Source organism: Gemmatimonadota bacterium (assembly GCA_026706345.1).
GTDB lineage: Bacteria > JAAXHH01 > JAAXHH01 > JAAXHH01 > JAAXHH01 > JAAXHH01.
In genome coordinates, this window is the sequence record JAPOYX010000216.1 from 76,938 (window position 1) to 134,608 (window position 57,671).

At 62.9% G+C, this 57,671-nt stretch carries 49 protein-coding genes (2 of these 49 cut by a window edge); 18 read left to right on the forward strand and 31 right to left on the reverse strand.

Going from position 1 to position 57,671, the window contains the following annotated elements; translation table 11 throughout:
- From OXG98_15400 to OXG98_15415, 4 genes are all read right to left on the reverse strand, one after another.
- Positions 1-295, reverse strand: the start of a protein-coding gene (locus OXG98_15400; GenBank protein MCY3773390.1) for a UvrD-helicase domain-containing protein. Its footprint begins 3,224 nt before the window's first position; the window shows 295 of its 3,519 coding nt (coding positions 1-295); it begins with the start codon at positions 293-295; its stop codon lies beyond the left edge, outside the window.
- Between the two features lie 156 nt (positions 296-451).
- On the reverse strand, positions 452-3,733 hold the full coding sequence (locus OXG98_15405) for an efflux RND transporter permease subunit (protein MCY3773391.1): 3,282 nt from the start codon (positions 3,731-3,733) through the stop codon (positions 452-454).
- Positions 3,730-4,938, reverse strand: coding sequence for an efflux RND transporter periplasmic adaptor subunit (locus OXG98_15410; GenBank protein MCY3773392.1), 1,209 nt, complete (start codon positions 4,936-4,938; stop codon positions 3,730-3,732). Before OXG98_15410 ends, OXG98_15405 begins: the two co-directional genes overlap by 4 nt.
- A gap of 3 nt (positions 4,939-4,941) precedes the next feature.
- Entirely contained in the window at positions 4,942-6,372 is a 1,431-nt protein-coding gene (locus OXG98_15415) for an efflux transporter outer membrane subunit (protein ID MCY3773393.1), read from the reverse strand.
- 324 nt (positions 6,373-6,696) lie between these two features.
- Between OXG98_15415 and cysC the strand changes: the two genes are divergently transcribed.
- From cysC to cysN, 3 genes are read left to right on the forward strand one after another with little or no spacing between them, the layout of a single operon-like run.
- The gene (gene cysC, locus OXG98_15420; protein MCY3773394.1) at positions 6,697-7,233 is read left to right on the forward strand and encodes an adenylyl-sulfate kinase; all 537 of its coding nucleotides are present in this window, start codon (positions 6,697-6,699) and stop codon (positions 7,231-7,233) included.
- A 17-nt stretch (positions 7,234-7,250) separates the two neighbouring features.
- Positions 7,251-8,156, forward strand: coding sequence for a sulfate adenylyltransferase subunit CysD (cysD, locus tag OXG98_15425; GenBank protein ID MCY3773395.1), 906 nt, complete (start codon positions 7,251-7,253; stop codon positions 8,154-8,156).
- 57 nt (positions 8,157-8,213) lie between these two features.
- Positions 8,214-10,139 carry a sulfate adenylyltransferase subunit CysN gene (cysN, locus tag OXG98_15430; protein MCY3773396.1) on the forward strand — a complete coding sequence of 642 codons (1,926 nt, stop codon included), beginning with the start codon at positions 8,214-8,216 and terminating at the stop codon, positions 10,137-10,139.
- Positions 10,140-10,261: 122 nt separating this feature from the next.
- On the opposite strand, the gene OXG98_15435 is transcribed toward cysN, so the two are convergent.
- From OXG98_15435 to OXG98_15450, 4 genes are read right to left on the reverse strand one after another with little or no spacing between them, the layout of a single operon-like run.
- Positions 10,262-11,680, reverse strand: a complete 1,419-nt coding sequence (locus OXG98_15435; GenBank protein ID MCY3773397.1) for a ferrous iron transporter B — start codon at positions 11,678-11,680, stop codon at positions 10,262-10,264.
- A gap of 5 nt (positions 11,681-11,685) precedes the next feature.
- Positions 11,686-12,540 carry a 50S ribosome-binding GTPase gene (locus OXG98_15440; protein ID MCY3773398.1) on the reverse strand — a complete coding sequence of 285 codons (855 nt, stop codon included), beginning with the start codon at positions 12,538-12,540 and terminating at the stop codon, positions 11,686-11,688.
- Positions 12,537-13,607: a FeoA domain-containing protein gene (locus tag OXG98_15445; GenBank protein ID MCY3773399.1), complete on the reverse strand. Its 1,071-nt coding sequence runs from the start codon at positions 13,605-13,607 to the stop codon at positions 12,537-12,539. Before OXG98_15445 ends, OXG98_15440 begins: the two co-directional genes overlap by 4 nt.
- Positions 13,604-14,293 carry a metal-dependent transcriptional regulator gene (locus tag OXG98_15450; protein ID MCY3773400.1) on the reverse strand — a complete coding sequence of 230 codons (690 nt, stop codon included), beginning with the start codon at positions 14,291-14,293 and terminating at the stop codon, positions 13,604-13,606. Before OXG98_15450 ends, OXG98_15445 begins: the two co-directional genes overlap by 4 nt.
- Before the next feature lie 272 nt (positions 14,294-14,565).
- Between OXG98_15450 and OXG98_15455 the strand changes: the two genes are divergently transcribed.
- From OXG98_15455 to OXG98_15485, 7 genes are all read left to right on the forward strand, one after another.
- Complete coding sequence (locus OXG98_15455) at positions 14,566-14,952, forward strand: hypothetical protein (GenBank protein ID MCY3773401.1); 387 nt, start codon at positions 14,566-14,568, stop codon at positions 14,950-14,952.
- Positions 14,953-15,042: 90 nt separating this feature from the next.
- On the forward strand, positions 15,043-16,764 hold the full coding sequence (gene polX, locus OXG98_15460) for a DNA polymerase/3'-5' exonuclease PolX (protein MCY3773402.1): 1,722 nt from the start codon (positions 15,043-15,045) through the stop codon (positions 16,762-16,764).
- Between the two features lie 43 nt (positions 16,765-16,807).
- Positions 16,808-17,446, forward strand: a complete 639-nt coding sequence (gene nth / locus OXG98_15465) for an endonuclease III (GenBank protein MCY3773403.1) — start codon at positions 16,808-16,810, stop codon at positions 17,444-17,446.
- Between the two features lie 332 nt (positions 17,447-17,778).
- The gene (locus tag OXG98_15470) at positions 17,779-18,456 is read left to right on the forward strand and encodes a response regulator transcription factor (protein ID MCY3773404.1); all 678 of its coding nucleotides are present in this window, start codon (positions 17,779-17,781) and stop codon (positions 18,454-18,456) included.
- An 8-nt stretch (positions 18,457-18,464) separates the two neighbouring features.
- Positions 18,465-20,327 carry an ATP-binding protein gene (locus OXG98_15475; protein MCY3773405.1) on the forward strand — a complete coding sequence of 621 codons (1,863 nt, stop codon included), beginning with the start codon at positions 18,465-18,467 and terminating at the stop codon, positions 20,325-20,327.
- A 402-nt stretch (positions 20,328-20,729) separates the two neighbouring features.
- Positions 20,730-21,059 (forward strand): hypothetical protein, encoded by a 330-nt coding sequence (locus OXG98_15480; protein ID MCY3773406.1) that lies wholly within the window; start codon positions 20,730-20,732, stop codon positions 21,057-21,059.
- Positions 21,060-21,156: 97 nt separating this feature from the next.
- Entirely contained in the window at positions 21,157-21,486 is a 330-nt protein-coding gene (locus OXG98_15485; GenBank protein MCY3773407.1) for a hypothetical protein, read from the forward strand.
- Positions 21,487-21,605: 119 nt separating this feature from the next.
- Here OXG98_15485 and ppk1 read toward each other — a convergent pair whose 3' ends face one another.
- Positions 21,606-23,825 carry a polyphosphate kinase 1 gene (gene ppk1, locus OXG98_15490; GenBank protein MCY3773408.1) on the reverse strand — a complete coding sequence of 740 codons (2,220 nt, stop codon included), beginning with the start codon at positions 23,823-23,825 and terminating at the stop codon, positions 21,606-21,608.
- Between the two features lie 449 nt (positions 23,826-24,274).
- Here ppk1 and OXG98_15495 point away from each other — a divergent pair, with 449 nt between their 5' ends.
- From OXG98_15495 to phoU, 6 genes are all read left to right on the forward strand, one after another.
- On the forward strand, positions 24,275-27,217 hold the full coding sequence (locus OXG98_15495; GenBank protein ID MCY3773409.1) for a TonB-dependent receptor: 2,943 nt from the start codon (positions 24,275-24,277) through the stop codon (positions 27,215-27,217).
- 81 nt (positions 27,218-27,298) lie between these two features.
- Entirely contained in the window at positions 27,299-29,026 is a 1,728-nt protein-coding gene (locus tag OXG98_15500; GenBank protein MCY3773410.1) for a T9SS type A sorting domain-containing protein, read from the forward strand.
- Between the two features lie 199 nt (positions 29,027-29,225).
- Positions 29,226-30,356: an ABC transporter permease subunit gene (locus OXG98_15505; GenBank protein ID MCY3773411.1), complete on the forward strand. Its 1,131-nt coding sequence runs from the start codon at positions 29,226-29,228 to the stop codon at positions 30,354-30,356.
- A gap of 35 nt (positions 30,357-30,391) precedes the next feature.
- Complete coding sequence (pstA, locus tag OXG98_15510; GenBank protein MCY3773412.1) at positions 30,392-31,819, forward strand: phosphate ABC transporter permease PstA; 1,428 nt, start codon at positions 30,392-30,394, stop codon at positions 31,817-31,819.
- Positions 31,820-31,853: 34 nt separating this feature from the next.
- Entirely contained in the window at positions 31,854-32,651 is a 798-nt protein-coding gene (gene pstB / locus OXG98_15515; GenBank protein MCY3773413.1) for a phosphate ABC transporter ATP-binding protein PstB, read from the forward strand.
- A 119-nt stretch (positions 32,652-32,770) separates the two neighbouring features.
- A complete protein-coding gene (gene phoU, locus OXG98_15520) occupies positions 32,771-33,475 on the forward strand; it encodes a phosphate signaling complex protein PhoU (GenBank protein MCY3773414.1) in 705 nt (234 codons plus the stop codon).
- Here the strand turns inward: phoU and OXG98_15525 are convergent.
- Complete coding sequence (locus OXG98_15525) at positions 33,408-34,412, reverse strand: tRNA-dihydrouridine synthase (GenBank protein MCY3773415.1); 1,005 nt, start codon at positions 34,410-34,412, stop codon at positions 33,408-33,410. The genes phoU and OXG98_15525 overlap by 68 nt on opposite strands.
- Positions 34,413-34,588: 176 nt before the next feature.
- Between OXG98_15525 and OXG98_15530 the strand changes: the two genes are divergently transcribed.
- Together OXG98_15530 and OXG98_15535 are read left to right on the forward strand one after the other, a co-directional pair.
- Entirely contained in the window at positions 34,589-34,906 is a 318-nt protein-coding gene (locus OXG98_15530; GenBank protein MCY3773416.1) for a cupin domain-containing protein, read from the forward strand.
- A 111-nt stretch (positions 34,907-35,017) separates the two neighbouring features.
- Complete coding sequence (locus OXG98_15535) at positions 35,018-36,190, forward strand: LbtU family siderophore porin (GenBank protein MCY3773417.1); 1,173 nt, start codon at positions 35,018-35,020, stop codon at positions 36,188-36,190.
- Between the two features lie 39 nt (positions 36,191-36,229).
- Here OXG98_15535 and OXG98_15540 read toward each other — a convergent pair whose 3' ends face one another.
- The 21 genes from OXG98_15540 to OXG98_15640 form a co-directional block, all read right to left on the reverse strand.
- Positions 36,230-36,484, reverse strand: a complete 255-nt coding sequence (locus OXG98_15540) for a hypothetical protein (protein MCY3773418.1) — start codon at positions 36,482-36,484, stop codon at positions 36,230-36,232.
- Between the two features lie 277 nt (positions 36,485-36,761).
- On the reverse strand, positions 36,762-37,286 hold the full coding sequence (locus tag OXG98_15545) for a 3-hydroxyanthranilate 3,4-dioxygenase (protein ID MCY3773419.1): 525 nt from the start codon (positions 37,284-37,286) through the stop codon (positions 36,762-36,764).
- A 16-nt stretch (positions 37,287-37,302) separates the two neighbouring features.
- Entirely contained in the window at positions 37,303-37,716 is a 414-nt protein-coding gene (locus OXG98_15550) for a Rid family hydrolase (GenBank protein MCY3773420.1), read from the reverse strand.
- A 90-nt stretch (positions 37,717-37,806) separates the two neighbouring features.
- Positions 37,807-39,246, reverse strand: a complete 1,440-nt coding sequence (locus OXG98_15555; protein MCY3773421.1) for an aldehyde dehydrogenase — start codon at positions 39,244-39,246, stop codon at positions 37,807-37,809.
- 222 nt (positions 39,247-39,468) lie between these two features.
- Positions 39,469-40,845, reverse strand: coding sequence for an FAD-dependent monooxygenase (locus OXG98_15560; protein ID MCY3773422.1), 1,377 nt, complete (start codon positions 40,843-40,845; stop codon positions 39,469-39,471).
- Positions 40,846-40,896: 51 nt separating this feature from the next.
- Positions 40,897-42,174, reverse strand: a complete 1,278-nt coding sequence (kynU, locus tag OXG98_15565) for a kynureninase (protein MCY3773423.1) — start codon at positions 42,172-42,174, stop codon at positions 40,897-40,899.
- A 3-nt stretch (positions 42,175-42,177) separates the two neighbouring features.
- The gene (locus tag OXG98_15570) at positions 42,178-43,230 is read right to left on the reverse strand and encodes an amidohydrolase family protein (protein ID MCY3773424.1); all 1,053 of its coding nucleotides are present in this window, start codon (positions 43,228-43,230) and stop codon (positions 42,178-42,180) included.
- Positions 43,231-43,391: 161 nt separating this feature from the next.
- Positions 43,392-44,342: a phytanoyl-CoA dioxygenase family protein gene (locus OXG98_15575; protein ID MCY3773425.1), complete on the reverse strand. Its 951-nt coding sequence runs from the start codon at positions 44,340-44,342 to the stop codon at positions 43,392-43,394.
- 36 nt (positions 44,343-44,378) lie between these two features.
- Positions 44,379-45,788 (reverse strand): sulfatase-like hydrolase/transferase, encoded by a 1,410-nt coding sequence (locus OXG98_15580; protein MCY3773426.1) that lies wholly within the window; start codon positions 45,786-45,788, stop codon positions 44,379-44,381.
- 8 nt (positions 45,789-45,796) lie between these two features.
- Entirely contained in the window at positions 45,797-46,129 is a 333-nt protein-coding gene (locus tag OXG98_15585) for a hypothetical protein (protein MCY3773427.1), read from the reverse strand.
- Between the two features lie 39 nt (positions 46,130-46,168).
- Positions 46,169-47,182: an amino acid permease gene (locus tag OXG98_15590; GenBank protein ID MCY3773428.1), complete on the reverse strand. Its 1,014-nt coding sequence runs from the start codon at positions 47,180-47,182 to the stop codon at positions 46,169-46,171.
- 45 nt (positions 47,183-47,227) lie between these two features.
- Positions 47,228-48,223: a 3,4-dihydroxyphenylacetate 2,3-dioxygenase gene (gene hpaD, locus OXG98_15595; GenBank protein MCY3773429.1), complete on the reverse strand. Its 996-nt coding sequence runs from the start codon at positions 48,221-48,223 to the stop codon at positions 47,228-47,230.
- A gap of 119 nt (positions 48,224-48,342) precedes the next feature.
- Positions 48,343-49,866, reverse strand: coding sequence for a 5-carboxymethyl-2-hydroxymuconate semialdehyde dehydrogenase (gene hpaE, locus OXG98_15600; protein ID MCY3773430.1), 1,524 nt, complete (start codon positions 49,864-49,866; stop codon positions 48,343-48,345).
- On the reverse strand, positions 49,863-50,618 hold the full coding sequence (locus OXG98_15605) for a fumarylacetoacetate hydrolase family protein (GenBank protein MCY3773431.1): 756 nt from the start codon (positions 50,616-50,618) through the stop codon (positions 49,863-49,865). The genes hpaE and OXG98_15605 overlap by 4 nt, the downstream gene beginning before the upstream one ends.
- 21 nt (positions 50,619-50,639) lie before the next feature.
- Positions 50,640-51,509, reverse strand: a complete 870-nt coding sequence (locus tag OXG98_15610) for a hypothetical protein (GenBank protein ID MCY3773432.1) — start codon at positions 51,507-51,509, stop codon at positions 50,640-50,642.
- A gap of 16 nt (positions 51,510-51,525) precedes the next feature.
- Positions 51,526-53,166 (reverse strand): thiamine pyrophosphate-binding protein, encoded by a 1,641-nt coding sequence (locus OXG98_15615; protein MCY3773433.1) that lies wholly within the window; start codon positions 53,164-53,166, stop codon positions 51,526-51,528.
- Between the two features lie 35 nt (positions 53,167-53,201).
- The gene (locus tag OXG98_15620) at positions 53,202-54,173 is read right to left on the reverse strand and encodes a lactate dehydrogenase (GenBank protein ID MCY3773434.1); all 972 of its coding nucleotides are present in this window, start codon (positions 54,171-54,173) and stop codon (positions 53,202-53,204) included.
- Between the two features lie 14 nt (positions 54,174-54,187).
- On the reverse strand, positions 54,188-54,973 hold the full coding sequence (locus OXG98_15625; protein MCY3773435.1) for a phytanoyl-CoA dioxygenase family protein: 786 nt from the start codon (positions 54,971-54,973) through the stop codon (positions 54,188-54,190).
- 148 nt (positions 54,974-55,121) lie between these two features.
- Positions 55,122-56,114: a DUF523 and DUF1722 domain-containing protein gene (locus OXG98_15630; GenBank protein MCY3773436.1), complete on the reverse strand. Its 993-nt coding sequence runs from the start codon at positions 56,112-56,114 to the stop codon at positions 55,122-55,124.
- 23 nt (positions 56,115-56,137) lie between these two features.
- Entirely contained in the window at positions 56,138-56,884 is a 747-nt protein-coding gene (locus tag OXG98_15635; GenBank protein ID MCY3773437.1) for a phytanoyl-CoA dioxygenase family protein, read from the reverse strand.
- A 69-nt stretch (positions 56,885-56,953) separates the two neighbouring features.
- Positions 56,954-57,671, reverse strand: the 3' portion of a protein-coding gene (locus OXG98_15640; GenBank protein MCY3773438.1) for a mandelate racemase/muconate lactonizing enzyme family protein. It continues 407 nt past the right edge of the window; the window shows 718 of its 1,125 coding nt (coding positions 408-1,125); the start codon falls outside the window, past its right edge — the gene reads right to left on this strand; its stop codon occupies positions 56,954-56,956.

Below are 57,671 nucleotides of genomic sequence, written 5' to 3' on the forward strand. Positions count from 1 at the left end.
TGTAGATGTTCGAGATCTCGACCGTCAGCATAAATCGGACCGGCGCCCGGCAGGCAGCCGGCACCTGGTCGGTCATCGCCTTTTCGAGATCGGGTTTCAGCCGGAACAACCCTTCCTCGGCCGGTTGCAGTTTCTCCTCCAGCTCGTCCATCCAGCCAGGATGGACGAAGTCCCCGGTACCCACCACGCGGATTCCCTTCAACTGGGCCCACTTGTACAGGTGCTCCAGGTTCAGATTCTTGCTGGTCGCCCGGGAGTAATGGGAGTGGAGATGCAGATCGGCGTGGAAGGGCAAGGAGTCCCCCTATGCGTTGACCCATCGCGGATTCCATCCGCCGGAAGCGCTCCGTTCCAGGTCCTTCCGGCGTTACCGCGCCTGTTGGAAAGATGGGGGAACATGCGGGTACAGGCAAGGAGTTTGTATAGCGCGGGACGTGCCCGGGACATGCGGTCAGGAAGCCGGGGTCTCGACCGCTTCGGCGGATTCCAGGACCTGTCCTCTCAGCCTGTTCCGGGCGCGGGCCACGACGGCGAGGCCGTCTTCGAGGATGTAGTAGCAGATGGGTACGAGGATCAGTGTAATGGCCGTCGCAAAGAGCACGCCGAATCCCAGGGATATGGCCATGGGGATGAGGAACTGCGCCTGCAGGCTCTTCTCCAGCAGGATGGGCGTCAGTCCCGCGAAGGTCGTGAGCGAGGTCAGCAGCACGGGCCGGAAACGGGCGACTCCCGCGTTCCGGATGATCTCGTGCAGATCCGCGCCCTCGCCTGCGCGTTCGCGCCCGCGGTTGATGAAGTCCACCAGTACCAGGCTGTCGTTCACGACGACGCCGGAAAGCGCGACGATGCCGAACAGGGAGAGGAGCGAAATCGCGAATCCCATGATCAGGTGTCCCATCACCGCGCCAACGATGCCGAAGGGAATGACGCTCATGATGATCATGGGCTGCACGTAGGACTTGAAGGGGATGGCCAGCAGTCCGTAGATCACGAGCAGGGCGACCATGAAGCCGAAGGTCAGGCTTTCGATGGACTCCTGCTGGTTGCGTTGCTGTCCCTCCAGCGTGTAGGTCAGGCCGGGGTACCTGGCCATGAGCGACGGAAGATAGGACGAGGTCAGGTCGTTGATGATGTCATTTGAACTGGCCACGGCATCGTTCACATCGGCGGTGACGGTGATGACGCGCTTGCGGTCCGTGCGCCGGATACTTGAGTAGCCCCTGCCCATTTCCGCCCGCGCGGCGAGCGAGAAGGGGACCTCGATTCCTGCCGGGGTTCGTATCCGCATGTTCTCCATGTCGCCCAGGGACCGTCTTTCCGATTCGGGATAACGCACCATCACGCGCACGTCGTCCCGGCCCCGCTGAATGCGCTGCGCTTCCTCCCCGTAGAAAGCTTGGCGCACCTGGCGGGAGAGCCCCGCCATGGTGATGCCGAGGGCCTCGCCTTCGGGTGTGACGTGCAACCTGATCTCCTGCTTGCCGGGCCGGAAATCATCGGCCACGTCCACGACGCCGTCGTAATTGGCCACCGCCCGTTTCAGTTCCGCGGTCGCCTGCAACAGGTCATCGGGATCTGTACTGGACAGTTCGATGTTGATCGCCTCGCCCACGTTGAACAGGGAGGACGTGAACGAGAGTTCCACCACATCCGGGATCGGACCGATGAGCTCCCGCCAGCGGTTCACGATTTCCTCGCCGCTTATACTCCTCGTCTCCGAAGGCGCCAGACCTAGTACGACTTCCCCTATGTGGGACGACCGGTCGGATACCGTGAGGCTTCCCGCATTCTGCTCGGCGCGAGCCGCGTTCGGCTGTTGGCCGATGGCCGACATGATGTTCACTATGACCCCGTCGTCGCTTTCTGGCTCATCCGGGGAGAACTCCTTGCCGAGCTGGTTTCGCAGTTGAACGGCACTGTCCTCGATCTGCGAAATGTACCGGTCGGTGACCTCCGCGGGGGTGCCCTGCGCGAGGGTAAGGTGGGCCGACACGAATTCGTTTTCTACCGGAGGGAAAAACACGAAACGCAGGATGCCGCCGGCCACGATCCCGATAGTAAGGATGATAGCGCCTACGCCGATGGAAAGCGTGACGTACCGCCAGGCGAGGGCCTTCTGCAACAGGGGAACATAGGCGCCTTCCACGAAGCGCCGGAGCAGCCGGGCCACGTTGTCCTGGAGATCATGAAGCCACTTGTCGGCGTAGAAGAGCGCCAGGTAGAAGGGCCTGACCAGCAGGAAGGTACGGGGCAGCGGGCTGTCCTTTTGCCTGGGCTGCCCGTGGCGCAGGTGGGTCGGCAGAATGAGCAGGGACTCGACCAGGGAAAAAAGCAGCATGAGGATGATTACGATGGGGAAGACCTCGAAGAATTTCCCCATGAGCCCCTCCACGAAAAACATCGGAGAGAAAGCGACGATAGTCGTCAAAACCGCGAAAGTGATCGGCTTGGCGATTTCCTGGACGCCCACCCGGGCGGCCTCCGCGGGTTCCATGCCCCTTTCCTGGTGCGCGTAGATGTTTTCCCCGGCGATGATGGCGTCGTCCACCACGATGCCGAGCACCATGATGAAGGCGAAAAGCGAAAGCATGTTGATGGAAGCATCCAGGATCGGCATCATCCAGAAGGTGCCGAGAAAGCAGATGACGATCCCCATGGCGACCCAGAACGCCAGCCGGATACGCAGGAACAGAGCCAGGCAGAGAAAGACGAGCAGGAACCCCAGCTGGCCGTTGTTGATCATCAGGTCGAGACGGCTCTCCAGGAGCCGGGACTGGTCCTGCCAGGAGATCAGCTCAACGCCGTCCGGGAGTTCCGCCTGTTTCTCCTCCACGTACCGATGTACGGCGCCGGAAACATCCAGGATGTTCTCGTTGCCCACACGGTACACCTGGACCAGGGCGGCCGGCTTTCCGTCGAAACGGGAGGATATGTCCGTTTCGGCGAAGCCGTCGACGACCCGCGCCACGTGGCTGAGCAGGAGGCGGGTGCCGTCGGGGCGGGACCGCAGCACGATCCGGTCGAATTCGGCTCCGACGAGGGCCTGCCCCTTCGAACGAAGCAGGATCTCGCCGCCGGGTGTCTTCACCGAACCGCCGGGCAGGTCGAGCGAGGAATTGCGCACGGCGCTGACGACTTCGGTGAACGTGAGTCCGTAACGGCGCAGCGCGGCTTCCGATACCTCGATCGAAATCTCGTACGGCCGGACGCTTGCCAATTGCACGTAGCTGATCTCGGGCTGGGCCAGCAGGTCTTCCCGGATCTCCTCGGCGAGCCGTTTCATGGAGGACTCGTCCAGGTTCCCGGCTACGGCGACGTCGATGACCTGGCGCCGGAAGATGATCTCCTGGATGACCGGCTTTTCCGTTTCCTCGGGAAAGGTGTCGATGGCGTCCACGCGGGACTTCAGGTCGTGGACCAGCGTGCGGGCGTCGGCGTCGGGGTCCACTTCGACCAGGATCCTCCCGATCCCTTCCGACGCGTTGGAACTCAGCTTCTTGATGCCGTCCAGGTCCTGGATGGCCTCCTCAACGCGGACGCATACCGCTTCCTCCACCTCGGCCGGGGCCGCTCCAAGGTAGCGGATCGTGATGACGACGATATCGGTCTCGAACTCGGGAAAGATCTCGACCTTGATCCGTGAGATCATCAGCAGTCCGCCCACGATGATCGTCATCATGAGCAGGTTGGCCGCCACGTTGTTCCGGGCGAACCAGGCCAGTACGTAGTTCATTTACCCGTGCCTTCCTGTTCCTGTACGACCGGTCCGGACGAACTCGAATCAAGTATGCGCACTTCCATTCCGTCCACCTGGGTCTCCAGGGCGGACAGGCAGACGCGTTCGCCCGTTTCGATTCCGCTCAGGATGAGCACCCGGTCCGACTCTATCCTCAGTACCTCCACGTTGCGGAACCGGAGCCTGTTCTCTTCATCGATCACGCCGATCCGGTTTTCGCCATGCATGGCCGTCCGGGGCAATGCCGCCACGTCGGGATAGTGCTTGCCAAGGATCTCCGCTTCGATGAACATGCCGATGCCCAGGGGCGGCCGGTCGGGATTCGCGCCACGGCCATAGGGATTCTGTACTCTGGCCACGGCGTAGACCATCCGGCTCATGGGATCGATCTCGCCTTCCATGCGAACCACCCTGCCGTTCCAACTGTGTTGCCGGCCGGCGAACTCGGTGCTGATCACGACAGGAGGGCCGGCGGCCCGGCCCGTCTCGCCGCGGAATTGCATGGGCGTGTCGAAAAACGCCAGTTCTTCGTCGGGTATGGGCAGCCGGATTTCGGCGTAATTGATGGCGTAGATGGTCGCCAGCGCCTCGCCCCGGCGGAGGAACTGCCCGACATCCACGTTTTTCTTCCTCACTCTGCCGGCGTACGGAGCGCGAATCTCCGTCCGTTCCAGATTGAGCTTCGCTTGTTCAAGCGCCGCGACCGAAGCTTCCAGGTTGGCGCGGGCCTGGGCAAGCTGGGGTTCCCGCAACACCAACGGCATGGGCGCGCCCGAGCCCAGCCGGCGCCATTCGTCCTGGGCCAGGCGGGCTTCTTCCTGCTCAATCTGCATTGCGGTGGCGAACCGGGCCGTATCCGCGGCGGCCCGCGTGACCGCCAGTTCCGCGTCGCGCGGGTCGAGGCGCACCAGCAGTTCGTCTTCTTCGAAGAATCCACCGGGTACGAAGGAGGGCGAAACGTAGACGATCTGGCCGTCCGTCTCCGCCGAGAGCGCGCTTTCGGTCCTCGGCATCACGGCGCCCTGGGACCGCACGGTGAGCTGTACCGTGTCCAGGATCGCGGTGGTTGCGCGAACCAGCGGCGGTGGCACTGCCGGCGGCTTGCTCTCCACGACGGGCCTGCTGCGGACCAGGAATACCAGGATCAGCAGCGATCCAAGGATGATGGCCAGCGGAAGAAATACCTTAACCCATTTGTTCATCCCTTACTCCCGTGTTTTTCCTGTTTCCGGTCCCGCATGGTCAAAACCGCCTCCCAGCGCCAGGTAGAGGTCTACCCGGGCGTCCAGCCGCTGTCTCCGAACGGCCAGGTACTGTCCTTCGGATTCGAAGGCGCGCCGCTGGGCGTCCAGCATGGTGATCACGTCGCTCAGCCCACTGTGATACCGCGACTCCGCGAGTTCGCGGGCGGCCGCGGCCTGTGTCGAAGCTTCCAGCAGCGCCGCTTCCCGCTGTTTGAGGAGCGTGTCCGCCACCAGGGCGGTTTCCACCTCGCCGTAAGCGCGGAGGGCCTGGCCCGCGAAATTCGCCAGGACCTGGTCGCGGTTGGCTTCCGCCAGGTCGACGCCCGCGCGGAGCCGCCCGCCCTGGAACAGGGGCTGCAGCAGGCTGGATGCAAGACTCCAGACGATGAAGTCACCGTCGAGCAGGTCGGTCAGTGCGGCCGAGGAGGTCCCGCCCGAGCCGGTCAGGCGAATGGCCGGATACCGTGCCTTTTTTGCCACTCCGATTCGTGCGCCGGCCGCCGCGAGCCGCCGTTCGGCGAGCATCAGGTCGGGACGCCGCGCGATGAGATCGGCGGGAAGTCCCGCGGGTACGGCGGCCGGTACCGCCGGAAGGTCCGCGGCTATCGTCAGCTCGGCCGACGGATACCTGCCCAGGAGGATCTCTAGCTGCCTGACGACGCTGTCGTACGCCTGCATCCTCTGCAGCACGACCGCCTCCGCCGCGGCCACGTTGGAGAGCGACAGGCGCAGGTCCAGGGCGGGCCTGAGACCGCGCGCGTACCGGTTTTCGATGCGTTCGTTCACCACCTTGAAATTGTCCCGGGTCGCCCGGGCCAGTTCGAGCTGGCGCCGTGCCTCGATGGCGGAGAACCACGCCTTGGCGGTCTGCCCCGCGACGGATGATCGGACCCCGTGCAGATCGGCCTGTGAGCCCTGCAGGTCCGCCAGCGCGGCCGCCTTGTCATCGCTGAGCCGGCCCCAGAGATCGATTTCCCAGTTGATGTTGGTCGATACGCCGTAATTCGTCGACGTGGTGTTCAACACTCCGCCACTACTGCCCGGAATGGGAAATCCGATGAAGTTCCGGCGCTGCCGCGACCGGTTGAAGTCCAGGCTGACCTGCGGAAAAAGAGGCGCGCCGACGATGCGCGCCTGGGCCCGCGCGGCCCGCATGCGGCCGGTGGCGGTCTCGAGTTCGAAGTTGCGGGAGAGGGCTTCGTCGATGAGCGCATTCAACCCGGCGTCGCTGAAATCCGTCCACCACCGCGCCCCGATCCGGCCTTTGTCCGACGGGGCGGCGGTCCATTCGGGAGGAGCAGGAGTCTGGAGGGAAGGGAACTGCGGCTTCGGCACCGAGGCGCAACCACAAAACAACGCCGCGGATGTGAGCATGGCGCAGAGTGCTCTCACGAACGCCCCCTGGTAAGGTGGTGCCGGGTCCCCGTACGCATCAGGTAGGTACGACGGACGTCTTGAGGATAGTCGGAAAATTCCGGTTTGCAGTCAAGCAGATTAGACGGCGGGCCATGGCCGCGCGCCGGCCCGCATCTCCAACTTTACGCCTGAGCGTGTGGAAGCGCGTGACCCCGGCATATAATCTGTTGCAATTCGTTTGAAGATCCATAATATGGTATGCGCTGAAACCGGAACGCGAATCCGGAACGCCCATGTGGTATGCGCTGAAACCGGAACGCGGCGTACCTGGTTGCAAACTCGAAAATCCGGGGTGGGTGTATGGCTGGCAGACAGCGCGAGGCGCGAAGGCCCTTCGTCCTGTGGCTCACCGGGCTGTCCGGATCGGGTAAGAGTACGATCGCGGACCGGGTTTACGAAACGTTGAAAGACAGGGGAATCAAGGTGGAACGGCTCGACGGAGATGAGATCCGGTCGGTCTTTCCCGATACGGGATTCGACCGGTCGGGGCGCATGGCCCATATCGCCCGGGTGGGTTATCTCGCATCGGTCCTCGAGCGGAATGGGATCAGCACCATCGTTTCCCTCATTTCACCTTACCGGGAAGCTCGTGAAAACGCGCGGCAAGGCTGTGGGCGCTTTATCGAAGTCCACATCTCCACGCCCCTCGAGGTTTGCGAGGCGCGGGACGTCAAGGGACTCTACGCGAAGTCCCGTCGGGGTGAAATCGAGGGCTTCACCGGTATAGGCGATCCGTACGAAGCGCCGGAAAGGCCGGAACTGGTGATCGACACCTCGCGTCAAACCGTTGGGGAGTCCGTAGCCGCGGTGATGCGGCATATCGAACCCTTGATCTGAGAGGCGATAATCCACCCATGTCCCGGTACACCATTTCGCACCTGATGCAGATCGAGGCCGAGAGCATTCACGTGATGCGGGAAGTCGTCGCGGAATTCGAACGGCCGGTGATGCTGTATTCGGTCGGCAAGGATTCCTCGGTCATGCTGCATCTCGCGCGCAAGGCCTTCTATCCGCAGAAACTGCCCTTTCCGCTGATGCACGTCGATACCGGGTACAAGTTCGAAGAGATGTACGACTTCAGGGCGCGCATGGCCGAAGAATACGAGGCGGAACTGATCGTCTACCGCAACGAGGCCGCCATCGCCGAAGGCGCCAATCCGTACGACCTGGGCACGCAGCGGTGCTGCGGCCTGCTGAAGACGCAGGCTCTGCTCGACGGACTCAAATCAGGACGCTTCGACGCGGCCCTGGGCGGCGCCCGCCGCGAGGAGGAGAAGTCGCGCGCCAAGGAGCGGTTCTTTTCTTTCCGGGACCGGTCAGGCCAGTGGGATCCGAAGAACCAGCGGCCCGAACTGTGGAACCTCTACAACTGCCGCATCGGCCAGGAGGAATCCATCCGGGTGTTTCCCCTTTCCAACTGGACCGAGCTGGACATCTGGATGTACATCCACCGGGAGAACATCCCGGTCGTGCCTCTGTACTTCGCCCGGGAGCGCCGGGTCGTGATCCGGGGCGAACAATTGATTCCCGTGGAGGGACAGGCCCGCATCCTACCCGGTGAAACCGCTCAATCCATGGTCTGCCGGTTCCGCACCCTGGGCTGTTCTCCATGCACCGGCGCCGTAAGATCCACCGCCACTTCCGTCGAAGAGATCATCGAGGAAATGATGGTGGAGCGCATATCCGAGCGTTCCACGCGCATCATCGACCACGACCAGGAAGGTTCGATGGAGCTGAAGAAGCGGGAAGGCTACTTCTAGAGCCAATTCGGCCGCCGAAGCTACGGTTCGGCCGCTTGACCGGCAGCGCATCCTGAAATGACCGACATCCAGACGTTTTTGACGCAGAACGAAGAAAAGGAACTGTTGCGTTTCAGCACGGCGGGCAGCGTGGACGACGGGAAATCCACGCTGATCGGCCGGCTCCTGGCCGACTCGAAGAATATCTACGAGGACCACCTCGCCTCGCTCAAGCAACTGGCCCGGCAGGACGAAGCCCCCGACCTCGCCCTGTTGCTGGACGGTCTCAAGGCCGAAAGGGAGCAGGGCATCACCATCGACGTGGCCTACCGGTATTTCTCGACCCCCAGGCGGAAGTTCATCATCGCCGACACGCCGGGCCACGAACAGTACACCCGGAACATGGCGACCGGGGCATCCGGCGCGAACCTCGCGATCGTGCTGGTCGACGCGCGCAACGGCGTGCTCACGCAGACCCGCCGCCACGCTTTCATCACTTCACTGCTCGGCATCCAGCATCTCGTCGTGGCCGTGAACAAGATGGACATGGTGGATTACAGCGAAGAGGTCTTTGCCGCCATCCGTCGTGAATTCCTGGATTACGCCGCCAAGTTGAACGTGAGTGACATCCGACTCGTTCCGGTCAGCGCCCTGCTCGGCGACAACGTGGTGGAAAAGAGCGGGCGCATGCCGTGGTATCACGGCCAGACGGTGCTGGATATTCTCGAGGACGTCCAATTCCTGACCGATCGGAACCTGGTGGACCTGCGGTTTCCCGTGCAGTACGTCATCCGCCCCGACCAGGATGCGCGGTACTACGCGGGACCGGTGCTGTCCGGCGTGGTCCGGCCCGGTGACGAGGTGCTGATCCTGCCCGGACAGAACCGGACGCGGGTGAAGTCCGTGTCCAGCTTCGACGGCGACCTCGCCGAGGCCTATCCGCCCATGTCCGTTTCGCTGCAGCTCGAGGACGAGGTGGACGTGAGCCGGGGAGACATGATCGTACATCCGAAGAACCTGCCCCACGTGGAGCGGCGGTTCGAGGCCATGGTGGTGTGGATGGGCGAAGCGCCCATGGATCCGTCCCGCCACTACCTGATCAAGCAGACTACGCAGACCGCCCGGGCCAGCATCGATCACGTGGACTACCGGATCGACGTGGACACGCTGCATAAAGTCAACGTGGCGCACCTCGCGCTCAACGAGATCGGCCGGGTGGCCCTGAGCTCGAACCGCCCCCTCTTTCACGACGCGTACCAGAACAACCGGCTGACCGGCAGTTTCATCCTGGTGGACTACCTGACCAATAATACCGTGGCCGCGGGCATGATCATCGACCGGCTGCCGGAAGACCGCGTGCCGATGGACGTGGATGCCGATTCCGAACCGAGAGCTTCAACATCGGAGCGGTCCAGCTTGGTGAACCTGGACCGTCGCATCGCGCGTTACGGCCAGAAGCCGTGCACGATCTGGATCACCGGACTGGTGGGCTCGGGGAAATCGGCCGTCACCTACGGACTGGAAAAGGCGTTGTACGAAGCGGGATACTCGGTGGTGGTGCTGGACAGCTCGGTCGTTCGAAGCGGGCTCAGCCGCGACCTGGGCTTTTCGGCGGCGGACCAGGCGGAGAACCTGCGGCGCGTGGCCGAAAGCGCGGCCGTGCTGAACGAATCAGGACTCATCGTCATCGCCTCTTTCATCTCGCCGAGTGAGGACGGCCGCCGCCAGGTGGCCGAACGGATCGGGACCGGCCGGTACGTGGAGGTCTTCGTCGACGCGTCGCTGGAATGGTGTCGGAAGCATGATACCACGGGTTGTTACGAGAAGTCGGACCGGGGCCTGCTGCGCAACCTCGCCGGCGTGGACTACCCCTACGAAAAACCCCGCGACCCGGCGATGACGGTCTCGTCGGAGACCGATCCGCTCGATCGGTCCGTTTCCCGCATCTTCGAGTTGATGAAAGAAAGAGGCTACCTGCTTCCCAGGCAACAGCCCGGCGCGTAAACGCCCGGCTGCCTCCACGGGTCGCCATGGACAGCTTCAGGCCGCCGTGCGTCTTCAGGCCGCCATGGACAGCTTCATGCCGCCGTACCTTCAAGCCGCCGCGCGTCCGGAAACCTCAGGCGTCACCATCCCGTAACGCCCATGATCCAGTAGGCGGTCTGGGCGACGATGAAGAGCAGGATGAAGGCGATGGCCAGGGGCATGAGGCCGCTGACGACGGTCCATTTGACGCTTTTGGTTTCCCGGTACACCGTCCACATGGTCGTGGAACACGGGTTGTGCAGCAGGGAAAAGAGCATCAGGCAGACGGCAGTGAGGAGGGTCCATCCCTGCTGGTCCACCAGGAGATGCTGTAGCTCGGCCATCGTGTCCAGTTCGATCATCATCCCGGCGCCCGTGTAGGCCATGATGATGGTGGGGACCACGATTTCGTTGGCGGGGATGGCGATGATGTAGGCCAGCAGGATCACGCCGTCGAGACCGATGGCGCGCCCCACGGGTTCCAGCCACTGCGAGACCCATACCGTCAGGCTCTGTCCCCCGGCGTAGATGTTGCTCAGCAGCCAGATCACGCCGCCCGCCGGCACGGCCATGACTACCGCCCGCCACAATACGAAGATCGTCCGGTCTATCAGCGAGGTGTACAGCACGCGCAGGATGCTGGGACGCCGGTAGGGCGGGAGTTCCAGTGTGAAGCTGCTGGCTTCGCCGCGCAGGAAGGACCGGGACAGTATGGCCGAGACCAGCAGGGTCGTCGCGGCGCCGATCAGGACGATGAGGACCAGGGAGCCGGCCGCGGCCATGGCCGCGAAGGCCGGCGGGAACGCCGCCGCCACGAACAGGGTAGCGAGTATGATCAGCGTGGGCCACCTGCCGTTGCAGGGCATGAAGTTATTGGTGAGGATGGCGATCAGCCGCTCCCGCGGCGAGTCGATTACCCGGCAGGCTACCACGCCCGCCGCGTTGCAGCCCAGGCCCATGCTCATGGTGAGCGCCTGCTTGCCGTGGGCGCCCGCCTTCTTGAACAGCGCGTCGACGTTGAATGCCACGCGGGGGAGATACCCCAGGTCTTCCAGTATGGTGAATATGGGGAAGAAGATCGCCATGGGAGGCAGCATGACGGAGACCACCCAGGCCAGTCCCCGGTAGACGCCGTGCCAGATGAACCCGGTGACCCACCAGGGCATGCCCAGGGAATCGAACAGCTCGACGCCCCGCGCGCCCAGCCAGAAAAGTCCTTCGGCCAGCATGGCGGAGGGCACGTTCGCCCCCGAAATCGTGACCCAGAAGACGACGCCCAGGAGCAGGGCCATGAAGGGCAGGCCCCAGACCTTTGAGGTTACGATGCGATCCAGCTTCTGTTCCCACGGATAGGAAGTCTTCTCGCCGGTGCGGACGACCTTCCGGGTGATGGCCTCGGCGTCCTGGTAGATGGCTTCGACGATCTCGTCCCGGTACGACCCTTCCAGTCCCCGCTGCATTTGTTCGACCCGGCCGAGAATGTCCTCCCCGGTACGGGATCTCGTCGCAGTGTCGCTCATATCCCTCATTCCCGTGTCTTTAGTTCCGCCTGGGCGCCCATCCGGCTGAATTCGCCCAGTTCCAGGGCCTGGCGCACCCGGTAGTCGCCGTCGAGGAGCCTGAAGGCGATCCAGCGGGGGTTCGGCAGGTCCGGGTACGATTCGCGCAGCATGCCCGTGATTGTATCCACGGTCCGGTCGAGATCTCCGTTGCCTGTTATGCGCCGCGGCGCGTTCCGGATCGTCCCCTGGATCACGTCGGCAACCGTGCGCATCAGGAGACCGAGTCCTTCCCCCTTCCTTGCCGATACCGGGACGACCGGTACGCCCAGTTCGCGCGACAGTGCGCGGTGATCCACCGAGATGCCCCTGCGTACGGCCTCGTCCATCAGGTTCAGGCAGACCACCGCCTTGTCCGTAATCTCCAGCACCTGGAGCACCAGGTTGAGATTGCGCTCCAGCATGGTGGCGTCGACGACGATCAACGCGCAGTCCGGGCGTCCGAAGAGGATGAAATCCCGGGCGATCTCTTCGTCTATGGAGGCGGAAAGAAGGGAATACGTGCCGGGCAGATCGATCATCTTGTACCTTCTGCCGTTGAACTCGAAGCCGCCCTCGGCGCGATTGACCGTCTTCCCCGGCCAGTTCCCCGTATGCTGCTTCAAACCGGTCAACGCATTGAAGACCGTGCTCTTTCCCACGTTCGGGTTGCCCGCCAGGGCGATGACATAGTCCCACCGGTCCAGCGAAATCCCCATCTGAACCAGGTTTTCCTGCAGTGCACAGGATGCGCAGTCGTGTCCGGGCGGTGCGGCCGGTGCGGCCGGCTCCGGCGTTCCGGCCCGTTCCGGCGGTCCAGGTAGCGCGGATTCCGTACTCATACTGCGATCTCCCCTTCGTTCTGTTTGTGCTGTTCGGGCCCTTCAGGCCGTTCGGATCCCTCGGGCTGTGCGGGCCGTGCGGACCGTTCGATCCTGATCAGATCGGACTGTTCGCGGCGGAGAGCGATCAGGGTGTTCCGGACCCGGTAGGCCGTGGGATCGCTGAAGGCGCTCTGCATGACCCGCTCGATGCGCGCTCCGGGCGTCAGGCCCAGGTCGAGGAACCTCCGCCGGGTCAAGCCTTGGCAGGCCGGTGACAGGCCAACGACGCGGCCCTGCTCCCCGTGTTTCAGCGTCGTGAGCGGGATGCCCGGCGGTTCGATGCGCTCAGCGGGGGCCTCCCGCACGGAAATGTTCGCCGCGACCACCGGGGCCAGTACGTGTTCGGCGTCCGGCGTGCCGATGACGATCCGTACGGGCGACATGTCCACGATCGTGATGATCATGCCGGGATGGAGATCCTCGGCGATGATCTGGGCATACACTTCCGGCGGCTCGTCCTCGATATGCACGATCTGCGCCGGTTTGGCGGCCGGCCAGTCGACGAGTTTCTGGCTTTCGATCTCCTTCATGTCGCCGGCGGCGTTCGGTATCGGATCCCCCTGGGGATCGAATGTGGGATGTCCCATATCGGCATCCATCTTGTCGACCTGCGCCTCGGTTACCGTGTGTTCCAGCTGGTGGGCATGGGCGTGGATCTTTTCCCGGGGTACGGAAGTTTCGTCGGCGAGATATCGCTCGAACAGCCGATGAGCCCGGATGATCTGGAGCGCCCAGCGGTGGCCCGCCGCCGTGAGCCCCATGCCCTGCCCCGTCATGACCACCAGGTCCAGCTGCGCCATGCGGTTGACCAGGATCAACGTGTGCTTCGTCGATGTGCCCAGCGTGTTTGAAAGGGACTCCACGGACGCCTGCCTGCCGTCGTGCTGAAACTGGTGCAGATGGGCGAGGGCATCGTCGATAGCCTGCCTCGAATGCAGCCACCGCCTGCGCCGGAAGCGCCAGTACAGTCCGTATTGCGGCAGGAAAAGCGCGCCGACGGCAATGAGTATGATGATTCCGGTCATGATACTGCCCGCCGGTCGTTTTCCTCTTGCCCGGCCACACATTCAACCAGGACACTGCCGGCGACCTGGTGCCCCACGTGGTGTTCCTCGCCGCCCACGCGCAGAAGCACGGGCCCGTCGAAGGGCTCTTTGTTCAATACGTCCACGAGGTTGCCCGGCCGGAGACCGAGTCTCCCCAGGTAACGGAGCAAGGCCGGGTCCGTGTCTGTCACACGGCGAATGACCACGGTGCGGCCCGGTTCCATGTCGGACAGCCGGTCGTGGTCCGTGCTGGCTATGGAACCGTCCTTTGCCGGTATGGGCGATCCGTGGGGGTCCGTCGTCGGGTGTCCCAGCATGGCGTCGATTTTGTCCTCGAACTCTTCGGAGATCACGTGCTCCAGCCGTTCCGCCTCCGCGTCCACCTGGTCCCACGTAAACCCGAGCGCTTCCGCCATGTACACCTCCAGCAACCGGTGGTGACGGATGATTTCGAGGGCGATCTTCCTGCCCGCGTCGGTCAGCCTGATCGCCTGGTAGGGCCGGTGTTCGACCAGGCCGGTCTCCGACAGTCTCTTCATCATGTTGGTGACGGAGGCGGCCGAGACGCCCATCCGGTCCGCGATGGCATTGGTCGACGCGGCTTCCGCGTTTTCCTGCAGCTTGTAGATGGCCTTCAGGTAATCTTCGGTGGCTGGCGTGGGCATGGAAGACTTCCGTAAACTGATTTCGGCGGCCGCATGCCGCGCGATACGAGCCGGCACGATTTTTAGACAAGACTAAATATATAGTTATATGGTATACATGTCAATAATTAGATGTAGAAAAGCCCGAACCGGTCCGAACGGAGACGGGCAAATCCATCCGTGGTGCGCGCCGCGGGCTGAACAATACGCTTGTTTCCTGCAGAATCCTGCCCTTATATTCGAATGCCGAAGCGCTGTCAGCCAGTATGGAATGAAATGACCCTGGAGCCGTGATGACCGACCATACCGTGCTCGTGGTGGTGGACGACCTGTTTTTCTCGTCGAAAATCGGGGAGACCGTCCGGCAGTTGGGCGGCAACCCGCTCTTCGCGGCAGAAGCGAGCGAGATCCCGGATGATCCCGAGGGTGGCCCGCCGGCCGCGATCATCGTGGATCTCGATCTTTCGCGTACGGATGCCGTGGGTTTGATTTCTCATCTGAGGGACGGCGAAGCGACAAGGGATACCCCGATGATGGCTTACGGCCGGCATACGCGGCCCGAAGCCTTCGCGCGCGCCCGGGCGGCGGGTTGCGAACGGGCCGTGCCCCGGTCGGAGTTCGTAAAGAGATTGCCGGAATTCATCGAAGCCTGTCGGCGAAATGCCCGCGCCGCGCGCTGATAGCGTTAAACCGCGCCAGGATGTTGAACGTGCGCCCGGGCCGTTGAGAACGCGCCAGGACGTCTAGACACGCCAGGACGGAAACCAGGCATGACCAACAAGCAGATTGGCAAGATCCTCAGCCAGATCGGGTCGCTCCTGATCCTGCAGGGCGAGAACACCTTCAAGACCCGCGCCTACGCGAATGCCGCGCGCCGGGTGGAAACGCTGTCCGAACCCGTGGAAGACGTGGTGAAGGAAGACCGGCTGGACAAGGTCCCCGGCCTGGGCGCGTCCATGGTGCGTCACATAACCGAACTCGTCCGGGACGGGCAGTCGAGTTATCATCAGACCCTCGTTCAGACCGTGCCGGCCGGCTTACAGGAAATGCTCACCATATCGGGACTCGGCGCCAGGAAAGTCCGGACGATTCACGACCATCTGGGTATCGACACCGTGGGGGAGCTGGAATACGCCTGCCGTGAAAACCGGCTCGTCAAGCTGGACGGATTCGGCGCCAAGACCCAGGAGCGCGTGCTGAAGGGCATAGACCTGATCAAGCGGTCCCGTGGGCTCCACCTCCTGGACCGCGCACTGGACGAGGCGAAATCCCTGGTGGACGACCTGCTGCGCCACCCGGACGTATGGCGCGTGGAGATCGCGGGAGACGTCCGGCGCAGGATGGAAGTGATCCGCGAAATAGACCTCGTCGTGGGCCATCCCGACCGGGACAGGCTCCACCCCATCCTGCATCGTTTCGGGCAGGTTCACGAGGAGGACGGCCGGGACGTGACCGTCACCGGACCTGCCGGACTGCCCATTCGCGTCCATTGCGTTCCGGATGAGACCTTTGCCGTTACGCTGTATCACTGGACGGGCAGCGACGGCCACCGTACCCGCATCGCCCGGCACGCCGACGACCGGGGGATCACCATCACCGACCGGCACGTCATACGCGACCACGCCGTGATCCCCTGTCCCGACGAACCCGTTCTCTACGACATACTCGGCCTCCAGTTCGTTCCGCCGGAACTGCGGGAAGGCGGCGAGGAGGTTGCCCGGGCCGCGGGAAACCGCCTGCCGGAACTGCCGGCCAGGTCGGATATCCATGGCGTGATCCACAACCATACGTCCTACAGCGACGGGATGCACAGTCTCCATGAAATGGCCGAGGGTGCCCGATCGAGGGGATTCGGCTACATCGCGGTCTGCGATCACAGCCGGACCGCGGCATACGCCCATGGACTGAGCATCGAACGGGTAATGGAACAGCAGCGGGAAATCGATGCCCTGAACGCCAGGTACGACGATTTCCGCGTCCTCAAGGGCATCGAGTCCGACATCCTTCCCGACGGAAGCCTGGACTACCCTGACGAAGTCCTGGCCACTTTCGACCTGGTCGTGGCATCCGTACACTCCATGTTCAACATGTCCGAGGCGGACATGACCGAACGCATGGTCAGGGCGATCAGGAATCCGCATACCACCATTCTGGGCCATCCCACGGGGCGCCTGCTGCTGGCCCGGGACGGTTATCCCGTGGACGTGGCCCGCCTCATCGATGAAGCGGTGGCCCACGACGTCGCCATCGAGGTCAACGCGAATCCCCACCGTCTCGACCTGGACTGGCGGCATCTCGATTACGGCATGGCCCGGGGCGCCCGGTTCAGCATCGGCCCCGACGCCCATCACGTGGACGAACTGGACTACGTGGACTACGGGCTTGCCATGGTCCGCAAGGGCGGGGTGACGGCGGACCGTCTCCTGAACCACCTGGAAGCGGACGAACTCATCGGGCTGAAGGCGGGAAGACACCGCACGGCGGCGAGTTGAACGATCCGCGTCCGATACCGTGGCGGCTGGGAGAACCCTAAGCATGCCGAGCAGGAAAGCGCAGCGGGAGCGGATGGGGGAGGTGCTGGAACGCCTGAAGAAGACCTACCCCGACGTGGGGCCGGCGCTCAATTTCACCTCGCCTTTTGAACTGCTGATCGCCACGATCCTCTCGGCGCAGTGCACGGACCACCGCGTTAACATCGTCACGGAATCCCTCTTCGAAAAGTATCCGACCCCCCGACACTACCTGGAAGCGCCCGCCGAAGCGCTAGAAGCGGATATCTTCACCACCGGATTCTACCGCAGCAAGACGGCCAATATCCGCAAATGCTGCCAGGCGTTGATCGACCTCCACGGCGGCGAAGTGCCCGCGGGCATGGAGGATCTCACCAGCCTGGCCGGCGTGGGCCGGAAAACGGCCAACGTGGTGCGCGGGAACGCTTTCGGCATTCCGGGCATCGCCGTGGACACCCATGTAAAAAGACTGTCCGCTCTCCTCGGACTCACGAAGCAGTCCGATCCCGACCGGATCGAATCCGATCTGGCGAAGATCGTGCCGGAGTCGGATTGGACGGGCCTGGGGCATCTCTTTGCGAACCACGGGAGGAAGACGTGCGTCGCCCGGCGGCCGAAGTGCGACGAATGCGTGCTGAGCGACCTATGTCCATCGGCGAAGTAGGCGCCGCCGGCGATCAGGAAGTAGGCGCCGCCAGCGATCAGGAAGTAGGCGCCGCCGGCGATCAGGGAGTAGGCGCCGCCGCCGTTTCGGGGATTGTTTTGTGTTTTCAACAGGTCCCGCTCCGGATATATTTACGATACCCTATGGAGATTCGGCGGGCTCACGCCATGGAGATTCGGCGGGTCGGTGCCAGGGAGATTCGGCTGGCTTGGAGATTCAGCCGGCATGGCGTTTCTTCCAGCCCGCGGTATGGAACTCCAGCCGGCATGCGGCGGCCTTGATGTCCGCGCGGCTAAATACGAGGCCGAAGCGGAAGCTGACGGGGAGTGAACATGCGACAGACGATACTGGTCGTCGACGACGAGCCGGATATCGTGGAAATCATCCAGTACAACCTTGAGAAGTCGGGTTTCGATGTCATCGTGGCGACGGACGGCCCCGCCGCCCTCGAGAAGGCCCGCGACGATACGCCCGACCTCATCGTGCTCGACCTGATGCTGCCCGGCCTCGAAGGCACCGAGGTCTGCCGCATTCTGAAGCAGGACGAACGCACGAGGTCCATTCCCATCCTGATGCTGACCGCGAAAAGCGAGGAAATCGACCGGATCATCGGTCTCGAACTGGGGGCCGACGACTACGTGGTCAAACCCTTCAGTCCCCGGGAGATCGCCCTCCGCATCCGCAACATACTGCGCCGGCGTACCGTACCGGAAACCCCGGGTCCGGTCCGGGTCGGACCCCTGGTCATCGACGTTGAAGGTCACCACGTGTCCGTTGCGGGCCGTGCCGTATCCCTGACGGCCACCGAATTCAAACTGCTGGTCATTCTCTATCAGCGCCGCGGCCGGGTACAGACGCGGGAAGAACTGCTCGACGTGGTGTGGGGCTACGACTACATGGGGTACGGCCGTACCGTGGACGCCCACGTAAAGCGCCTGCGAGAGAAGCTCGGCGAGGCCAGCGGCATGGTGGAAACGGTGCGCGGTGTAGGTTACCGCTTCGCCAGGTAGGCCATGTCATGCGGTTTTCGCTCCAAACCAAGATCCTGGTCGGCTACGTCGCCTTCACCCTCGTGGTGACCGGCGCGGTCTATGTCTACCTGAACACGTCCCTGCGCGGGGATGTCAGCAGCCACACCCGCCAGCAGCTCCTCCACGACGCGCGCCTGATCCAGTCCTACCTCGAAAACACGCCGCTTCCTTCGCTCTCTCCCGGGACGGTCGATCCGATCGCGGACCGCCTGGCGGAGCAGTGCGGCGCCCGGGTGACCGTGGTTGCGGAAGACGGCGTAGTGGCCGGCGATTCATCCATCCCCCTTTCCGCCGTTCCTTTCATGGAAAACCACGGCGACCGGCCCGAAATCATCGAGGCCGCCGCGTCGGGTGTCGGTAACAGCATCCGCTACAGCAATACCCTGGAAACCGACATGGCTTACGTGGCGGTACCCTTCCAGACCGAAGGAGTTCGGGGCGTCGTGCGCGTCGCGCTGCCGCTTCAGCAGTTCCAGTGGATCGAGTCTCACATATGGAAGATCGTGCTTGCCGCCCTTTGCATCGGTCTTTTGCTGAGCGTCGTGCTGAGCTGGGCCACGGAAAGGCTGGTATCCCGCCCCATCGAACGCATGACGGAGGTCGCCCTCCGGCAGGCCGCCGGCGATCTCGAGGTCACGGCTTCCGCGCCGGCCCACGCCGAGTTGGCCTCTCTCGCCGCCGCCCTGAACGAGATGGCCGAACAGTCGAAAGCGAGGGTTTCGCAGATCCGGGAAGAAAACGCTCAGCTTGAAGCCGTGCTCTCGGGCATGGCGGAAGGCGTCATGGTAACCTCCGCGGACGGCCGGATCCTGATGGTCAACCCGGCTTTCAAGCGCATGATGGAGGTGGACGCCTGGTGTCTGAACAAGCGGCCGATCGAGGTGGTGCGCAACCATGACCTGCAAAGCGCGGTGGACGCCGCGATCGACTCTGCGCCGTCCCTGAACGAGGACGCCGTGTTCGACCTGGCGCTGGAGTGGAGCCAGCGCATCTTCCAGGTGCATCTCACGCCCGTACGCATCGGTAAGCAGCTTCACGGCGTGGTCGCCGTGTTCCACGACATGACCGAACTGCGGCACCTCGAGCAGGTTCGGAAGGACTTCGTGGCCAACGTCTCCCACGAGCTCAGGACCCCCCTGACCTCCATCAAGGGCTATGTCGAGACCCTGCTGGACGGCGCGATGGACGATACGACCGCGTTGCGCCGGTTCGTCAACTCCATATTGCACCATACCGACCGGTTACAGGCGCTGGTCGAGGATCTCCTCCAACTCTCCCGGATCGAATCCGGACAGTACGAGGTCGAAATCGCGGCCTGCCGCCTCGACCGGGTGTCCGAACGGGTCGCGGAGGGATTCGCGGAGCAGATCGCCCGCAAGCATCTGAAGTTTGCCCTCAGGTTCGAGACGGAAAGGCCGGCGCGCGGCAACGCTGCACTGATGGAGCGGGCGCTCACCAACCTGGTCGACAACGCCGTCAAGTATACCGAGGACGGCGGATCGATCACCGTAAGCATCGCGGAACGGGGCGACGAAATCGTCCTGTCCGTAGCCGATACGGGTCCCGGCATTCCGTCTGACGCCCTGCCGCGGATCTTCGAACGATTCTTCCGGGTGGACCGCGCGCGATCGAGGGCGCTGGGGGGAACCGGCCTCGGCCTCGCGATCGTCCGCCACACCATGGAATTGCTGAAGGGACGGGCCTGGGTCGAGAGCCGGGTCGGCGAAGGCGCAAGCTTCTTCCTTTCGCTCCCCGCCTGGTCGGAAGACGAGGCGGCCGGTGAATCGGAGGGCCTTGCGCAATCGGACCGCGAGGCAGTCACGGGAACTTCGACGGGTGGAACCGCCTGAATAGCGTGCTCTTTTCCGATTCCGCTTAGACACGCGACCGGGCCGAATGTGCATCAAGTTATATTGTCGGAAAACAACCGGTTTTCTGGTGTTTTTAAGGTAATTAATACAATTACCCTTGACAGTCCTTTCCTTCCGTTATTTATTGGTTACATAACCCAAAAACGCAATAGAACCATCGGGGAAACAGGCCCGATTCCGCAGGACTCCGACCAGGCTTCTGAAGGCAGTCGATGACGTGCGGACGCGCACGTCCGACTGAATCGTTGCGAAGGAAGTTAGCGACAGGTGGGGTTTACTGTGTGCACGCGATGCAGGTTCGTCCCGCCGTCGTTTCCCGTCACAGGTGCGCGCGGACTTGCGCGGCCTGATGACAAAATCTCTCTCCTCTAGGAGGTAGGCATGCTGAACCGAGTATTGGTTATAGTGATCGCCCTTTTGGCGATTATTCAGGGCTTGGCGGGTGGCATGATGGACGATGGCGGAGTCATGATGCTCCTGATTGTCGTTCTGGGCATCATCTACGGTTTCACGGGAGTCGACGCTGAGGACGCTACCGATTATCTCGTCGTGACCATTGCCGTGGGTGCCGCGGCGGGAGCGGACGCGTTGAGCGCCATACCGGCCATCGGCGCTTCCCTGGACGCTATGCTCGATCCGGCCAGTTCAGCCCTGTATGCCAGTGTGGCTTCCATTCTGGTCATTCGTACGGTAAACCGGATCAAAGGCTGACGAACGCCGTACGGTGGACCGGCGGTTACGATCCCGCCGCGTCACCGACCGGAATACCATGATTTGAGACGACCAAACGATTCAGGAGGTTAGATACATGGCAACACGGATAGTCATTATCATTTCAGTCATTCTGGCGATAATCGAAGGGTTGTTCCCCGGTGCCCTGATTTCCTCGGCACTGACCATGATGGCGATGGCGGTCCTCGGCCTGCTCTACGCGCACATGGCGGTTGACGCCGAAGACGCGACGGGCTACCTGGCGGTGACCATCGCCGTCGGCGCGGCCGCGGGCATGGACGTGCTGAGCAATATCCCGGCCATCGGCGCCGCCTTGGATGCGATCCTGGATCCGGTGAGTACGCTCCTCTACGCCGGTGTCGCGACCATACTCATCAAGAGAGTGGCTGCCCGCATCGGTGGATAATACGGATACAGGCGGATCGGGGAAGTTGCGATCTCCCTGGTCCGCCTGTTTCGATCCCTTCCGGTTTTACGGCCCGCATGGCCGGTACGGTGCCGTCCTTCGCCAATGCCCCGAGACCTTCAGGAACCACGGCGGGCGGTGCGTTTCATGTCCGCGTTTACCCTCGCCGTCTCGCAGGCCACTTCATACAATTCCTTCTGAGACTGTAACCGCTTCCCTGCTTTCCTTACGTACCGGTACGTTCCGTCCGACTGCAATTCCCGCGCCTTCACATTGTCCTTCAACTGAATCTTGAGATAGGCCCACAGTTCCGCCTGGAGCGCCCGGTCGATGACCGGGAAGGATATCTCGACCCGCCGGTTGAGGTTCCGGTCCATCCAGTCAGCGCTGGAAAGCAGGTATTCCGGGTCCCCGTCGTTGTAGAAATAGAAGAGCCGTACGTGCTCGAGAAACCGGTCGACGATGCTGATGACGCTGATGTTCTCGCTCAGGCCCGGAACGCCCGGTCTCAGGCAGCATATGCCCCGTATGATCAGCTGAATCTGCACGCCGGCCTGGGACGCCTGGTACAGTGCCACGATCATGTCCGGATCGACGAGGGAATTGATCTTGGCGATGACGAGGGCCGGTTGCCCGTCGCGGGCCCGTTCGCTCTCCCTGCGCAGCCGTTTCACCATGTCCTCCCGCATCGACGTGGGGGAGAGGATGAGATGGTGGAAGTGCGTGGGCAGCGCGTAACCGGTAAGCAGGTTGAACAGCTGCGTCACGTCCTCCCCGAATTCCTCCCTGGAAGTGAACAGGCCGAAATCGGCATAGATGCGGGCCGTCTTGTCGTTGTAATTCCCCGTGCCCAGGTGACAGTAGCGGTGGATGCCATCCCCTTCGCGCCGCACGACCAGGCAGGCCTTGCAGTGTACCTTGATCGCCGGTATGCCGTAGATCACGTGGGCGCCCGCCTCCTCCAGCTGCCTCGCCCACTGAATGTTCGCCGCCTCGTCGAACCTGGCCTTCAGTTCCAGCAGCACCGACACTTCCTTGCCGTTTTCCGCCGCCCGCGTCAGCGCCTGGGTGATGGGCGAATTGGCGCTGACCCGGTACAGGGTCATCTTGATGGCGAGTACTTGCGGGTCCACCGCCGCCTCCGAGACGAAACGGACCACCGCGTTGAATTGATGGAAGGGATGGTGCAGCAGGATGTCTTCCTTCTTTATCGCGTCCCAGATGGACGGGGCCCCTTCGAAGGAGGTCACCGGCTGGGGCGGGAACGGCACGTCCAGCAGATCCGGACGGTCTATGGCGTCGTAGAACTCGATCAGGTCGGAAAACGCGGTGAAGCCCTCCGTGGGGTAGAGGTCCTCCGGCTCCAGTTCCAGCTCATCCACCAGGACGTCGAGGATCCGGGAGGATAACTCCGGATCGTACTGCAACCGGACCGCGGCTCCGTTGCGCCGGTTCCTGATCCCTTCCTCGATAACGGTCAGCAGGTCTTCCGCCCCTTCCTCCTCGTAATCCACGTCCGCGTCCCGCGTCACGCGGATGGACGCGCAGTTCAGCACCTCGTAGCCGTTGTAAAACTGGTCGAGGTTCATGACGATGACGTCTTCCAGCATGAAGAACGCCTGCCGTCCGTTTTCCGACGGGAGTTCGAGGAACCGCGGCATGACCGAGGTGGGCAGGTGGATGACCGAGAGGTTGGTCTGGGGGAAAACGGACCGCTGTATTTTCCGGATTTCGGCCACGAGACAGAGCGTGCCGTTGGCCAGGTAGGGGAATGGATGTCCCGGGTCCACCGCCAGCGGGGTCACCACGGGCAGGATGGTCTTGCGGAAGTACTCGTCGAGATAGTCCTTCTGCGCGGGACTGAGCTGCTCGGGCTTGAGTATGTCGATGCCCTGCTCGGTGAGCTGGGGAAAGATCTCGTTGATGAACAGGCCGTGCTGCTTGTTGACCAGTTCGTGTATCCTGGCCGAAAGCGCCGTCATCACCTCCCTGGGACTCATTCCGTCCGCAGTCCGCGTGGACTGGATCTGCGCGTCGATCTGGCGTTTGACGCCGGCGACGCGGATCATGAAGAACTCGTCCAGGTTGGTGCTGAAAATGGCGAGGAACTTCACCCGCTCCAGCAGGGGGACCGTCGGATCGAGGGCTTCCTCCAGCACGCGCGCATTGAACTCCATCCAGCTCACTTCGCGGTTGAAGAAGTGCTCCGGACGCCAGTAGTTCGTTACCAGCGGCGCCACGGGAGGCCGGGGCTTGCGGGTAAACCGGCGGCCGGCTCTCTTCGAAGCGATGGTTCGAACCGTGGCGGCCCTGGCGTTGTTTCCGTTTGCGGCAGGCATGACCAAGTCACCGGAATGATAGGCGGCCTTGCGCCATGTAACAGACTGACGCGCGCAACACCGCACCACGATAGCGGATTCAGTTGTTTACGGACTGGACCGGATCGACAGGACACGCGCCCCGGTCCGAGTAACAATAAAGCGGAACACAAGGCGGCTTTGTCAAGCCGTCTTTACCCTGCCGGTCGTACTGAACAGGAAAAATGAACATCAATCATATTGTCATGCCGCCGTCATGGTATTGTCATCGGGCATGCTTATCATAAGACCCCCCACGGGACATGCCGTTAAAAAGTAACGTCGTTGTCATGGCCTTGTGTGCTGTTCGTAACAGAATCGTCAAACAACCTTTTTATAATGCTCGTGTTCATCATGTCGATCATTCCGGACTTTCGCATAAAACACGCCTGCAGCCGGGTGCATAAGCCGTAAACGGAGGGAGATGCTGCATGAGGAAGTTTGACCTGTTTTGCAACAACCGGATCTCGAAGATTGAGCCGGGCCGGATGTTCAGATCGATGCTCGTCGCGATGATCGCGGCCGCGGTTCTGGCGGGTACGGCCCCGGAGGCCGGCGCGCAGCAGGCGGCGGGACGCATATCGGGAACGGTCGTCGACGCGGAGACAGGCGATCCTCTCATCGGAGCCACGGTGATGGTGGTGGGACTCGAGCTTGGCGCGATGGCCGATCTCGAAGGCACCTACCTCATCCGTAACGTCCCCGCCGGCCGGCACACGGTCCTGGTATCCATGATCGGGTACGCGCAGAAGCGGATCACCGAGGTCCAGGTCGACCCCGGCCAGGTGAGCAGAATAGATATCACGGTCGAACGGGAACTTCTCGTGGCGGACGTGGTGGAAGTGACGGCCCGGGCCCTGGAAAACACGGAAGCGGCGCTGTTGAAGCGCCGCCAGAACGCGCTCTCCATCAGTGACGCCATCAGCGCCGAGGACATCTCCAGGGGCGGCCAGGGCGACGTGGCGTCCGCCATGACCCGGGTCACCGGCGCATCGGTGGTCGACGGCAAGTACGTCTACATCCGTGGATTGGGCGAACGGTACACCACCGCGCAGCTCAACGGCACCTCCCTGCCGAGCGCCGATCCCAACAGCAAGTCGGTCCAGATGGACATCTTCGCGACGAACCTCCTGGACAACATCACCACGGAAAAGACCTTCACGCCGGACAAGCCCGGCAACTTCACCGGCGGCAGCGTCAACGTGAAGACCAAGTCGCTTCCCGAATCCTTCACCATGTCCTTCTCCACGTCCACGAAATACAACTCCCGGTCTTCCTTCAAGGACATGCTGAGCTACGACGGCGGTGAATACGATTTCCTGGGCTTCGACGACGGCACCCGGGATATCCCTCTGCCCCTGCGGGATCCCGATGTGGAGATTCCGAGCATTACGAGCGCGCTCCGGGACCCGGAAGCCGCGCAGATGCTGGATCTGTACTCCAAGTCTTTTGCCGACAAGACGATGACGCCGACCACCATAGAAGGCGGATTCGGCCAGAGCTACTCCTTTTCGGCAGGCAACCAGACGACGATTCTGGACCGCCCGTTCGGGATGTTGGGCAGCGTGAGTTACAGCCGGAACATTTCGGCGTACGACAACGGCGCCTCCGGGATCTGGAAGCGCGTGTCCCGGGAATCCGAAGGGCTGAACAGGGAGCGATTCGCGACGGACTCGAGCGGGTCCGAAGAAGTGCTCTGGGGCAGCCTGGTGAATGCCACATACCAGCCAAGCATCACGCACGAAATCGGCGCCAACTTGCTCTACAACCGCAGTGGCGAGAAGGCGTCCAGGTTTCAGACGGGGGTCTGGCCCTCCTCCCTGCCCGGCGACAACGTGCGGTACGAGACCCGCGTGCTGTCCTTCATCGAGCGCGAGATGCGGTCCCTGCAGTTCCGCGGCAAACACGTCCTTCCGTCCGTATCCAACATGGAAATCGAATGGGCCGGCGCTTTCATCAGGTCCACGCAGGACGAGCCGGACCTTCGTTACTTCACCAACGAATACCAGATGGTCGACGCGGAAGGCCATGGCGCTCCTGAAATCGACAGTTATACGATCGCCCTGTCCAATTACGCGGCGCCCACCCGTTACTTCAGAAACCTGGAAGAATCCAACCGGGACTTCAAGCTGGATGTGACGTTGCCCTTTACGACCTGGTCCGGACTGGCGGCCAGCCTGAAATTCGGCGGCGCCTACCTGGACAAGGACCACACTTTCAGGGAGCGGCGTTTCTCCTTCCGGCAGGACAACCTGCAGTACCGGAACGACCCGGCGGTCTTCTTCTCGTCGGCACGCACCGGGATCCTGCCTGAGCAGTTCCAGGATACACCCGGGTTCACCCGGTTCGGGAATTTCGTATCGGAGGACTCGGATCTGAAGAACAACTACGACGGCGACCAGGAAATCCGGGCCGGTTACCTGATGGTGGATCTGCCGCTCTCCAGGCGGTTCAAAGTCACGGGCGGCGCCCGGTACGAGTCCACCCTGCTGGACGTGGCCAGTCACGACGCGTCACTGACGCCTGGAAAACTGGACGAAAAGGACTGGTTGCCCTCGATCAATACGGTGTACCAGGTCGTGGAAAACATGAATGTCCGCGGCGCGTACAGCCGGACCCTGGCGCGACCTTCCTTTCGTGAACTCGCGCCATTCGCCTCGTTTCTCTTCGTCGGCGACTACATTTTCGTCGGGAACAGCGAACTGAAACGCACGTTGATCGACAACTACGATTTCCGCTGGGAGTGGTTCAACCGTCCCGGCGAGATCTACGCGCTCAGTTGTTTTTATAAGAAATTCGAGAACCCCATAGAACGCGTAATCGTGACGACGAACGGCGAAATCCAGTTTCAGAACGTCGACAGGGCGTTCGTTACCGGATTGGAACTGGAGTATCGGAAAAGGCTGGACCAGGTCCATCCGGCCCTGAGCAACTTCCAGCTCGGCGGCAACCTGTCCCTGGTAAAGTCCCAGGTGGATATCGCGCCGTCGGAACTCGTCATCATCCGGGCGCTCGATCCCGATGCGGCGGATACCCGCAAATTGCAGGGCCAGTCTCCTTACGTAGTCAACATCGACGCCATGTACGACAACACGGATACCGGTACCCTGGTGAGCGTCCATTACAATGTCTTCGGCGAACGGCTCTCCGAAGTGAGTACGGGCGGCACGCCCAACGCCTTCGAGCAGCCCGCGGGCATGCTCGATATCACGGGATCGCAGCGTCTGTGGGATCGTGTAACGCTGAAATTCTCCGCCAAGAACCTCCTCGATCCGGACATCAAGAAGGTGCATCCGTTCAACAACGAGGAGTTCATCCGCAGTCTTTACAAGAGAGGGCGGACGTTCTCCATTGGTTTCTCGTACGGGATTTAACCACGGCCATCCGGTCGACCTGCGAGGACGCTTCATGCTTTCTTCATCACCATACGACCGCAAGCCCTGTAAGGAGGGGGTATGTTTCGGTGGGTACCCATCGCCCTGGTTTCCGTTCCATTCGTTTTTCCGGTCCTCGCTGAAGCACAACCGGCCTCCGATCGAGTAGTAACCATCACCGACGGGGATATCGTCGGTAACGTATCCTTCACCTCAGACAACACCTACCTGCTGTCCGGTCTGGTCTTCGTCGAAGACGGCGAGACGCTGACGATCGAAGCGGGTACCGTCATCAAGGCCCGTCCCACGACTGCCGAGGGCGAGGATGCGGCCCTGATCGTGGCCCGCGGCGGGAAGATCTTTGCCCAGGGCACGGCCAGGGATCCCATCATCTTCACGGCCGAGGCCGACGACGTGGGCGATCCCAACGATATCCTGCTGTCGTCTCCCACCGCTTCGCGCGGTCTCTGGGGCGGGGTGATCATCCTGGGCCGGGCATCCATCAACACGGCCACGGGCGAGAACAACATCGAGGGTATCGATGCCAGTACCGAGCCGCGGGGTACCTACGGCGGCGGCAGGAACCCGAACGACGACGACAACTCGGGCGTGTTCCGGTACGTATCGATTCGTCACGGCGGGGCCGATATCGGGGCCAACAACGAAATCAACGGACTGACCATGGGCGGCGTGGGCCGCGGCACGACCATCGAGCACGTGGAGGTGTTCTACAACCAGGACGACGGCTTCGAGTGGTTCGGCGGCACGGTCAATACGCGCTACCTGATCTCCGCTTTCGCGGGCGACGACAGCTTCGACTACGACGAGGGTTTCCGGGGCGAGCACCAGTTCTGGTTCTCGATCCAGGATCCGTCCCTGGGCGATCATGCCGGCGAGCACGACGGCGGCACGGACCCCGAGGATGGCAGACCGTACGCCAGCCCCACGATCATGAACGCCACCTACATAGGCCGCGGCGCGCAGTCTGCGGGCGACAAGGCGAACAACGGCATCATCTTCCGGGACAACGCCGGCGGGATGTATTTCAACAGCATCTTCACCGAGTTCCAGGGACACATGCTGTCCATCGAGGACCTGGACCCGACCCGAGGGGCGCAGGACAGCAAAGCGCGTCTGGACGCCGGCGACCTGGCATTCCGGTACAACATCCTGGGCGCCTTCGGCGCGGGCGGCACGGCCGATGACCTGGGTGGCGACGCCCACACGGCGATATTGCTTGCCGACGCGTCGAACATGATCCGGATCACGGACCCGATGCTGCAGGGCATCAGCTGGAACCGGAACCTGGGCCTCGATCCGCGTCCAGGCAACGAAAGTCCGGCCTGGGACGCGGGCAGGCTCATGGAAGAGCCCCGGAGCAGCGGCTTTTTTACGGACGTCGATTACGCGGGTGCTTTCGGTACGGAAAACTGGGCGGCGAACTGGTCGGCGCTCGCGGATCTGGGCTATTTCAGCAATGCGCCGCCACCCGTGCCGCCGGAGCCCGTGGAACCGGAAGAAAATCTGCCCGCCGCGTTCAGCCTGGCGCAGAACAGTCCGAATCCCTTCGGCATGACCACGAATATCAGGTACGCGGTATCGTCTACGAGCCACATACTGATCGAAGTGTACAATCTTCTGGGTCAGCGGGTGGCAACCCTCGTGAACGATATCAGGCTTCCGGGGCATTACACGGAGACCTGGGACGCGCAGGACCTTTCAAGCGGCGTATACTTCTACCGGTTCGAGGCCACGGCGGATGGACGGACCGCCCACGTCTTCAAAAGGAAGATGACGCTTCTGAAGTGATCCCAAGGCTCGCGCAGCAGCCCGCAGCCGGCATACGTCGCCAATGCGGACCGTTCAAAGAGACGACAAGGGCCTCTCAGATGTATTTCTGCGGGGCTCTGTGTTATGCATGGCCCTCCACCGGGGTTGACGCGGTACGGGCCTACCTCTATTTTCACACGTTACCCTTGCCAAATAAAACCCCGTCCAGGACGCCCGGATGACCGATCGCACCCGAGGACGCCGGATTGACCGGCGCCGTCTGCTGGACTTACTGGTTGGCCGGCTCGCCGCCCTTGGCGGGATGGTGTTGATCCTGACCATCCTGTCGGTCTTCGCCGTGATACTGTGGGTGATTTACCCCTTGTTCTCGTCACCCGGGGAATTCCGCTGGGGGATCTCCGGCCCCGATGAAATCGAACCAGGATACGGCATCCTGCCGCTGATCTTCGGGACCTTGAAAGGCGCTGTGTACACTCTGCTTTTCGCGGTGCCCGTTTCGGTGCTCGCCGCGCTCTATGCGTCGCAGTTCCTGCCGCGGGCGCTGAAGGAAAGACTGAAACCTCTGGTGGAAATCATGGCCGCCGTACCGAGTGTCGTGCTCGGATTTATCGGCGGCGTCTGGCTCGCGCCGTTCCTGGCGTCCCACGTCTTCGCCCTGTTCCTGGCGCCGGTATTCGTTTCAGGCGCCGTGGTGGCCGCTTTTCTGCTCAGGTACCATGCGCCGGTCCGGTTCAGGGCGTTTAGTCATCCGGGCCGGGAGATCTGGCTGCTTCTGGTTGCCGTACTGGCCGGGGGATGGCTGGCCCTGGAATGCGGGGCGTTGCTGGAGGCCGCCTATCTAAAGGCCGGCTACGAAACCTGGTTCGAAGAAACCCTGGGACTGACCTACGCGCAGCGGAATGCGATCGTCGTAGGCATGGTCATGGGCCTGGCCGTGACCCCGATCATTTTCACCCTGTCCGAGGAAGCGCTTTCCGCCGTGCCCCGTGCATATCTGGAAGGATCCATGGCACTGGGGGGCACGCGCTGGCAGACCGCCGTACGCATCGTCCTCCCCGCCGCCGGAGCGGGCATTCTGGCTGCCGTCCTGCTGGGATTCAGCAGGGCGATCGGGGAGACCCTGATTGTGCTGTTTGTTTCCGGCAATGTCCCGGTGATGGACTGGTCCGCCTTCTCCGGATTCAGGGCCCTGTCCGCCAGCGTGGCCCTCGACCTGCCGGACGCCGCGCGGGACGGCAGTCTCTACCGGGTCCTGTTTTTCGCCGCCTTTCTCCTCCTCGTTTCGACTTTTGCGATAAACACCGTGGCGGAGTTGGTTCGACGAAGGTTGAGACGGCGGTATGCCTGAGTGCCGGATGTTCCGTCCGCACGCAAGGAGATTCGATGGGTTCGAAGTGGTCAAAGGATGACGCCCTGACCTGGTTGTCCGGCGGGGCCCTGGTCCTCGGCTTCCTGATGGTGGCGGGACTGATCCTGGTGATCGTCGTGCATGGGCTGGGCCTGTTCTGGCCCCAGGAACTGACGCGGTATGTTCTGCGCGACGGCAGGGCTGTCCTGGGCCATGAGACGTCTCGTGCAAGCGTCCGCACCGCCGACTCCGCGGGTGAGCGTTCCGTGGCGTATCGACTGCGGGTGCGAACCGGGGACCGGGAACGTTATCCTGACGGATACGTCTGGCTGGAGGAAGACCGGGTCGCAGGGCGGGATGCCCCTCGCGAAGCCGTAGTGGTGGAGCAGGTTCGGGGAGGGGACCTGTTCGGTTTCCTGGATTCCTTCGTGGACGATGGCACGGTTGTCGCAGAGGGATACGAGGCTGTTTGGGCGCACTACCAGGAGCGGTATCCGGAACTGGAACGGCTGCGTCGTCAGAGGGCGCTGTCCATCGTGCTGTCTTCGGCGGATGGCCGGCAGCACGCCATTTCCCTGGCAAACGTCCAGCGTATCTACACGCCCAATACGATGACCGCGTGGACCAGGATCCGCCACTATATGGCCGGCGCCTGGTCCTACCTGTGGACGCCTCCGAGGGACGAAAACCGGCTTGGCGGGGTCTACCCGGCGATGTTCGGCACGGCGGCGATGGTCATCCTCATGTCGATCGTCGTCATGCCCTTCGGCGTGCTTGCGGCCTTCTACCTGAGAGAGTACGGGAGGCCGGGACCGTTCCTGAACGTGGTGCGTATCGCCGTTAACAGCCTGGCCGGGGTTCCCTCCATCGTATTCGGGGTTTTCGGACTCGGTTTCTTCGTGTATTTTCTGGGAGGGACCCTGGACCGTCTGTTCTTCCCGGGGGATCTCCCGGAACCGACTTTCGGCCGGGGCGGCATCCTCTGGTGCTCGCTGACCCTGGCCCTGCTCACCCTGCCCGTGGTTATCGTGGCTGTGGAGGAAGGCCTGGCCGGCGTGCCCCAGGAGCTCCGTGAAGCGTCTCACGCCCTGGGTGCGACGCGGTTCGAGACACTCTGGCGTGTCGTCGTGCCCGTGGTGCTGCCGTCCATTCTAACGGGCCTGATCCTGTCCGTGGCGCGGGCGGCCGGTACCGTGGCGCCGTTGATGATCACCGGGGTCGTCGCCTTTTCCGCCGAGTTGCCCGTGGACGGCGCCTGGCCTTTCGTGCACCTGGAACGCGAGTTCATGCACCTGGGTTTTCATATCTTCGACACGGGTTTCAGGCCGGACGGAGGAGAAGCGTCTCTACCCATGGCGTACACTTCCACCCTGTTGCTGCTGGCCATCGTGGTCGCGCTGAACGCGGCGGCAATAGGGCTCAGAAGCCGCCTGAGGAGACGCTATTCGCTGACCGCGGCATAGGCATTCCCGGTCCTGCGTACAAGAGGTTTGGCAAATGACGACGGAAAACGCGCCCATCACGCCGAAGATCCTGCGTGAAGAAACGATCATCGATGTCGAAAACGTTTCCTTCTGGTACGGGGACCGGGCTGCGCTGAAGGACGTGACCATGGCGATCGACCGTCACGTCATCACGGCCTTTATCGGGCCTTCAGGCTGCGGCAAGACGACCTTGCTCAGGCTGATCAACCGCATGAACGACCTCGTTCCCCAGACCCGCATGACGGGTACGATTCGGATCAACGGGGCGGACATCTACGACCCGGGCACCGACGTCACGCGGCTGCGCCGGCGCGTGGGCATGGTCTTCCAGCAGCCGAATTCCTTCCCCAAGTCGATCTACGAGAACGTGGCCTACGGTCCCCGGCTCCATGGCGTGAAGTCCGGAGGTTTTCTCGACGAGATCGTGGAACGGTGTCTTCGCAGGGCCTTTCTGTGGGAAGAGGTCCAGGAACAGCTCGAGGAGAGCGCCCTCGGGCTTTCACTCGGACAGCAGCAGCGGCTGTGTATTGCGCGGGCGATCGCGGTCGAACCGGAAGTCCTGCTCATGGACGAGCCGTGCTCGTCGCTGGACCCCGTCGCCACGTCCAGGATCGAGGAATTAATGCTTGATCTGAAGAACGATTATACCATTGTTATCGTGACGCATAACATGCAGCAGGCCGCCCGGGTGTCGGACCGCACCGGATTCCTGCTCATGGGCGAACTGGTGGAGGCGGGCGTGACCGACGTGCTGTTCACCACGGCCCGGGACCGGCGCACGGAGGACTACATCACGGGCCGGGCCGGATAACGCCGCGGGATGGCCCGGATAACGCCTCAGACCGTGCCGGAATAGCGATGTGGACCGTGCGGATAGCGTTGTGGCCCGGGCCGGATAGTGTCGCGGCCCGACTTACCGTGAAAGCGATCATGGAAACCCACCTACAACAGCAGCTGGAAAGTCTGAAATCCGCCCTGCTGAGCATGGCCGCGCTCGTGGAGGAACAGATCGCCCGGGCGATCACGGCGCACGTGGAGCGCGACATCGAGCTGTGCGAGTTGGTCATCGGCGGAGATCAGCCCATAGACGCCATGGAACTGGAAATCGACGACCAGTGTATCCGTCTGCTGGCCCTTCAGCACCCTATTGCGCGGGACCTTCGCTTCGTTGCATCCAGCATGAAGATCACCATCGACCTGGAGCGAATGGGCGACATCGCGGTCAACATCGCCAAGAAGACGAAACAGCTCGCCGGCATGCCGCATCTGAAACCGCTCATCGACCTGCCCCGCATGGCCGATCTGTCCCAGTCCATGGTCAAGGACAGCCTCAATGCCTTCGTTCGCGGAGACGAACAGCTGGCCATGGAAGTCTGTGCCAGGGACGAAGAGGTCAACCAACTGCAGGACCAGATCTACCGCGAACTGCTGACCTGCATGATGGAAGATTCCGGGTCGGTGCCCCAGGCGATGCAGTTGATCTTCATATCCCGCCACATCGAAAGGCTCGCCGATCACGCCACGAACATCGCCGAAGGCGTGGTGTATTTCTCAGAAGGCCGCGTGATCAAGCATCATGCGGCCGACGATCCGAATCAGCCACCCACTCGTCCAGAATCCGGTGGGCCTGTGTGACGGTGTCCACCTGCACGAGGCTGGTTCTCAGGTGGGATGCGTTGGGGAAGCCCTTGAAGTAGGCGGCGAAGAACTTGCGCATTTCCATCACGCCGATTTTCTCCCCCTTGTACTCCACCATCATGCCCAGGTGGTCCCGGGCGAGCCTGACCCGGTCGGAGAACGTGGGCGTCACGTCGCCGGAGAAGATGTAGGGATTGTCCCGGGCAGCCCGGGCGATCATCACGCCGGCGCACCCGGTCTCCCTGACCATGCGCACCGCGTCCTGGAAGGTGAACACGTCCCCGTTGCCGAAGATCGGCACGGGGGAGACCTCCACGGCCCGGCCGATCCAGGACCAGTCCGCGGTCCCGTTGAACTTCTGCGCCACGGTGCGGGCGTGCACCGCCACGGCGTGGGCGCCGGAATCCGCGGCGCGTTTCACCACCTCCAGGATGCTGATGTTGTTCTGGTCCCAGCCCAGCCGCGTCTTGATGATGACGGGGATCGAGACGGCGTCGGCCACGCTGCGCACCGCGTTCATCATCCGGTCGATGTCCTTGAGGAAGGCGGCGCCGGAGTCGGAACGCAGGATCTTGGGCACGGAGCACCCGAAGTTGATGTCCATGATCTGCGCGCCCTTTTCTTCCAGGACCAGCGCGCCCTCCACCATGCGTCCGATGTCATTTCCGTAGATCTGGGCGGCGAGGAGCGACATGCCGGTATCGCGGTAGATGTCGGCGTCGCAGAAGTTCATCATTTGCAGCGTCTTCGGGTTCCGGTGGAGAATGGCGTTGCAGTTGATGAACTCCACGCCGACCATCTGCGCACCCATTCTGGCGCAGATCAATCGGAAGGGCCAGTTGCTGATGCCCGCCATGGGCGCCAGCGTGAGGATCGGCATGCCCGGCCTGAGCGACGTGATGCGGTGCGGCCCTATGGCGATTTCGTGGGTCATGGTCTTGTACGGTCTTCCATTCCCTTAGATATTGACATCCACACTCCCCGCGGATAGATTGTCCGGGTTGAAAATACGCCGGAAAACGGCCTGATCGCAAGGCCTTTGTCCGGCCAGATCCGCCGTCCCGCATCAGACTCGCCGTCCCGCGCTGTGCATTCAAAGGAGTCTTCCACATGCCGGTGGAATACGTACCGGATCGAAAACGGTTTTCGATCGACAAGTTTCAGAAGGTCAATCTCTTCGATACCGAGCACATGTTCTGCGACATCTACTGTTTCGAACCCGGACAGGAACAGAAGGCGCACAGCCACGCCGAAAACGACAAGATCTACTACGTTTTGGAGGGCGTCGGCGATTTCACCGTCGGCGATGAAACGATAGAAGGCATTCCCGGAACTGCCGTGCTCTGCCCTCCCGGTGTGGATCACGGCGTGCTCAACACGGGGGCCGGCCGGCTGGTGGTGCTGGTGTTCATGGCGCCCCATCCGTGATTCACCATGTATCGACATTCCGTGCGAATTCGAGCCGCCGATAAGGCTTTGCTTCTTGCCTGCCGCGAGACAGTACGAGATGTAGAAGAACCCATGACAGGGATTTATCTATTGAAAAGCACCTCACGGTTCTATGTTGTCCTCTCCATGGTGTTTCTGGCTGTGTCGTGTACCGGCTCCGTGTCCGGCCAGGAAGCCGATGAAAAGTCCGGTGCGGAATCCTTGCTCAGGTTTATTGAAATCGGGGGTGTTTTGGAGTTTACCCTATCGCACAAACAGTCGTCTGTGGGAGAAAGTTCCACGTCCACGGCGGCCGAGCAGCTGGAAATGGGCATCGGAATCGAGCCCCACCAATGGGTTGGATCGGAGTTTGGATGGATTCACGAGCATGATGAAGAGCACGATGAAGAGGCGGAGGGTCACGAAATCGGAATCTTTACAGGGACCATAATTATCGGTCCACCCGACGGAATGTGGTGGCTGAAGGGTGGCGTACAGTTCCTGCCCTTCACCATGTTCGAACTGGCCGAAATCCACGCGGCGCACGATGCCAGCATCGGTCCCTTCGAGACCGAGGCAATTGTCGAGCCGTTGTCTTTCAAGTTCGGTTCCAAACGGGAAAAGTCCCTGTTGCTGGGGGTTTCCCTGGGTCAGTTCCTGGGCAGCGTCTACGGATACTACGGTGACGACGAGCGCTCGAATGAAGCCAGGTCCGGTTTCGGCGGAGCGGTGGGTTACAAGAAGCACGTGTCCGAAGAAGACGAGATCGCCGTCAACCTGTCGTTTATCGATGATCTGGGCACGCTGGCCGGTTTTCAGGAAGAAGTATTCGCACACGAAGGCGAAGAGGACGTAGCGAACTACGACAGGTCAGCCGTCTACAGCGATAAGCGGGTGCCTGGATGGTCGGTGGCAACTGCAATACACTACAGCGGTGTCGCATTCGCCGCTGAGTACATGATCTCCCAGGATCGATTCGCTCCCGGCGTGCTGGCATTCGGTGGCCGGGGCGCCCGTCCATCGGCCTGGTCGCTCGAAGCCCACTATGGATTCGAACTGGCACGAAGGGCCGGGAAACTCACACTGGGGTATCAGGGTACATCCGAGGCGGCAGGACTCGGATTGCCGGTATCACGCTACCTCTCCGTCGTCACCGTCGACCTGTGGAACGAAACGCTTATCGGAACGATTGAATGGGTCCACGACAGGGAATACGGAACAGCCAAGGGCGAAATCGGCGAGAACACGGACAAATTCACCCTGCAGCTGGGCGTCGAATTCTGAGCGTTACGAGCGGTGCAGGTGCAGCCCCTGAGGCCCGCATCAGCGCCCGATCACGCCGTCGCCGAATGGCGTGGCCTGTATGTGACGTTCGTTCAGGGCAAGTCCAAGGCGGGAAAGACCCTCGGGGTCTCCCCAGGCCAGAACGTTTTTGCCGGCGCGGGTCTCGTCCAGCACGCGGCTGATGCACCGGTTGAAGAACGGCTTCGCCGGAAACATCACGGTAACCCGGTCCGAGTTTCCCCGGCTCCACTTGAACACCCTGTTGCCTTCGAATCCGCGGTAAATCAGGACCATATTCTACCCCTTTCCGAAAGCATCCTCCGAATTACTAAACATAAGATAAGCATAAACCGACGACATGTCAACTTTTTGTAGACTTTTTATGCTTAGCACTCGGTCAATCACCGCGTTTTTTGAGAGATTTCCGTAACTCGCAAGGGTATTCCCCCGCGAAGGGACGCTGAAACCACAGAAACGCGGACGTCGATGCTATTCAATCTTTCAGTCGGAAAAGGGCGCGAGAAACCGTAGAAAAAGTGGATATACGGCGTCACGCCGCGTAATGCGGAAATCACCCGCCTTTCGGTTTCGGCATGACCACGCCGCAAAGCTTGCAGGTACGGTTCTCCTCGCTGCTGAAAAACCGGTTCATGACGGGCGGCAACTGGCTGACGATGTCTTCCAGTTCGAAATGTTCCTCGTAGAGTTTCTCCCCGCAGCTTTCGCAGTACCACATGAACCCGTCGATTTCCCCGGTCCTCCGCTTGGTCTCCATGACCAGTCCCACGGTGTCCGCCGGTCTCTGGGGCGAGTGGGGCACGCCGGCCGGCAGCAGGAAGATCTCGCCTTCCCGGATCGGGATGTCCACCGGCTTGCCGTCGTCGATGATCTTCAGTACGATGTCGCCCTCCACCTGGTAGAAGAACTCTTCGCCCTCGTTGTAGTGGTAGTCCTTGCGGGCGTTCGGTCCGCCGACGACCATGACGATGAAATCCTCCGCCTCCGTATACACGCACTGGTTGCCGACCGGCGGTTTGAGCAAGTGCCTGTGTTCGTCGATCCAGGCCTTGAAATTGAATGGAGCCGTTACCGGCATGATCAAACCTCCTTGTTCAGATGGTGGCGATGCATTTCAGTTCGATGGCGATCGGGGTGGGCAGCCGGGAAACGCCGACCGTGGTTCGGCAGGGCTGGTTCTCCTTGAAATACTCGCGGTAGACCCGGTTGAACACGGCGAAGTCCTCTTCCATGTCGGTGAGATACACGGTGATATCCACCAGGTTCTCCCAGGCACTGCCCGCGTCTTCGAGGATGCAGCGGACGTTACGGAAGACCGAGTGGCACTGTGCCTCGATATCGTAGGATTCGATCTCGCCGTCCGGACCCAGGGTTACTCCCGGAATCGCCTGCTGGTCCCTGGCGCGGGGACCGATGCCCGAAAGGAACAGCAGATTCCCGACGCGGCGGGCATGGGGATAGGGCCCCACCGGTTCGGGGGCGCGGTCGGAGTCATAGTGCTGATGCAATGGAGGTCTCCGTGTTACGCCTGCGTCTTGCGGCCAGTCTTGCGGCCTGCCTTGCGGATTGTCTTGCGGCCTGTCTTTTGGATTCGCCGGCTATACTTTAATACACACGTTCTTGGGTTCCGTGAAGAACCGCAGGGCCTCGAATCCTCCCTCGCGGCCCACCCCCGAATGTTTCATGCCGCCAAAGGGCGTGCGGAGGTCCCGCAGCATCCAGCAGTTGATCCAGATGATGCCGGCGTGCAGGCGTTCGGCGACGCGATGAGCCCGGCCCAGGTTGCCGGTCCACAGCATGGCGGCGAGTCCGTACGACGTGCCGTTGGCCTGGGCAATCACCTCGTCCTCGGTATCGAAGGGCAGGAGCGACACGACAGGGCCGAAGATCTCTTCCTGGTTGGTCCGGCAGTCCGGCGGCAGTCCCTCGATCACCGTGGGCGCCACGAACCATCCGTCCCGGCAGCGCCCGTTTTCCCGAACCCGGTGACCTCCGCAGAGGACGCGTCCGCCTTCGTCTCTCGCCAGTTCGATGTAGGACAGGATCTTGTCCATGTGGGCCTCCGACACGACGGCGCCGAGCCGGTTGTCGGCAGCCCGGGGATCGCCGACGGTGAGTTGCCGGGTCCGTGCGACGAAATCGTCGCGAAAGGTCTCGTACAGGGGGCGTTCGATGAAGATGCGCGGACCGCACAGGCAGATCTCGCCCTGGTTGGAGAAGGAGGACTGCAGGGCGGTCTGCAGCGCGTCCTCGTAGGGGCAGTCCGCGAAGACGATGTTCGGGTTCTTCCCGCCCAGTTCGAGGGAGACCCGCTTGAAGTGGGGGGCGGCCGCGGCCGCTATCTTCCTCCCCGTTTCCGTCCCGCCGGTGAAGGATAGGACCGGGACCCGCGGATGGTCCGCCACAGCAGATCCCGCCTTGTGGCCGTAGCCGTGCACAATGTTCAGCACGCCCGCCGGCAGTCCCGCCTCCATGCAGATTCCGGACAGCAAAAACGCGGTCGTGGGGGTGAGTTCGGAGGGCTTGCCGATCACGCAGTTTCCGGCGGCCAGCGCTGGCGCAATTTTCCACGTCAGCAGGTAGAGAGGCAGGTTCCAGGGCGAAATGCAGCCGGCGATGCCGATGGGTGCGCGCAGGGTGTAGTTGATGGCGGTTTTATCCATGGCGTGGGCTTCGCTGGCGAAGTGCTCGATGGCCGTGGCGTAGAACCGGAAGTTGCTCGCGGCCCGGGGTATGTCCACCGCCTCCGCCAGGGCCACCGGCTTGCCCGTATCGTCCGATTCCGCCAGGGCCAGTTCTTCCCGCTTTTCCTCGATCAGGTCGGCGATGCGGAGCAGATGCCGGGAACGCTCCTGGGCGGACAGGGACGACCAGGCGGGAAAGGCGTCTTCCGCAGCCTTCACCGCTTCTTCCACGTCCCGGGCGTCCGAGTCCGGAATCCTGCCCAGCACGGCGGCCGTGGCGGGGTCGACATTGTCCAGGCAGCCGCCGCCGGCCGGTCCGCGCAGATCGCCGCCGATGTAATTGAGTACATGCATGTGCTATGAAACCGCCGGGAATGTGAAATTGGAGACGTCAGGCTCGAATGGCCGCGTAAGGTAACATGTAATGTAGAGCCGCCTGGATGGCCTGTCAAGCCGCCGGGCACCGCGCGTCAAGGCCTTTTCCCGCGTACCGCCATGCTTCGGTCGGTGGGCGCCGAGCCGCTCGCTGACCGTTGCGCCGCCGGCCGGACAGACTTGCTGTGATGAATGCTTCGGTCAGTGGGCGCCGAGCCGCTCCCTGACCAGGCGGTTCGCCCTGTTCCAGTCGACCTGGTCTTCCGAAGAGATGGAAGCGCAGAGCTCCCGCAGGATGCCGTCCTGGACTTCACCGCGGTGCAGCGCCTCGCTGTAGGGAAACCGGTGGAACGACACCATGGAGTACCGCGGGATGAACAGGTCGGGGTACTTCTGCTCCAGGAGGAAACCCACCTTCTGCCGCAACTGAAAGCCGGGGTCGCTTACGAGGTCGCGCATCTCGACGTAGTTGGCCAGCGCCATATCGGCGATGGCATCCGTGTTTTCCTTCCTGTGGCGGCCGAAGGATTCGAATATCGTTCCCCAGTCCGGCCAGTGTGCCTCGATACATTCGTCGAGGACGGTACAGTCTTCGAAAGCGCAGTTCATCCCCTGGCCGAAGAACGGCACGATGGCATGAGCGGCGTCGCCGAGGAGCAGGACCCGGTCGCGGTAGTGCCAGGGGAAGCACTTGAGCGTGACCAGGGAGCCCGTGGGATTGTTGCGGTACAGGGTGGCCAGATCGGGCATCAGCGCCGTCGCATCGGGGAACTGCCTGGAGAAAAAGTCCCGTACCTGGTGCGGGTCCAGGAGACTGGCGAAGCTGTACTCGCCTTCATGGGGAAAGAAGAGGGTACAGGTAAAGCTCCCGTCCATGTTAGGCAGCGCGATAAGCATGTACAGGCCCCGCGGCCAGATGTGGAGGGCGTTGGGCTCCATCCGGTAAGCGCCGTCCGGTCCGGCGGGAATGGTCAGTTCCTTGTACCCGTGGGTCAGGTACTGCTGGGAGAGATCGAACCGCCCCACATTCATCATGGCGGCCCGAATGGCCGATGCAGAGCCGTCCACGCCGATGATCCGCCGCGGGCGGAGCGAGTGGACATGATTGGTCGCGTCGTCGCGGACGTACAGCACGCCGGTACGGAATTCCAACCCGGTGCACCGGGCGTTGAAGTGAAGCCGCACGCCGTCCTGCCGCTCCGCGGCGCTTACCAGGACGCGGTTCAGTTCGCCGCGGGAGACGGAGTAGATGACCTCGTCGTCCCGCTGGCCGTAGGGCTGAAGGACCTGGTCGCCGTCCACGGGATGGATCAGCCGGCCCGTCATGGGAATGGCCATGCCGAGGACTTCGTCCTTCAGGCCGACCTGGCCCAGGGCATGGAGCCCCCGGGCGGACATGGCCAGATTGATCGAGCGGCCGGCCTGGCCGGCCTGGCCGGTGCCGGATGACTCCCGCCGGATATCGTGCCGCTTTTCATACACCTCGACGCGGAATCCCCGCCGGGCGAGAAAGACCGCCAGCAGGGATCCGGCAAGACCCGCGCCCACCAGGGTTATGGTCTCCCGCTTGACACCCATCGGCTCCCTCTCACGGCTCGGGACCGGAATAAACCCGGGACAGCATGAAGGTCAACCGGCCGATCCCATCCCTTCCGCCATGACCTCCACGAAACGATGAATATCCGAATAGCTGTTGTACAGCGGCACGGGGGCGACGCGGATCACGTCGGGCTCGCGCCAGTCGCACCAGATGCCGTGCTCCGCCAGGTGCCGGTGCACGCGGCGCCCTTCCGGCCCCGTCCTGAATGAGATCTGGCATCCGCGCTGCTCCGGGTCCGCCGGCGAGATAATGGACGGGCCATCCGGGAAGCGGGTCCGAAGCAGGTGAACCAGGTACCCGGTCAATCGTCTGCTCTTTGCGCGAAGCCGGTCCATACCCGCCTCGTCGAAGAGCTCCAGCGAGGCGCGCAGCGCCGCCAGCGGGAGGATGGGCGGATTGCTGAGTTGCCAGCCTTCCGCCCCCGGAGTCGCCTCAAAGACCGAAGGCATCCAGAACCGGGTCGACTTGTCGTGCCCCCACCATCCGGCGAACCGGGGCAGGTCGCCTCTTCGTCCGTGCCGTTCGTGGACGAAGCACCCGCCCACGCAGCCGGGACCGCCGTTCAAATACTTGTAGGAACACCAGACGGCGAAGTCGACGTCCCAGTCGTGCAGCCGCAGTTCCAGGTTGCCCATGGCGTGGGCGAGGTCGTATCCCACGACGCACCCCTGCCGGCGGCCCGCCTCGGTGATCCGTTCCATGTCGAAGGCCTGTCCGGTGAGGTAGTTCACCCCGCCGAGGAAGACCAGGGCGATGGTCTCGCCCTCCCGTTCGAGCAGTTCTTCGACGTCCCCGGTACGGATGGCGTCTTCCCCCTCCCGGGGCCGCAGCTCGATCACGCTTTCGGCGGGATCGTAGCCGTGCCAGGCGGACTGCGAAGCGACGGCGTACTGGTCTGACGGGAATGCGGCGTCTTCGATGAGGATCCGGTGTCTTTCCGGGGTGGGACGATAGAATGAGACCAGCATCAGGTGCAGGTTCACCGTGAGGGTATTCATGGCCACGACTTCGCCGGGCAGGGCGCCGGCGAGCCGGGCCAGCGGTTCCGTCAACGCTTCGTGGTAGGGCATCCAGGGGTTGTCTCCCTCGAAATGCCCCTCGACCCCCAGCCTTCGCCAGGCTTCGAGCTCCCGGTCCACGTAGTCCCGGGCGGCTTTCGGCTGGAGTCCCAGCGAATGGCCGACCAGGTAGACGGTATCCGCTCCGTATTCGGTCCGCGGAAAATGAAAGCGCGGCCGGAAGGACGATAGTTCGTCCCCGGCGTCCATGTCGGCGGCGCTCATGCGGAAATCGAGGCGATCATCCATGGGCTAAACGTTCCCACCGAAAAACCGGTCTGCTTCCAGGTTCAACCAGTTGAGCGCGGAGCGGTAAAGCAGCCGGGACTTGACGTCATCGTCCAGGTGGCTCATGGATTCGATCATCTTGCCCGGCACCGCTTCGCCGAGGGGGAAGGGATAGTCCGATCCCAGGGCGAGGTGGTCCGGCCCGATGAGGTGGATCAGGTAGTCCAGGATGCGGCTGTCGTGTACGAGGGAATCCAGGTAGAACCGGCCCAGGTAGTCGCTCGGCAGCACGTCGTTGTCCACCGCGCACAGGTCGGGGCGGATCTTGAACCCGTAGTCGATTCGCCCGATGGTCGCGGGAAAGGACCCGCCGCCGTGGGCAAAGGCCACGCGCAGGTCGGGCAGGCGCTCGAGCACCCCGCCGAAAATCATGGAACAGATAGCCCGTGAGGTCTCAGCGGGCATGCCAACCAGCCAGGGCACCCAGTACTTCTCCATGGTCTCCTGCCCCCTGACGTCCCAAGGGTGGATGAACACCGCCGCGCCCAGTTCAGCCGCCGCTTCGAATACCGGAAACAGGTGGGGTTCGCTCAGGTTGTTCCCGTTGATATGGGTCCCGATCTCAATGCCGGACAGTCCCAGTTCCCGGACGCACCGTTCCATTTCCCGGATGGCCAGGTCGGGCGCCTGCATGGGCACGGTCCCCAGGCCGATGAACCGCCGGGGCCAGGTGCGGGTTACCTCGGCGATATGGTCGTTGAGCATGCGGGAAAGGTCCAGCGCGTCCGCCGGCTGCGCCCAGTAGCTGAACATCACCGGGACGGTGGAGAGAACCTGGACGTGCACGCCGGCGTCGTCGCATTCTCCGATCCGGGTCGGCGGATCCCACGAGTTGGCCTGGATTTCGCGGAACTGCCTGCCGTCGATCATCATGCGCGCGCATCCCGGCCGGTAATGGTCCAGTTCGACGAACCCGCCGTACCCGTACCGCTTGTGCAGATCGGGCCAGTTTTCGGGCAGGATATGGGTATGGATGTCGATCTTGGGTATGGAGCCGGGGCCGGTGTAGTCGCACATGGTTCCAGGAGAAGTTGCGGGGCGGCGGCGGGACGTCCGGACCGCCTTCCCGAAGCGTATTACGGCGACGCGTCCCCTGTTCGGAAAGGAACGGTCTATGCAGAATCAGGATAAGGTCTATGCAGAATCAGGATAACGGGTAACGCGCGTTATTGTCAAGGTCATGATGCCCGGGACGGCGCATCGCGATAGGGGGCCAGGTCGATACCCGGAAAGGCCTGTGCAAGAAGGCCCAGCGTCTGTGCCGTGTAGTACGGGTGACCGGGTTCGGGCCAGCCGAACAGCGATCGCACGCGGGGCGTCGTCTGCGTGATGAAGGGAAGCATGTACTCCCGCTCGCCGTAGATGAAGGGGTTCGCAAACCGGGTCCATCGGTCGGCGTCGCGGCGGCACATGGAAAGGGTCCAGAACGCCCGTTGCTTTTTCTTGTTTTGAAAGGGTTGCGCCGAGTGGAGCAGGTAGGACGAATAGAAGGCCGCGGTTCCCCTCGTGCCCACGGCCGGGACCGGATCTTGCAGGCCTGCCTTGCGGATGTCGCGGACGTGGCTGACGCTGGCCATGTTGCCCGTAGCCCATCCCTCGGCGAAAACCTCGGCCGCCCGCGTGTGCGACCCCGGAACAAGCAGCATGGGCGCGCCGTCGTCGTCGACGTCATGGAGGTACACGCCGGAGTTGACATACGAGAATCGCCCGGCGTCCATGGACGGAGGAAGGACGCAGTTGGTGTTGTGGTCGACGTGATATCCGCTCCATGTTTCGTCGGGATACCGCTCGTCCACCGGTCCCGTGCGCATGAAGAGGTGGGCGTTGCAATAGCTGGGCCGGTCGCCCAGGAACAGCTCGAAGAGATCGAGGTAACGGTCGTTCTCGACGAGCCGGTCGAGCGCCGGATCGCCGACGGGGAACTGGGATCTTCCCACCACTTCGTCCTGCTTCGTGGTGAACCCGTCTCCCACGGATCCCTGTTCGCCGCGTTCGAAGTCCCCGAGCCAGGACGTATAGGATTTGCCGTAGAAATTCCGCTCCATGGCTTCCAGCGCGGCGTCCATTTCTTCGGCGCTGAAGACATCAGGAACGAGGATGTAGCCGTCGCGTTGAAACTGTTCCAGCATGTCGTTCCCCCCTGGATTGGGCAGGATACGTTCGCGTCAGGCGTTGCGTATGAGGTCGCCCCAGGATGGCGCGATGCCCTCCCGTCTTCGCCGGGATATGTTCAGGGCGGGGCCGTCGGGACGGACCCCGTGCCTGACGATGACGTCGAAGTAAGGTTCCCGCGTGATTTTCAGCAGTTCCAGCAGGCGTGACCGCATATCCGTCAGGACGGCCGGATTCGCGTCCGCCAGGTTCCGCGATTCGTAAGGGTCCTCCCACAGGTCGAAGAGCAGTTCGTGCCCGGTCTCGTAGAAGGCGTACTTCCATCGGTCCGTGGCCAGACCGCGCCAGTCCGCATAGTCGAAATGCACTCTGGGAGCTCCCACCATTTCGAGCAGCACATCGCCGGGGCCTTCGAAGTCCCCGCCCTTGCAGGCCGGGGAGTAGTCGGCGCCCTGCATGTGTTCGGGCACGGGCATCCCCGCCAGGCCCAGGGTCGTGGGCGCCATGTCCACCAGACTGAACGGGTCCAGCCGCGCACCCTGGGGCGCGACGATCCCGGGCCCGTGAAAGATCGCGGGTACCCGGACGGACTCCTCGTGGGGATGCCCCTTGTCCTCCATCTGGCCGTGGCTTCCCATGAAGTCGCCGTGATCTGAAAAATACACCGTAATCGTGTTATCCCGAAATCCGTCGATTTCCCCCAACGCGTCGAGCATTCGGCCGATGTTCCCGTCCAGGTTTTCGATCATGGCGTAATACGCCGCGAGGCGCTCCCGGAGACCGGGGTTGCCGCCGAAATTCGGGCGGGTCTTCAGGGACGGCGGATCGAACCGCATGCAGGCATCCGGCGCTTCGAGGGGCCAGTGGGGCGGCTCCACGCTGAGGACGAGAAAGAGCGGCCGGTCCCCGTCGTAGTCCTGCAGGTACGCGATGGCCATGTCGGTCAATGCGTCGGTCTGGTAGCCCGGCATGCGCGTGGGATCGACGTCGCTTTCCCGGTAGTAAAATCCCTTGAACGGTGCGTTGTTCATCTCGAATCCGTACCAGTCCTGGAAACCGCCCCGGTGGAACTCCGGCGTGCGCGGCGCCGCTTTGAGGTCATAGTAGCCGGGGTCGCGCCGCACCTCCGGGGGGATCTGGTCGCGCACCGTCCCGCAGTGCCACTTGCCGAAATAGGCGGTGTGATAACCGGCTTCACGAAGTATGGTTGCCGTGCTCGGCGACGCCGGCTTGTACACGTCGTGAAATCCCTGCACCGGGCCGGCGTGGGCGTGGCGGCCCGAGAATATGGTGCCCCGCGAAGGCGTGCACACGGGACAGTTGGCCCGGGCGCGCGCGAAACTCACCCCCTCCGCGGCCATGCGGTCCATGTTGGGGGTCCGCAGGTTGGGATCGCCCGCGTGGCCCATGGCCTGTCCCGCGTGCTCGTCGGACAGAATGTAGATGATGTGTGGTCGAGGCATGGATCCTCTTAGCCTCCCGTCGGATTCGCACGCTGCTGTCTTTTCCAGTAGAAATAGAAGGGCAGACCGATGGCCAGGATCAGGAGGCCCAGCAACGGTCGCGTGTAGTCGCCGATTAAGGCGTTGACCAGAACGCCCGCGGCTATCAAGAGGAACAGGACAGGGGTCACGGGATACCCCCACACACGGTATGGCCGGTGCAGGTCCGGTTCCTTCCTCCGCAGTATGATGAGACCGATAACCGCCAGCGTCAGAAACACGTAGGTGTAGAACATGGCGAAACTCACGATCTCGACGAAGGTGCCGGTCAGCGCGAAAACCGAAGCCCACAGCCCCTGCATGACAATGGAAACAACCGGGGTCCTGAATCGCGGGCGTAACTACTGGCACCCCCGGAAGAAGATCTCGTGATTCGCCATGGCGTGATAGACTCTGGGCGCCACCATCAGCTGGGCATTGACCGTTCCGAAAGTCGTCAGCATGATCGCCGCCGAAATGGCCATTGCCCCGGTTGGTCCCACCAGGGCCTGGAGGGTATCGGCGGCCGGCCGGCGGGATGCCTGAAGTTCCTCGAAGGACAGGACCGTCAGGTATACGACATTGGCCAGGATGTAGACCGTGGCCACGATGGCCAGCGCGGCAAAAATCGCCCGCGGAATGCTCCGTGCCGGGTCCTTGATTTCGGTCGCAATGAACGTCACGAAGAACCAGCCGTTGTAGGCGAACAGCGCCCCCAGAATCGCAAGGCTCAGGCCGCCCAGAAGCGCGGTTCCCGTTTTCTCCTGCACCAGCGGGGTCCAGGAGACCTCCGAGCCTGATGCCAGGGAGAACCCGAGCAGGATGACGGCCAGGACGGCGCCGACTTTGATGAAGGCGAACACGTTCTGAACCGACCCACCAAGCTTGACGCCCAGGCAGTTGACCAAGGTCAGGAACAGTATGCATCCCACGGCCATCCACCGTTCGGTCCAGAGATCTTCTATGCCGAAGAGTCCACCGGCGTACCGGGCGAAAACGGTGGCCACGGCGCCCATGGCGCCCGTAATAATGATGAAGAGAAATGCCCATCCGAAAAGAAAGGCGATCAGGTCCGTGTTGTAGGCCCGCCGGAGGAAGGCATAGGTGCCTCCGCTCCTCGGTATGGCCGCGCCGAGTTCCGCGTAGCACAGGGCGCCCGCCAGGGCGAGCACGCCGCCGATGATCCACACGAACAGGCTGAGCGAGGGCGAGCCGACCTGCGAGGCCACCGTGCTCGGTACCATGAAGATGCCCGATCCGATGATCGCACCGATAATCACCGCCGTACCGGTTTTTGCGGTCAGTACCCGGAGCAGCCGGGGCTGGCCTGCCGGCAGTATCTCCTCTACGAGTTCGTCGTCATGAGTATGTGACATGAGAGCTCCCGTTGGAATACGGTCTGGATGTTCATCAACTGTGGTTTATTCAGGCGCAATGATCGGTGCGGCTTCGAGCTGTGAAGGCACCGGATTCACACCGTAAAAACGGGTGCCGTGCTCGAACCAGGACCGCGGGGCGGCCTGTCCCCACAGGGTCTGCCGCCGGGTGTCCTTCAGGTCCCAGATCCGCGCGGGATGATCCGGGTCGACGGTGACGTAGTCTCCCGTGAACAGCTCGATCCGGTGGCCGTCCCGGTCGAACAGGTACAGGAAGAAGGCGTTCGAGATCCCGTGGCGTCCCGGTCCCCGCTCGAAAGCGTCGCGGTGTTCCGAACTGGCCAGGCGGTCGCAGAAGTGGATGATGTCCATGGCCGTGGGCACGTAGACCCCGATGTGATGCAGGCGCGGCCCCAGTCCGTTGGTGAAGGCAATGTCGTGGACGCCCCCCCGACGGTGCAGCCAGGTAGCCCAGAGGTCGGAATCCTCGTCTCCGATGTCGGCCACGGTCACCTCCGTCGGCCGGAATCCGAGCGACTCGGCGTAAAAGGCCGTCATCCCGTTCACGTCATGGGAAAACAGGTTGAAATGGTCGATACGCTGGATATGGGCGCCGCGGTACCGGTGGTACTCCTGAAGCAGCAGGTCCCGCCGCTCCATTTCGTGGTAGAACTCCAGGGGAACGCCGAAGGGATCGTCCACTTGCAGCGTACGGCCCTGGGCGTACCGGTCAACGAAAGCCGTGGGGCATCCGGCCTCGTTGTAGAACGCCTCGGCCCGGTCCAGGTCGGAATCTCCGGCGACCTTGAAGGCGATGCGGTGCGCGACCGGCTCGTCCGCCTTCGTAAGGATCAGCGAATGGTGGTTGCGTTCCTCCATGCCGCGAAGATATAGCGTGTCACCCGCGTCGTCCTCGCAGACGTACCCCAGCAGGTCGATATAGAAGTCGCGGGCGTAGTCCAGGTCCGTCACGCCCCACTCCGCGTGGCTGGCGCGGACGATGTTGAAGGGCGGGGAAGGGTTCGCTTCGGGAATGGCCACGATTCGTCCTCTTGCTCGGTACTCCTACGCATGGATTTCAAGGGCGCCTCATCATAAAGGCGAGCGATGGCTTTTGGCTTCCGGCGACGTCCCGCAACACGCAGTCTCCCCTCCACGGCTCAACGCTTGCCCAGTTTCGGTACGGGGTGGTGTTCGAGGGCGATGTCGATGTTCTTCGTTTCCATGTAGAAGTCGAAGCTGTAGTCGCCCCCGTCCCGGCCGATCCCGCTCGACTTCATGCCGCCGAAGGGCGTGGGCAGATGGCGCACGTTCTCCGAATTCACCCAGACCATGCCCGCTTCGAGGCGCTGGGCGAAGGCATGGGCCCGGGTGACGTCGCGCGTCCAGAGATAAGCGGCCAGGCCATAGTCGATGTCGTTGGCGATGTCGAGGGCTTCTGCTTCCGTGTCGAAGGGGATAGCGGTGAGAAAGGGGCCGAAAACCTCCTCCCGGGCGATACGCATGGACCGGTCGGCATCCCCGAAAAGCGTGGCCTCGAAGTAGTTCCCCGATCTTTCATTGACCGGCCTGCCGCCTCCGGCCACCAGGGTGGCGCCTTCCTCTCGCCCGGCTGACACGTAGCCCAGCACCTTCTCGAGATGAAACGGATGGATCATGGGGCCCAGCTCAGTCTCCGGGTCGAAGGGATTTCCAATACGGACACACTTCACGCGTTCGGCGAGCCGATCGATAAATGGACCGTAAATGGACCGCTCCACCAGCAGGCGGCTGCCCGAGGTGCACCGCTCGCCGTTGAGGCTGTAGATCATGAACACCGCGGCGTCCAGGGCGCGTTCCAGGTCCGCGTCGGCGAAGACGACGACCGGGTTCTTGCCGCCCAGTTCGAAATGCACCCGTTTGAGGGTCTCCGCGCCCTGGCTCATGATCGCCCGGCCGGTCCGCGTGTCTCCCACGAAGCCGATAGCCTTGATATCCGGGTGCGCGGTAAGCGACCTTCCCGTGGTCTCGCCGATGCCGTTGACTACGTTGACCACGCCCGGCGGAACACCCGCCTCGTGGACCAACTCGGCCAGGCGCATGGCCGTGACCGGGCTCCATTCCGCGGGTTTGTGCACGACTGTGCAGCCGGCCGCCAGCGCGGGCGCCATCTTCCACGTGCTGAGCATGAAGGGCGTGTTCCAGGGCGTGATGACGCCCACCGGTCCGATGGGTTGCCTCAGCGTATAATTCAGGTGTCCGGCCGCCGGCAGCGACAGGCCGTCCGAGGCGCTTTCGGCGCGGTCCGCGAAGAACCGGAAGTTCTCGGCGGCGCGTGCCGCGGCCTTGGACATGAAGCGTATGGGCTGGCCGGTATCGAAGGTCTCCAGCAGGGCGATCTCTTCGCCGTTTTTATCGATCAGGTCGGCAACCCGGTGCAGCAGGCGTTTTCTCTCGGCCCCGGTCGTATCCCGCCAGTCCCTGAAGGCGGCCGTCGCCGTGCGGGCCGCGTCATCGATCTCCTCCGCCGCGCCGTGCGCGACGGTGCAAAGCGCGGTATTGTCGATGGGCGTGGCGTTCTCGAACGTATCACCGCTGGCGGATGGCACGGACGAGCCGCCGATGAGGTGGCCTATGCCCGTTTCGCGGAACCGGGTGAGGAATCCTTCCGCCTTGACCTGGTTCGGGTGCTTTTCGCTGGCTATGATGCACGCTCCTCGAGACTGGCCACCACGTCGTTTTCCAGCGCGCCCAGTCCGTCCACTTCCAGCCGGAGCCGGTCGCCCGCGTGGATGTGGGAAATGCCGTCCGGCGTGCCCGACCAGATCATGTCCCCCGGGTTCAGGGTCATGTAGGCGGTGATGTACTCGATCAACTCGGCGATGCTGTGGCGCAGGTCGCCGGACCAGCCTTCCTGGCGCAGTTCCCCGTTTACATAGGTGCGCAGGTGCACGTCGGTGGGATCGATCTCGTCCGCGGTGGTCAGATAGGGGCCGAGCGGACCGAAGGTATCGAATCCCTTCGCCTTGATCGGCGGCCGGAAGTAGTTGCTCACGAAATCCCGGATCGTCAGGTCGTTTCCGATGGTATAGCCGCCCACGTAGTCCAGGGCCTGTACGGCCTTTACCTTCCGGGCCGGCCGGCCGATCACGGCGACGAGTTCGCATTCGTAATGCAGGTAGTCGAATTCCGGGGGGACGACGATTTTGGCACGGTGTCCGATGAAGGTCTGGGGCATCTTGTTGAACAGGATGGGTTCCTCGGGCAGGTCCAGGTTCAGTTCCTTCGCGTGCTCGGTGTAACCCAGCGCGACGCCGATGGCCTTGCTCGTATGGGCCACCGGAGGCAGGAACATGACGTCCTCCGGGTCATAGGCGACCGTGCCCACCATGAGTTGTCCGTTCTCGTAGACGGCCTCGAGGACCTGGCCGTTGCAGGCGAAACGCGCAGTTTTCATAAAATCGCTCCGTTACATCCGTTATACTTCGTACCACCGATCGACGCAGCGATTCAGCTGATCGGGATCGGGAAAGTGTTCTTCCATGTCCTGTATCGCGGTTTCCACCTCTGTCGCCGTCGGAACGAGGTCCCTTTGTCCGGCGGAGAGATCGTAGACCGACCGGCCTTCCGTGGAAAGGGGCATGTCCAGGTCGATCCGGACCGCGGGCCGGCGCCTGAGCAGGACGGAATAGGTGTCGCAGTACAGGTCGGGGTCGTATTCGATCGTCCTGCCATCCTTCTCTTCATCGACCAGCCCGAATCGCAGGGCCACCGCGCACAGGTCCTCCCACAACGCGTACATGATTCCGGGCCGGGCATCGCCCTTCTCCCGTTCGTGCAGGGGACGGGCACTCCGCGCTTCGCGTTGCGCTTCGATGAGTTTCCTTACCTGCCGGGAAGGCGTAGGAATGCCGAAATATGTATAGTGCTCGTCGGCCAGCAGGGGTTCGACCCGGTCCGGCTCCCTGCGGATCAGTTCGACCAGCCGGTTGCCGATGATCGGGACCTCGCCGATGAGGATATCCCGGTCGCCGCGATGCGCTTCCGCCCAGTTTCCCACCGCGCGCCGGGACCACAGACCGACCGCCTTCCGGACGCCGGCATGGGTTATCCCGTCCTCTTCGTGATAATGTTCCTTCACGTGGGCGTTTGTCAAGAAGGGCAGCCGGCAGACATCCCACTGGAGGAGGTGCGGCGTCCGGCCGCGGTCGCCGGCCATGATGGCGAGTTGCTGCAGCAACAGGCTTTTCCCGGTGCCCGGCAATCCGGCGAGAAAGACCATCTTGCGGTCGTCCACCAGGCGCTGCAGGGTCTGGGACAGTCCGCTGTCTTCGGGAATCAGAAGCATGCCGATCAGGACCGCCCTACGCGTCCCCGCCTCCTCCTCTCACCCGGTGGCCTCGCTTGAACCGGTCGACGTCGGGCATCTCGCCCACGGGGACCTCCACCAGGGTCGGCCCCTCTTCCTTGAACCCCTCGCGGATCGCCCCGCGCAGTTCGTCGGGCGTACGCGCTCGCAGCCCCCTGGCGCCGAACGATTCCGCCAGTTTTGCGAAATCGGGGTTTCGCAGGTCTGACGCGATGACCCGGTTGCCGTACAGGGTCTTCTGCATGCGTTTCACGTTTCCGTAGGCATTGTCGTTGAAAACGACCGTGACCAGGGCGATTTGATGCTGCACCGCCGTGGCCAGCTCCTGCACGCCGAACATGAAGCCACCGTCTCCGGCGATGGAGATGACCGGTTTTTCCGGGTGGGCGACCTTGACGCCCAGGGCCGTGGGAAAGCCCCAGCCCAGGGTGCCCTGGTAACCGGTGGAGATGAACGTATAGGGCTTGTACACCGGCATCACCTGCCGGCTGGCATAGCCGACCTGGGTCAGCTCTTCCACGAACAGGCCGTCCTCGCCCAGTTCTTCCCGGATGACTCCGAGATAGGCGATCTGGGGTTCCAGAGACGCCAGCATGGCCGCCGTTTCCGCTTTCAGGGTCAGCATTTCGTCCTTTCGGGATGCGCGGCGCCGGTTGTATTTCTCGACCAGGGGAATCAGCAGGGGCATGGCATTCTCGGTTCGCGCCGTGATGGGCAGGTCCGGCATGGCGATCCGGTCGTGGGCCGAACGGTCCGCGTCGATGCGAACGATCGTCAGGTTCTCGTCCACGCCCCAGTTCAGCTGGGGTATCTCGAGGCGGGAGCCCACGGCCAGCGCCACGTCCACCTTCGGCCACAACCTGTGTCCCGTGGGGTTGGTGTGGCTGAGGTAGTGGCGGCTGTCCAGTACCCCCCGGCCCGTCCGGTACCCGATCACCGGCGCCTGGAGCATTTCCGCGAGCTGGCGAACCTCTTCGGACACGTTCATGGCCCCGCGGCCCACGAAGATCATGGGGTTCTCGGCCCGTCCGAGGATGCGTGCGGCCGTTTCGAGCGCCTCCGCATCTACCGGGACCGGCGCGATGGGCAGCGGGCCGGGAATCCGATCCACCTTTCCTTCGGCCGCCAGCGCGTCCCAGGGGCATTCCAGGCCCACGGGACGGGGCCTGCCCGAATTCAACTGCCGCAGGGCTTCGGCCGTCCTGGCGGGCGCTTCGGCAGGTCCCGTGACGCGGGCGGACCACTTGGTCAGGGAACGAAGCACCCGTAATTGATCGTTTATTTCGTGAAGCTGGCCCACTTCCCGTCCGATGAACCGGGAGGGGATCTCCCCGGTCAGGCACAGGACCTTCGCGTTGGTGGCGTAAGCCGTGCACAGGGCGGCGGTGCTGTTGAGGAACCCCGGTCCCGGAACCACGTTGTAGACGCCGGCCCGGTCTGTCGAGAGGGCGTATCCCAGGGCCATGTAGGCCGCGCCCTGTTCGTGGCGGGTGTGAATGACCCGGATACGGTCGCGGTGGTCGTAGAACGCGTTGTACAGCGCGTCGTTCTGCACGCCCGGCAGCCCGAAAACCGTATCGGTCCCGTGAGAAACGAGGGTCCGGACGATCGCTTCGGCGGTGGTCATTTCATCCATGGAAGACGAGGGGGCGGGCACGGCCGCGCGGGCGGTCACAGGTCGATCCGGTACAGGGGCTCCACGCCCCGTGCGATCCGATCCGTGTTCTCCGCGGCCGCGGCGGCCCGGCGCCGGGCGGTGCCGTCCGTCACACCGGCGATGTGCGGGGTAGCCACCACGTTGGGCAACTGGTAGACGGGAAGCGGCGGGTCCGGGGGGTCCTGGGCGAATACGTCGAGACCGGCGCCCCCGATCTTCCCGGATACCAGCGCCTCGTAGAGAGCCGTTTCATCCACCAGGGCGCCGCGGGCTACGTTGATGATGGCCGCCGTCCGCTTCATGCGACCCAGCTGCCGGGCGTCGATGATATGCCGGGTTTCGTCGTTCAGGTGCAGGTGGAGGGACAGGAAGTCGCATTCGGCCACGACCCGGTCGAGATCGTCCGGCGTACCCATGAATTCCGGCTGTATGTCGTCGAGGACTTCAGACTCAATTTCGCGGACGTCGATGCCCATGATCTTCATGCCGAAAGGTTTGGCCCGACGGGCCAGGGCCTGGCCGCTCGCACCGAATCCCACGATGCCCAGTGTCTGATTCTCCAGCTCGTAACCGATCGGATCGTACATGCGGGCCGCGCTGAAATTGTCCGCCGCTTCCTGGTAACGCCGCGACAGCATGATGATGAACATCATGGCCGTCTCGGCCAGGGCGACGTCGCTGAAAAGACCCGGCGTATTGGCCGTCGGGATGCCTTTGGTCTTGATATAAGCCAGGTCGAAATGGTCGAATCCCGTCCCCACGATCTGCCACAGCCGGCAGTCGGTCGCGGCGTCCATCATTTCCCGCGTGCCCCGGCTTCCGCCCTGGTCGATCACCACGTCCATGCCGGCGAACTGCGGCGCCAGGGGCCGGTCGTCGTCGAGTTCCTTCAGGTCGTGCCGGTCCCCGATGGCCGCCTTGATGTTCTCGCACCAGGGGGTGTAGAGGCGACGCATGGGCAGCAGGATGACGTTCAGTCTTTCCATGAGATTTCCCAAACTCATCCGGTCTCTTTCGCGAGGAGATCCACCGGCGTCGTGTCCTGCACGTCGGTCCGGAACACCCAGGTACCCTCCTTCACGTAGTGCACGGCGAAGGCCAGGCGGGACCGGGTACGGGACCGGTTGGCATAGGAACCGTGTACCGTCCTGCTGGTGAAGAACACGCCGCTGCCGCACGGCACCGTCAACCGGGCGAGGTCCTCTTCCCCGATGCCGACCACGTCGAAGGAGTAGAGTTTCTCGGTCCATTCGCGGCCATCCGGCGATCGCATGCCGTATTCACTCACCCAGCTTACGTGCTCAGGGTTGGTGTTCAGGGTCGTTTCCCGCAGGGCGTCCCGGTGGCTGCCCGGCGCCACGCACAGACCGCCGTTCTCCGGATCGGTATCGCTCATGGCGATCCAGCAGGCCATCAGAGTATCGGGCTCGTTCGGCAGATAGTGGGAATCCTGGTGAAGCGAGATGCCGGCCCCGCCCAGTTCCTCGGCCGGCCTGGCCGGATCCTTGGCCATGTACATGGTCTGCACGATGCGAGGGCGGCCGCCCAGGATCTGGCCGGCGACGCCCGCGACGTTGGGATGGGTGGCGAGCCTGCGCCAGTACGGATCGGACAGGTGGGTGCGGAGTCCCTGTCTCAGGGATTCCGATTCCGGGTCGGCCTGGTGTCTCAGGAACGCCGCCACCTCGTCCGCCGTCAGGAGATCGGAGACGACGAGATAGCCATCGGCGTGAAACCGGTCGATCTGCGCGCCGGTGAGCTGGATAGGTAAGGATTCCGTCTGCATGTCCGGCGGTCCTCGCTGGCAACCCGCTGAAGGAACGGACTCGGGAAACATCCTGCTGCTGAGGTCGAAAACAATCAACCTAAGAAAACGCACCCGGTGATCCGGGTCAAGGAGTTCGTCCCGTGCATGGGCTGCGGCAGAACCGGTGCTACAACTGGTTGAGCAGCATCAACTCACCCGGAAAGGGATGGAGGTAGGTCTGGTCTTGCAGGTAGGTGATATCGAACTCCCGGACGTAATGCCGCAGCATGACGACCGGAACGATCAGGGGCAGGAGTTCCTCGCGGTACTTCTGGATCATGCGGGTCAGTTCACGACGCGTACGGCCGTCGAGCCGGTCTGAAACGAACCCTGCCATGTGCTGCAGCACATTGGTGTGGTTACGCCGGGAAGGCGTGCGTTTCATGACCCGGTTGAATTCGCCCAGATAGGCGTCCGCCAGTTCGTGGGTGGTGGCGTAACGCTCCGGTCGGGCCAGCAGCCGGCCGAGACGCCGTGTGCCCCCCTGGCTGTGGGCCATGAGGAGGTATTTGTAGGCCCGGTGGTAGCTCATCAGCGAATCCCGGGTCAGACCCCTCGAGACCAGTTGCAGCCAGCGGTAACAGGCGAAGACCCGGCTGATGAAGTTCTCCCGGACCCGCGGGTTATTCAGCCGCTGCTCTTCCTCCACGGGCAGATGGGGCAGGGCTTCCATCAGCCGCCGGGCGAACACCCCGCGTCCGTTCCTGAGGACGGCGCCCCCCGGCTGGACGACGGGCACCCGGTCCATGCCGCAGGAGGGAGACCGGCTTTTCAGGATGTATCCGCTGAGTTTCGCCTGCTCCAGGGACTGCACGCGCTGCCGGGCGAACCAGTCCACCATGTCGGTGTGATCGACGCCGGCTTTCGTCAGCATCCGGACACCGCCGTCGACCGCCGTCAATTGCACGGTCTCCCGAGGCGTGCCCATGCCCGCTTCCACTTCCGGGCAGACCGGGACCCATTCCACGTACCGGCCGACCACGTCCACCAGGTAGTCGTCGCGCTTGTGGCCGCCGTCGTAGCGGACTCGCTCGCCGAGCAGGCACGACGAGATGCCGATGCGTACGGGCAGTTCGAACCGGTGGATGTCCATCATGGATACTTCGCTCATCTCGCTCATGGCAGGGCGTCCATCATGCTACGCTACCAGCGGTCGATTGCGCCGAGCAGCAGTTTCTGTTCCCTGGTTCCCTTTTCCCGCATGGCGGTCACCCGGAGACCGTCGAAGGGTTCCCGGGACTTCATCCAGGCGTTCTGGTAGCACATCAGGCAGACCCTGCGGTTGCGGTCCGACTGGTTGGCGGCCCCGCGGTGAAAGAGCCAGCCGTCGAACAGGACGGCCTGTCCCGGCCTTGCCAGCACCTGCTTCTCGTCCGGAAAGCGGGCATGGGTCTCCGGCGGCTTGAACGGCGCCCCGTGGCTGCCCGGCACGATGACGATGGGGCCGTTCTCCACGGTCAGCTGGTCGAGGTAGTACCCGCAGTTTATCTGACCCGGTTCGTTGCCGTAGGGCGGCGGCTCCGGATCCCTGGGCCAGGGTATGTCCCGGTGCCAGTTCTGGTCCGGCTCGCCGGTTTTCGTGACCCGCGCCGTCGCGCTGTGCAGCTGGACGCAGTTGCCCAGGATGGCCTTCATGCGATCCAGGACGGGCGGGTTGTCCAGCAGGAAGGCGAACCGTTCGTCCTCCTCCAGAAGTTGGTGGGTAAATGCCTCGCCGCGCCGGTCAAAGGTCTCGTCCAGCGCGTCCCGGAGCTGCTCGACCTGCCGGAGGGTCAGGGCGTCCTCCACGATCAGATAGCCCCACTTCCGGAAGAATGCGGCCTCTCGTTCCAGTTCGGGGGTCAGGTCCGGGTTCATCCGCGGCCCGACGATTTCGGCGTCATATCCCATGGTACTCCAGTTTGCCGCAACGCGGATTTCACCACGAAGAAACAATTACACGATGCGCATCGCACGTGTTTAGAAGAAGCCCCGGTCCTCCCGGGTAGCGCGCCGGGCTGTATCCTCGTCCAGCGTCACGCCCAGGCCCGGCTTCGTGGGCAGGTCGATGTGCCCGTTCCGGATCAGGTCCCTTTCCACCGTCAGCGTGTTCCACACGTCGTCGTCCAGGTGATGGAATTCAAGCACCTGGAAATTGGGCACCGCCGCGCACAGGTGGCACACGGCCATCGTACCGATGGGGCCGCAGATGTTGTGCGGCGAAATCGGAATGTAGTACATGTCGGCCAGGTCGGCGATCTTGCGGCCTTCGAGCAGTCCGCCCGCCTTGGCGTGGTCGGGCGATATGATGTCCGCCGCCTGCCCTTCGATAAGGTCCCGGAAGCCGTGGCGCGTATAGAAGTTCTCCCCGGTGCAGATGGGGACGCGCGTGGCCTGGGTGACTTTCGCCATGGCCTCGATGTTTTCGGGCGGCACCGGGTCTTCCAGCCACATCAGGTTGAGATCCTCGATGGCGTAGGCCACCTTGAGGATATCCACCGGCGCATAGTTCCAGTGGGCGTCTATCAGCAGGTCGGTGTTGGGGTCCAGAGCCTCCCTCAGGGCGGTGATGACGTCGACGAAGTAGGCCACGTCGTGGTTGCTGATGGTCCGGTTGTACCGGTCCCGCCGCGAGGGCTGGGGATCGATGTCGAACTTGATGGCGTCGAAGCCACGTGCTTCCACGACCCGGGCTTTC

Bases quoted from the DNA above. Each gene is read 5' to 3' on its own strand.
- OXG98_15585 (MCY3773427.1), bottom strand. From the start codon at position 46,129: ATGCAGGGGCTGTGGGCTTCGGTTTTCGCGCTGACCGGCACCTTCGTC.
- OXG98_15630 (MCY3773436.1), bottom strand. From the start codon at position 56,114: ATGAGCGAGATGAGCGAAGTATCCATGATGGACATCCACCGGTTCGAA.
- ppk1 (MCY3773408.1), bottom strand. From the start codon at position 23,825: ATGCCTGCCGCAAACGGAAACAACGCCAGGGCCGCCACGGTTCGAACC.
- OXG98_15475 (MCY3773405.1), top strand. From the start codon at position 18,465: ATGCGGTTTTCGCTCCAAACCAAGATCCTGGTCGGCTACGTCGCCTTC.
- OXG98_15495 (MCY3773409.1), top strand. From the start codon at position 24,275: ATGAGGAAGTTTGACCTGTTTTGCAACAACCGGATCTCGAAGATTGAG.
- OXG98_15445 (MCY3773399.1), bottom strand. From the start codon at position 13,607: ATGACCGGAATCATCATACTCATTGCCGTCGGCGCGCTTTTCCTGCCG.
- OXG98_15455 (MCY3773401.1), top strand. From the start codon at position 14,566: ATGACCGACCATACCGTGCTCGTGGTGGTGGACGACCTGTTTTTCTCG.
- OXG98_15590 (MCY3773428.1), bottom strand. From the start codon at position 47,182: ATGTCACATACTCATGACGACGAACTCGTAGAGGAGATACTGCCGGCA.
- OXG98_15575 (MCY3773425.1), bottom strand. From the start codon at position 44,342: ATGCTGGAACAGTTTCAACGCGACGGCTACATCCTCGTTCCTGATGTC.
- OXG98_15620 (MCY3773434.1), bottom strand. From the start codon at position 54,173: ATGGAAAGACTGAACGTCATCCTGCTGCCCATGCGTCGCCTCTACACC.
- phoU (MCY3773414.1), top strand. From the start codon at position 32,771: ATGGAAACCCACCTACAACAGCAGCTGGAAAGTCTGAAATCCGCCCTG.
- OXG98_15635 (MCY3773437.1), bottom strand. From the start codon at position 56,884: ATGGGATATGACGCCGAAATCGTCGGGCCGCGGATGAACCCGGACCTG.
- OXG98_15615 (MCY3773433.1), bottom strand. From the start codon at position 53,166: ATGGATGAAATGACCACCGCCGAAGCGATCGTCCGGACCCTCGTTTCT.
- OXG98_15410 (MCY3773392.1), bottom strand. From the start codon at position 4,938: ATGAACAAATGGGTTAAGGTATTTCTTCCGCTGGCCATCATCCTTGGA.
- OXG98_15440 (MCY3773398.1), bottom strand. From the start codon at position 12,540: ATGAGTACGGAATCCGCGCTACCTGGACCGCCGGAACGGGCCGGAACG.
- OXG98_15625 (MCY3773435.1), bottom strand. From the start codon at position 54,973: ATGCAGACGGAATCCTTACCTATCCAGCTCACCGGCGCGCAGATCGAC.
- OXG98_15530 (MCY3773416.1), top strand. From the start codon at position 34,589: ATGCCGGTGGAATACGTACCGGATCGAAAACGGTTTTCGATCGACAAG.
- OXG98_15480 (MCY3773406.1), top strand. From the start codon at position 20,730: ATGCTGAACCGAGTATTGGTTATAGTGATCGCCCTTTTGGCGATTATT.
- OXG98_15525 (MCY3773415.1), bottom strand. From the start codon at position 34,412: ATGACCCACGAAATCGCCATAGGGCCGCACCGCATCACGTCGCTCAGG.
- OXG98_15555 (MCY3773421.1), bottom strand. From the start codon at position 39,246: ATGCATGTACTCAATTACATCGGCGGCGATCTGCGCGGACCGGCCGGC.
- pstA (MCY3773412.1), top strand. From the start codon at position 30,392: ATGGGTTCGAAGTGGTCAAAGGATGACGCCCTGACCTGGTTGTCCGGC.
- OXG98_15485 (MCY3773407.1), top strand. From the start codon at position 21,157: ATGGCAACACGGATAGTCATTATCATTTCAGTCATTCTGGCGATAATC.
- OXG98_15450 (MCY3773400.1), bottom strand. From the start codon at position 14,293: ATGCCCACGCCAGCCACCGAAGATTACCTGAAGGCCATCTACAAGCTG.
- OXG98_15470 (MCY3773404.1), top strand. From the start codon at position 17,779: ATGCGACAGACGATACTGGTCGTCGACGACGAGCCGGATATCGTGGAA.
- OXG98_15605 (MCY3773431.1), bottom strand. From the start codon at position 50,618: ATGAAAACTGCGCGTTTCGCCTGCAACGGCCAGGTCCTCGAGGCCGTC.
- nth (MCY3773403.1), top strand. From the start codon at position 16,808: ATGCCGAGCAGGAAAGCGCAGCGGGAGCGGATGGGGGAGGTGCTGGAA.
- polX (MCY3773402.1), top strand. From the start codon at position 15,043: ATGACCAACAAGCAGATTGGCAAGATCCTCAGCCAGATCGGGTCGCTC.
- kynU (MCY3773423.1), bottom strand. From the start codon at position 42,174: ATGGATGATCGCCTCGATTTCCGCATGAGCGCCGCCGACATGGACGCC.
- OXG98_15500 (MCY3773410.1), top strand. From the start codon at position 27,299: ATGTTTCGGTGGGTACCCATCGCCCTGGTTTCCGTTCCATTCGTTTTT.
- cysN (MCY3773396.1), top strand. From the start codon at position 8,214: ATGACCGACATCCAGACGTTTTTGACGCAGAACGAAGAAAAGGAACTG.
- OXG98_15540 (MCY3773418.1), bottom strand. From the start codon at position 36,484: ATGGTCCTGATTTACCGCGGATTCGAAGGCAACAGGGTGTTCAAGTGG.
- OXG98_15545 (MCY3773419.1), bottom strand. From the start codon at position 37,286: ATGCCGGTAACGGCTCCATTCAATTTCAAGGCCTGGATCGACGAACAC.
- OXG98_15435 (MCY3773397.1), bottom strand. From the start codon at position 11,680: ATGAGCGACACTGCGACGAGATCCCGTACCGGGGAGGACATTCTCGGC.
- cysD (MCY3773395.1), top strand. From the start codon at position 7,251: ATGTCCCGGTACACCATTTCGCACCTGATGCAGATCGAGGCCGAGAGC.
- OXG98_15505 (MCY3773411.1), top strand. From the start codon at position 29,226: ATGACCGATCGCACCCGAGGACGCCGGATTGACCGGCGCCGTCTGCTG.
- cysC (MCY3773394.1), top strand. From the start codon at position 6,697: ATGGCTGGCAGACAGCGCGAGGCGCGAAGGCCCTTCGTCCTGTGGCTC.
- OXG98_15570 (MCY3773424.1), bottom strand. From the start codon at position 43,230: ATGTGCGACTACACCGGCCCCGGCTCCATACCCAAGATCGACATCCAT.
- OXG98_15610 (MCY3773432.1), bottom strand. From the start codon at position 51,509: ATGCTTCTGATTCCCGAAGACAGCGGACTGTCCCAGACCCTGCAGCGC.
- OXG98_15580 (MCY3773426.1), bottom strand. From the start codon at position 45,788: ATGCCTCGACCACACATCATCTACATTCTGTCCGACGAGCACGCGGGA.
- OXG98_15560 (MCY3773422.1), bottom strand. From the start codon at position 40,845: ATGGGTGTCAAGCGGGAGACCATAACCCTGGTGGGCGCGGGTCTTGCC.
- OXG98_15405 (MCY3773391.1), bottom strand. From the start codon at position 3,733: ATGAACTACGTACTGGCCTGGTTCGCCCGGAACAACGTGGCGGCCAAC.
- pstB (MCY3773413.1), top strand. From the start codon at position 31,854: ATGACGACGGAAAACGCGCCCATCACGCCGAAGATCCTGCGTGAAGAA.